Genomic DNA, 57671 nt, shown 5'->3' with positions numbered 1-57671 from the left:
GCCCAGCGCGTCGTCCCGGAAGGCGTGCACCGTGGCCTGTTCCTCGAAAGTCGTCACCGCTACCTCAGCCCCCGGCCGTGTGGATGGTTGGCCGCCAGCATGCCCTACCAACCAGTAACACGCGAGCGGTTGGCCGATTCGGGCAAGCACCTCCCCGCGCTGGAGGCCGTCCGACGACGGGCCTCGGGGCCGAGGTCGGCGTCGGGGCCGGGGTCGGATCGACGCCGGGTCGGTGTCGGGCCGGGGTCGGTTCGGCGCCTGGGCCACGGAGGAGGAAAAGAGAAAGGCAAGGAGCTGAAACGTCTCCTCGCCACTCTCAAGGTATAGCGCACAGGGGGCCTTGCGGCAAGGCCCCCTGCATGCTGCAGAATCTCCAGCCGTAGCCAGTGACCTGCGGAAATCGACGCGTTCGCACGATCGACACGCACGCGGCGGCGCAGGGGCCCACGACCGGCGGCCGACTGGACGCGACTATCGAAACGGGGCGGTTCTCATGTTTGACGTGATCGTTGTGGGCAGCGGTCCGACCGGCTTGATGCTGGCCGGCGAGCTGCGGCTGCACGGCGTCCACGTGCTCGTGCTGGACAAGGAGACGGAGCCGACCCGGCAGTCGCGCGCCCAGGGTCTGCACGTACGCAGCATCGAGGTGATGGCCCAGCGCGGTCTGCTGGAGCAGTTCCTCGGGCTCGGGCAGCAGATCGCGGTCGGCGGCTTCTTCGCCGGGCTCGGCAAGGCGTGGCCCGAGCGGCTGGACACGGCCCACTCGTACGTGCTCGCCATCCCGCAGCAGGTCACCGAGCGCCTGCTGACCGAGCACGCGACCGAGGCCGGCACCGAGATCCGCCGCGGCTGCGAAGTGGTCGGCCTGCGCCAGGACGAGGACGGCGTGACCGTCGGACTCGCCGACGGCGAGGAACTCCGCGCACGGTACGTCGTCGGCTGCGACGGCGGCCGCAGCGCGGTGCGCAAGCTGCTCGGCGTCGCGTTCCCCGGCGAGCCCTCCCGCGTGGAGACGCTGCTGGGCGAGATGGAACTCACCGCCGAGCAGGAGGAGCTGACCGCGGTGATGACCGAGGTCCGCAAGACCCAACTGCGGTTCGGCGCCATGCCCCTGGGGGACGGGGTGTTCCGAGTCGTCGTGCCGGCCGAGGGGGTCGCCGAGGACCGCTCGACCCCGCCGACCCTCGACGAGTTCAAGGGGCAGCTGCGGGCGGTAGCCGGGACGGACTTCGGCGCGCACTCGCCGCGCTGGCTGTCCCGCTTCGGCGACGCGACCCGGCAGGCCGAGCGGTACCGGGTCGGCCGGGTGTTCCTCGCGGGCGACGCGGCACACATCCACCCGCCGACCGGCGGGCAGGGGCTCAACCTCGGTATCCAGGACGCGTTCAACCTCGGCTGGAAACTGGCCGCCGCGGTCGCCGGCTGGGCGCCCGAGGGGCTCCTCGACAGCTACCACGCCGAGCGTCATCCGGTGGCCACGGACGTCCTGGACAACACCCGCGCGCAGATCCAGCTGATGTCGACCGAGCCGGGCGCGCAGGCGGTACGCCGACTGCTCGCGGAACTCGTGGAGTTCGAGGACGTCAACCGGTACCTCATCGAGAAGATCACGGCGATCTCGGTGCGCTACGACTTCGGCGAGGGCGACGACCTGCTGGGCAAGCGGATGCGCGACCTGGAGCTGAAGCAGGGGCGCCTCTACGAGCGGATGCACGAGGGCCGCGGACTGCTCCTCGACCAGACCGGACGGCTCTCGGTCGAGGGGTGGGCGGACCGGGTCGACCACGTCGTCGAGATCAGCGAGGAACTGGCCGCACCCGCCGTCCTGTTGCGGCCGGACGGCCATGTGGCCTGGGTCGGCGAGGACCAGCAGGAGCTGCTCGCACACCTGCCGACGTGGTTCGGCGCGGCCACGCGCTGATCGCGCACGGGCGGTCGGGGTGCTCGACCGGCGGGCGGATGCGCTCGACCGGCGGTGCGACGTGCCCGACCAGCAGGTCGGCGTACTCGACCGGCGGGGGGGGTCGGCCTGCTCGACCGGTGCAGAATGGTGGCATGACCATGGAGATCACCCCCGTACGGGTGTTGCACGTCGGCGACACGCCGGAGTCGGCCGTGCTGCCCGTCGCCGACGGAACGGCGGCGCTCTGGCTGCTGCCCTTGGCGGAGGACCCCGGCGCGCCCGCCCTCCTGGACGCCGAGGAGCACCGCCGGTGGAAGGCCCTGGTACGGGAGGACCACCGGGCACGGTACCTCGCCGCGCACGGGGGGCTTCGGCGTCTCCTCGGGCACTACCTGGGGATACGGGCGGACGAAGTGGTGTTCGTCAGGGAGGACTGCCCGGTCTGCGGAGGACCGCACGGACGGCCGGCGGTACGGGACGCCGGGTTCCACTTCTCCCTCTCCCACAGCGGGGACCTGGCGCTGGTCGGCATCGCCGCCACGCCCGTGGGAGTGGATGTCGAGGCGCACCCGGAGGCCGACGTGTCCGACCTCCTGGCGGACAGTCTGCACCCGCGGGAACGCGAGGAGTTCGCGCGACTGCCCTCGGAGGGCCGGCCGGTCGCGTTCGCGCAGTGCTGGGCGCGCAAGGAGGCGTACCTCAAGGGAACGGGAGAAGGGCTGGCCGGGGGTCTCGACCGTACGTACATGGGCCTGGGCCCCGAACCGGCGACCGTGCCGGGCTGGTCGCTCGCCGACCTGCGGGTCGCGTCGTCGTACGCGGCGGCGGTCGCGGTCGCAGTCGGGGGCGCGGTCGGGGCCGGGTTCGGGGAGCAGTAAGGCGACGGCGTCACGCGCGTCCGTGGATGCGGGGATGCGGGAATGGATGCGCGGACGCACGGATGCCTGGACGGCGCGGCGCGCCGTGACGCCGCGCTTGACCTTGACACGATGACAAGGTCTTGACTGCCGGGCAAGGAGGTGGTCCCGATGACCATGGCAATCCACGACGAGAACACGCTGCGCGCTCTCCGGGGACTGGAGGACGGCAGCTCGTCGGTACGACTGCGGGCGGCGCTGGCGGTCGGTACGACCCCGGATCCGCGGTTCGTCGACACGCTCGTCGAGCGGTGTGCTGTCGAGCCCGAGTTCTACGTACGCGAGATGCTCACGTGGGCGCTGACCCGGCACGCGCCGTCGGACACGCTCCCGGGGCTTGTCGGCGAGGTCCGCTCGGAGCGGGCCCAGGCACGGAGCCAGGCGCTGCACACACTGTCCAAGATCGGCGACCGGCAGGCGTGGCCCGCGATCACGCGGGAGCTGCTGACCGACGCCGACGACGAGGTGGCGCGGAGTGCGTGGCGGGCGGCGGTCGTGCTGGCACCCGAGGCGGAGCGGGCCGAACTGGCGGAGACGCTGGCGACGCAACTCGGGCGTGGCGGACGGGAGACGCAGCTGAGCCTCAGCAGGTCGCTGACCGCCCTCGGTGAGGTGATCCTGCCGTCGCTCCGCGCCGCGGCGACGCAGGGCACTCCCGTGGTGCGTCAGCACGCGATCGCCACGGAACGGCTGCTGCACGACCCGGATGCCGGATTCGAGTTCGCGATCGAGGAGGCGAAGCGTGTCGTGGCCCTCGGAACGCCCAGCCAGGAGGAGCGGTGACGCATGCTGACCGGTGAAGTGGATCGACGGTCCGGGGCCGTGCCGTGCTGATCGGCGAGGTGGCACGACGGTCCGGGGTCAGCGCCCGCATGCTCCGGCACTACGAGTCGCTGGGCCTGGTGCGGCCGACGGGCCGTACCGGGTCCGGCTACCGGGAGTACTCCAGCGAGGACATCCGGCGGATCTTCCACATCGAGAGCCTGAGATCGCTGGGGCTGTCACTGCGTGACGTGGGGAGCGCCCTGGACGATCCCGGCTTCGCGCCGACGGAGCTCGTCGAGGACCTCATCCGCGGGACACGGGAACGCATCGCGGCCGAGACGGCGTTGCTCACCCGACTCCGCCGGATCGGTGCCGCGGAACCCGCGGGCTGGGAGGAGGTCCTCCAGATCGTGGCGCTCCTCCACGCGCTGGGATCGGAGAGCGCGGGCAAGCGGCAGCGCGCGGCGATGTCCTCGGTCGAGGAGGTCCCCGTACCGGTGGAGGCGCTGGTCGAGGCGGTCTTGAGCGAGGCGGACCCGAACGTCGCCGGAGCCCTGCGCTGGGCGTTGGCGCAGTCGGGCGACGGCGGCTCGATCGCCCTCCTGGCGGAGGGCCTGGACTCACCGGCGGCCGCGGTACGGGAACGGGCCGTACAGGCCGTCGCCGAGATCACGAGCGACGAGGCGACGGCGCTCCTGCGCGAGGCGCTCGCGAACGCCGACACGGCCGTCCGCAGGCTCGCGGCGCTCGCGCTGGGGGCGCGCGGAGCGTCGGAGGCGATCCCGACGCTCATCGACCTGGTCGTGGAGGAGACGAACGAGGTCGACGCGGCGGACGCGCTGAGCGCACTGGCGGGTCGCCCCGCGTGGGCGGACCGGATCGCCACCGGCCTCGTCGCCCGCCTGACGCCCGACACGGTCGACGCGTCGGCGCGCCGCCGGCTGACCCAGGCGCTGGCGGACATCCCTGGGAACAAGGCGTCACGTGCCCTGGAGACGCTGTCGCACGACGAGGACCGGGCGGTGGCGCTGACGGCGACGTACATCCTGACGCTGCGGGAGGCGCGCTAGCTGTTCCGTCCCGGGAGGTTGTGGACGGGTGGGCCAGGTCTCGGCTGAGGGATCTTGAAGGGGTGTGACCCCGATACGCCGGAAACCGCCAGAACTTGATCTCGGCCTGGTGAGTGCCTGACGCTGTCGGGGATCTTGGCGATGACGGTCGGCCATGCCCTCGACATCTCAGTCTCCACGATCCCCGACCTCGCACCGGCGATCAGCTCTGCGTCTCCTCGCGGCGTCCAAGAGCGGCCGCATCGGGTACGACGAGCAGCTTGCCGGTGGTACGGCGAGCCTCCAGATCGCTGTGGGCCCGGGCGGCCTCGGACAATGCGTAGCGGCCCGTCACGGTGACCTCAAGCGCCTTGGAGCGCACCCACTCGAACACGTCGGCGGCCCGTCGGAGCAGTTCGGACCGATCGGCGATGAAGTCCCCGAGGCTGGGCCGGATCAAGGTCAGCGAACCGCCGTGGGCGAGCCGAATCGGATCGAACGGCGGCACGGCACCACTTGCCGCGCCGAAGAGCACGAGATGGCCGCGGGTTCGCAGGCTGGCGAGGCTCGCATCGAAGGTGTGCGCGCCGACGCCGTCGAAGACGACCGGCAGTCCCTGACCGCCGTTGAGCCGCCTGACCTCGGCTGCGAGATCGTCGACCGCGGAGGAAAGGATCACCTCGGCGGCCCCGGCACGCTTCGCCAGCTCGGCCTTCGCCGTGGTCGACGTCGTGCCGATCACCCTGCCGCCGAGATGGGTGATGAGCTGGGTCAGAAGCAGCCCCATGCCACCAGCAGCCGCATGCACGAGCACCGTGTCGCCCCCCTGAACCGGGTAGGCGTCCTTGACGAGATAGTGCGCGGTCATGCCTTGGAGGAGCACGGCGGCGGCTGTCTCGAAGCCGATGTCGTCGGGCAGCGGCACCAGCCGGGAGGAGTCCACGACGGCCCGCTCGGCATACGTGCCGGGAATCTCCACCCAACCGACCCGGTCCCCCACTGCGACGTCGGCGACGCCGGGTCCGACTTCGACGACCGTGCCGGCGCCCTCAGCGCCCGGGGTGAAGGGCAGCGGGAGGCTGTACCGACCTTCGCGGTGGTAGACGTCGAGGAAGTTGACCCCGGATGCGGCGACCTCCACGACCGCCTCGCCCGGACCCGGCCGCGGCTGGTCCACCTCGGCCTCCCGCAGCACCTCGGGACCGCCCACTTCGTACACCTGAATCGCTCGCATGGCCCTCCAATAACGGCTCATCCCCCACCAACCCCGTTGACGGCGATTGACGGCTCATCCCCCACCAACCCCGTTGACGGCGATCCGATTCCCGGCAAGCAGACCAGCCCGCCGCCCCCTCCGAGAGCTGAGACGCCTGTTTGGCACCGGAGTCTTCGGGTCGGCATCCCCGGGGCCGGATCCTGGGGGCCCGGAATCGGATGTCGGACGTGTGTGTCAGAGTCTGCGCATGCTCGAGATCGTGGTGAAGACGGAGAACGGGGAGCGGCACGTCCGCGTGTCTGCCGAGGAACTGGCCGGGCTCGTCCGGCGCATCGGCGACGAAGGTGACCTGTTCCTGGTGGTCCAGCGGATTCCGGACCTGCCTGACGTCTTCGCCCAGGTCTGGCACAAGAAGGGCGGCGGCTACACCCTGGAGCACCGGGACGGTGCGGCCACCCGCCACTTCCAGGTGACGACCGACGGACCCGAGGCCGTGATCGCGGCGTTCACCGGCTGGGCGCGCCGGGACGCCGACTGGGACGCGGGTCTCGACTGGACGCTGCTGGACATGGGCCCGGCCCGCGAGGTGCCGCCGCTCGACCTCGACGAGGACGAGCGCGAGTTGTTGGAGAAGCGCGTCCGGGAGGTCCTGACCGGAGGTTACGCCTCCCGCGCCGAACTGACCGAGATCGCGAAGGAGTACCTGGTCACCGAGGGCCGCCGACCCGTCTCACGCGAGCAGGCCGAGGCGCTGGTCGACCGGCTGTGGCTGGAGCGGGTCGAGGAGCAGTCGAGCTGGGAGGGCGAGACGGACCCCGAACGCCTCGCCCGCGCGTTCGAGGCCCTGGGAGAGGCCGGCATCACGGCCCGCGAGAACTTCACGTGCTGCCTCACCTGTGGCGACTCGGAGATCGGCCACGAGGGCGAGCCCGACGCCCGCGGCTTCGTCTACTTCCACACGCAGTGCACGGACTTCGCCGCGGCGGGCCACGGACTGACGCTCCTGTACGGCGGCTTCGACGACGGGCCGGAGGCGACGACCGCCATCGGCCACGAGGTCGTGGCCGCCCTCGAAGCAGCCGGCCTCCCCACCGAGTGGGACCGGACCCCCGACGAAGCCATCACCGTCACCCCCTTGAACTGGCGCCGCCGCCTGGTCGGCTAGGCCCGCGGTCGTTCCCGCCTCGCCAGGTGCTGTCCAGGGCCACCGCGCCCGGAGGCCGCCGAAGGTGTGGCGGTGGGGGCGCCTTCTAGACGTCCTTCACGAAAACGATGCCGTCGATGTCGGGCAGGTGCGCCGGGTCGAGTGGCGCGTAGCCGAACCAGGGGGACACACGCGGCGCGGGCAGGGCGTCGCCGAGGGCGGCGGCCAGACCCCGGGTGTCGACGACCGAGCAGTCCTCCGGGCCCGCGTACAGGAGTCCTTCGACGGTGTCCTGCGGCGGCGTGTCCACTCCCTGGCGCCTGATCGTGCCCACTGCGGTCGCGAAGAAGGCGTACTCCTCCCCCAGTTGGGCGCTCACGATCGCGCCCGCACTCCACCACTCGACCGGCCGGCCTCCCATCCGCATCGAGCTTCTGGGCCGCTGGAGATGGCCGTTGTGGGCGTGAACCAGGACGGGGGCCCGGTCGACGACAGCGCCAGAGGCCCGGACGGCGTCGGCGTCCACGCCCGCGACAGCGAGGAGGTTGTCGGCCATCATCCGGTCCCGCAGGCTCACCAGCCGCGTCATGCGGCTCTCCGAGGTGTCGGCCATCCAGTAGTGGTAGCGGAGCAGTCCGGTCGCGGTGCGCCCGTACAGGCGTGCCCTGTCCCAGTCCTCGCGTGAACTCGTCGCGATCAGGTGCGGCCGCTGGGCGTCGAGCAGCGCCACCAGGTCGTCGGCGAGCACGCGCAGCTCCGTGGCCTCGGCCGACTGACCCACGGACCGTGACGGGTCCGTCATCGCGGCGGTGTCGGTCCACCGGCCGTCGGGGCCGAGCAGGCGGTCGAGCGTGTCCACGGTGCAGACGGCGTGGAGCAGCTTCGTGTCGACCCGGGTGGAGAGATAGCCGTGGAGTGCGGTGAGGGCCTCCCGGGGGCTCTCGGCGCCGGTGATCTCCAGCGGGCCGTCGAAGCCCGCGAAGCGGAGTCGGTCGGCCACCGGGCGGTGCTCGTTGAAGGCGCGCATCCAGCGGACGAGCTCGCGGTTGGCGGCCGACGCGCCCCAGCCGTGGCTGAATCCCTCTTCCATGACCTCGTCGAGCGTCCCGGCGCCCGTGCTGACGTGGTCGTCCACGAGCAGACCCCTCATGCAGTCGCTCTCGATCGCGATCGTCCGGTAGCCCTCCTCCTCGACGAGTTGCCGGAACAGTTCGTTGCGTACGTCGAGCAGCGCGTCCTCGCCGTGCGTGGGCTCTCCCAGGGCGAGCAGTCGCGGCCTGCTCCGGAGCAGGCCCATGACGGCGGCGGACTCGACGGCGCGGGTGACGTCCTTGATGTCGGTAGCCATGGCTTCAACGGTATCGTTGAACACTCGGTTGAGACTTTCGCTCGATATCGGCGGGACCATGGCTCGAAAACCTCAAAGCACCGGACAGCTCCGCCCGGTCGACCTCGCGCGCGAGCACGGTCTGTCCACGCAGGCGATCCGGAACTACGAGGAGGCCGGCGCCCTTCCGGCGGCCACCCGCTCTCCCTCCGGATACCGCAGCTACACGGCTCTGCACGCGGGCGCGCTCCGCGCCTTCCTCGCCCTCATGCCCGGCCACGGCCACCGGACGGCGACGGCGATCATGCGGGCGGTGAACGAGGACGCGGCCGAGGAGGCGTTCCGTCTCATCGACGAGAGCCATGCACTGCTCCTCGACGACCGTCGGACCCTCCGGGCCGTGGAGAACGCCCTCCGCGACCTGGAGCCCGCCACCACCACGACCGGGCCCGGCCGGGTCTCCGAGCCCGCCGACACGTTCATCGGGCCCCTCGCGGAGAAGCTCGGCATCCGGCCCGCCACGCTGCGCGCCTGGGAGCGCGCCGGGCTGGTGCGCCCGCGCCGCGATCCGCTCACCGGGTACCGCGTCTATGACGAGGCCGACGTGCGGGACGTCCGCCTCGTCCACCAACTGCGGCGCGGTGGCTATCTGCTGGAGCAGATCGCGCCGCTGATCACCCAGGTGCGGGCGGCCGGTGGGCTCGAGCCGCTGGAGGCCGCACTCGGTGACTGGCACGACCGGCTCTCCGTGCGCGGCCGGGCGATGCTGGCCGGGGCCGCCACGCTGGAGGCGTACCTGCGCGAACGGGAACGCGAGCGGGAACGCCGGCAGGAACGGGAACGACGGCGGGAGCGGACGCGCGATCGCGACGGAGAGCTCGGCCCCGCCCCCGCGGCCGGGCCGTCGCCGCGCTAGCCGCCCCCCGCCACGTACCGGCGCAGCCGCGCGACCGATACCTCCTCCAGGCTCTCCGCGAAGATCCGCCCCGGTCGCGCCGGCACGGGCAGCATGGACGGGACGACGAGGACGGTGCAGCCCGCCGCGTCGGCCGAGGCCGCGCCGTCCGGCGAGTCCTCGACGGCGACGCACGCCGCGTCCGGTACGCCGAACCGGCGGGCGGCCTCGCGGTACGGGTCGGGGTGAGGCTTCGTCCGTACGGTGTCGTCGGCCGAGAGGGTGAACGCGAAGGGGACGTGCGCGAGCGCGCCCCCGATCACCGAGTCCACCACCGACCGCGGTGAGGCGCTCACCAGGGCGAACGGCACGCCCTCCAGCGCGAGCTCGGTGAGGAGCCGGTCCGCGCCGGGGCGGAGCGGTGCGCCCCGGTCGACCCGTTCCTGGAAGGCGGCGGTGAGTGCTGTCGCCACGCCGTCCGTGTCCGGGTTTCCCGTCACGCGTACGAGGTGGGCGGCGGTGTCCTCGACGGCGCGGCCGACGACCTCGGGGGCGTCCGCGTCGGTCAGCCGGTGGCCGATCCGTGCGGCGGTCTCCACCGTGGCCTCCCACCAGAGGACCTCGGTGTCGACCAGGGTGCCGTCCATGTCGAAGAGGACGGCGGCGAGTTCGGTCACCGCTCCGCCCTCGGTGCGACGAGCGCGGGGTGCGGCGCGAGGCCGAGGGCGACGCGCGCGCCGGGGGTGAGCGCGGTCGCCTCCCGGGAGGAGAGGTCCGCCTTGACGCTCGTACCACCGCGGTCGAGGTGGACACGGGTGACGGAACCGAGGAAGGAGGTGGAGACGACGGTCGCGTCGCCGTCGGCGGCCTCGGTCACGGTGACGTTCTCGGGGCGGACCAGGACGTCGACCTCGCGCAGCTGCGGGGGCTCGCCGTCGACGGGCAGGCGGGCGCCCGCCACCTCGACCTCGCCGGAGTCCGTCAGCACGCCCGGGAGCCGGTTCATGGTGCCGACGAACTCGGCGACGAAGGGGGTGGCCGGGCGGCGGTAGAGCTCGGCCGGGGCGGCGCACTGCTCCAGCTTTCCGGCGTTGAGGACGGCCACGCGGTCCGCCATGGACAGGGCCTCCTCCTGGTCGTGCGTGACGAAGACCGTGGTGATGCCGAGGGAGAGCTGGAGGCGGCGGATCTCCTCCCGCAGGCTGAGCCGGACCTTGGCGTCGAGCGCGGACAGCGGCTCGTCGAGGAGCAGGACGCGGGGCCGCAGGGCGAGTGCCCGGGCGAGTGCCACGCGCTGCTGCTGGCCGCCCGACATCTGATGCGGGTAGCGGTCGCCGTACTGGGGCAGGCCGACGAGGTCGAGGAGTTCGGCGGCCCTGGCGCGCCGTTCAACGGTCCTGACCTTGCGTACGCGCAGGCCGAAGGCGACGTTGTCGGCGGCCGTGAGGTTGGGGAAGAGGCTGTACGACTGGAAGACCATGCCGGCGTCGCGGCGGTTGGCCGGGACCTGGGTGATGTCCGCCCCGTCGACGAGGACTTCGCCCGCGTCGGGGTGCTCGAAGCCTGCGAGGACGCGGAGGGCGGTGGTCTTGCCGCAGCCCGACGGGCCGAGCAGGGCGAGGAGTTCGCCGGGCTCGACGGTCAGGTCGAGGCCGTCGAGAGCGGTGGTGCCTCCGAACGTGCGGCGCAGGCCCCTGAATTCGATGCGCGCCCCGCCGACCGCGACCGGCTCGGTCCGCTCCGCTGTTGCTGTGGACGAGGACATGGGTCAGGACTCCTTGGGCGAAGTGCGGGACGGTGTACGGGAACTGGGGGCGTGGCGAGCGCCGCTCGTGGCGCCGGGTGTGCCGGCCGACGCCGTTCCCGCCCGGGAGAGGGCGAGCAGCAGGGCCCAGGTGATGACGAGGCTGAGCAGGGACACGGCCACCGACATCCGGGCGTGGGCGCCCGAGATGGACACGATCCACACCGCGAAGGGCCGGAAGCCGAGCAGCGAGGCGATGGTGAACTCGCCGAGGACCAGGGCCAGGGTGAGGAACGCGGCACCCGCGAGCGAGGAGCGCAGGTTGGGAACGATGACACGGAGCATCACGTACGGCCGGCTCGCCCCGCAGTTGCGCGCGGCCTCGACGAGCGTGGGCACGTCGACGGCGCGCAGTCCGGCGTCGAGGGACCGGTACACGAACGGCAGGGCCATCACCGTGTACGCGAGGACCAGGACGACCGGGAAGTTCTCGTTCTGCACCGCGAGGAAGGTCTGGTAGAGCGGGGTCCGCGAGAGGTGGTCGGGGCCCCAGCGCAGGACGGTGCTGATGCCGGTGACCAGCGCGATGGGCGGCACCACCAGCGGCAGCATGCACATCACCTCGACGACCGTCCGCAGCCGGGGCGCCCCGAGCCGTACGGCCACCAGGGCGGGCACGGCGAGCAGCAGCGCGAGGACGATCGTCGCGGCCGCCAGGCCGAGGGAGAGCAGCAGGCTCTCGGTGAAGCCGTCGGCGGCGAGCAGCGCGGTGTACGCGTCGAAGGAGATGCCCTGGCCGGGCGCGTGCACGGTGAAGACGAACGAGGCGATCAGCGGGACGAGGAAGTAGGCGCCGCCGAGGCCGAGGACGGCGCCGCGCCACACGCGGGGCCGGGTCCGGGTCCGGGTGGGGGCGGCCGGTGCGGACGTGTCCGCGTCGTCCGTGCCGGGCTCGGGTGCGGTCTCCCGGGCGGTGGGGATCATCGCAGCCATCGGGCGCTCCTGCGCTGGAGGGGGAGGTAGACGGCCATGACGAGTCCGGCGATGAGGATCATGTCGAGGCCGAGGGCGAGGGCGACGTTCTCCTGGCCGACGAGGACGTTCCCGGAGAGGGCGTCCGCGATCTTGAGGGTGACCAGGGGGACGGAGCCGCCGACGAGCGCCGCCGCGGTGGCATGCGCGGCGAAGGCGCTGCCGAAGAGCAGCACGAACCCGCCGAGCAGGGACGGCGCGAGGACGGGGATGCCGACGTGGCGCCAGTACTGCCATGCCCCTGCGCCCGCGTTCTGCGCGGCCTCGCGCCACTGGGGGCGCAGCCCGTCGAGCGCGGGGAGGATCACCAGGACCATCAGCGGGACGAGGAAGTACAGGTAGACCACGGCGAGTCCGGTGAACGAGTACAGGTTCCAGCCGAGGCTGCTCAGGTCGGCGAGCTGGGTGACGACGCCGGAGATGCCCACGGTCGCGATGAACGCGAACGCGAGGGGGACGCCGCCGAAGTTGGCGAGGACTCCGGAGGCGGTCAGTACGGCGTTGCGCAGGCCCTGGGAGCGGGAGGTGACGACGGCCTGCGCGATGAGGACGCCGATGACGGAGGCGATGAGCGCGGTGAGGGCGGAGAGCTGAACGCTGCCGACGAGGGAGCCCAGGTAGGGCCCCTGGAGGGAGCGGCTCAGGTGCTCGCCGGTCAGGGTGACGGCGCCGGTGCCGGGGTCGGTGCGGGTCACGGCGCCGTACAGGAGGGCGCCGAGCGGCAGGCCGAAGCACAGGCCGGTGAAGGCGACGAGAGGGAGGGCTGCGAGCCAGGTGCGCGGGCCGCGCCGCCGGCGGCGGGTGCCGCCGGCGGTTCCCCGGGTGGGGGTGGAGGAGGCGGAGGACATCAGGAGACGGCCTTGTCCCACTTCTCGGCGAGAGTGGCCTTGGCCTTGTCGAGCTCGGCGGAGGCCGGGAAGGCGGGGGTGCCGGTGACGGCGGGCAGCTTGGCGACGAAGGTCTTGTCGACGGTGCCGTCGGCGGTCATCGCCGGGAGCAGCACCGGGCGGGCGTAGCCCTTGAGCCAGAGGTTCTGGCCCTCGGTGCTGTAGAGGAACTCCATCCACAGGCGGGCGGCCGCGGGGTGCGGGGCGTCCTTGTTGATGGCCTGCGAGTAGAACTGGGCGTAGACGCCGTCGGTGGGCACGGCGACCTGCCAGTCGACGCCCTTGTCCTTGAACTGGTCGGCGTAGCCGGCGTTGAGGTAGTCCCAGTCGATGCTGATGGGCGTCTCGCCCTTCTCGACCGTGGCCGGGGTGGACTCGACGGGGATGAAGTTGCCGCTCTTCTTCAGCTTGCCGAAGAAGTCGATGCCGGGCTGGATGTCGGCGAAGGAACCCTTGGCGGCCAGGGCCGCCGCGTAGACGCCGCCGAAGGCGGAGCCGGACTTGGTCGGGTTGCCGTTGAGGGCGACCTTGCCCTTGTACTCGGGCTTGAGGAGGTCGGCGAAGGTCTTGGGACAGTTCGGGATGCGCTTGGCGTCGCAGCCGATGGAGACGTAGCCGCCGTAGTCGTTGTACCAGCGACCGGCCTCGTCCTTCTGGGCGGCGGGGATCTTGTCCCAGGCCTCGACCTTGTACGGGGCGAACAGGCCTTCCTCGGCGCCGCTTCGGGCGAAGGCGATGCCGAGGTCGAGGACGTCGGGGGCGCGCTTCTGGCCCTTGCGGGACTTGACGGCGGCGATCTCGTCGGCGCTCGCGGCGTCCGGGTTCTCGCTCTCGATCTCGATGCCGTACGTGGTCTCGAAGGTCTTGATCAGTTCGCCGTAGTTGGCCCAGTCCGGCGGGAGCGCGATGACGTGGAGGGCGCCTTCCTGCTTGGCCGCCTTGACGAGGGCGTCCATGCCGCCGAAGTCCTTGACCGACGCCGCGGTGGCCGCCTCGGCACCGTCGCCGCCGGCCCCGGCCGCACCCTCGGGTGCGGCGCCGCAGGCGGTGACGGTGGTCAGGACAGCGGCGCCGAGCAGCACGGCGGCACCGCGGAGGGGGGTTCTGCGCACGGGTTCTCCCAGGAGCGAGTGAAGGAACTTGTCTGAACAAGCCGCCCTTAGTTCGCCCTTACATCCTGTCCGCAGGATGAACGGAACATGACCGGCTCGGGGCGCCTCCCGGAAGAGCCGGATGCGATGAACACCAGGTGAACGCAGTGGACTTGGACCGACCTGGGAACTCGCCCGGGGGCGGTCCGGTCGGGTTAGGCTGACCCTCGCACCACACCCGCTGTGACCAACTGCGCACAGCCACACGCAAGAAGGGGGATGCCGTGACGGCGCTCTACGTGGAGATCGCGGAGGGACTCCGCCGCTCGATCCTCAGCGGCGAGTACGCGGTCGGTGCCCGCCTGCCCTCCGAAAGCGACCTCGCCACCCGCTGGGCCGCGTCGCGCGGCACGGTGCGCCAGGCCGTCGCCCTGCTCACCTCCGAAGGACTCATCGGCTCACGCCAGGGGGCCCGCCGCATCGTCCTCCGCAGGGAGCGCCGGCACAGCTTCGCCGAGCTCCACAGCTTCGCCCAGTGGGCGCGGGCCATGGGCTACCGGGCGACCAGCCGCTTCCTGCACCGGGAACGCCGCACGGCCACCCCCGAGGAGGCACGCCGGCTCGTCCTGCCGGAGGGGGCGGGGGTCCTGGACGTCCTGCGGCTGCGACTCCTGGACGGCGAACCCGTCATGGTGGAACGTACGGCGTACGCGGGCTGGGTCGCTCCGACGGTCGAGGCGCTGCCCGTCGACTGCGCCTCGATCATGGACAGCATGGCGGAGGAGGCCGGAATCGTCGCGCACTACGGCGAGCACCTCATCGACGCCGTCCCGGCAGGCAGCGACGACGCCCGGCTGCTCCGGGTCCGCCGGGGAAGCCCGCTCCTGCGCCAGCGGCACCTGACCAGCAACCCGGACGGCCGCCCGATCGAATGGACCGAGGACCGCTACCGCGCGGGCAGCGTGACCTTCAACGTGAGCAACTCGGTGGGGACGGCGCCGCTGGTGAGGGACCCGGGCTCGCTGCTGATGTGACCCGACGCGGGCCTGCGCCCCGGAAACGACGAAGTGGTGGCCGAGATCGCTCTCGACCACCACTTCGTACGACGAATCGTCGTGTCCGAGGGGGGACTTGAACCCCCACGCCCGATAAAGGGCACTAGCACCTCAAGCTAGCGCGTCTGCCATTCCGCCACCCGGACAAGGTGTGCGTCGCGGTGAGTGATGATCACTCGCGGCGACAAGATGAATATATCAGGGCTCTGACCTGCACTTCACCTCCGTTTCCCGTGACCGCCCACGGGGTGCGGACACCCTTCGCCGCCGTACTCGACGGACTGATCCGCAATCACGGTCCCCTGACCACCGGAACCGGCGCGGTGGACACGTACCGCAATGGACGATGTACGGGGCGTGGTCGGCGGTGGTTCAGTGGCGGTCATGCCATTCCAGAACTACGGCGTGCTCGTGGGGACCCTCAACGCGCACCATCGGGACGATCCGGACGACCAGGGGCGCTGGTTCCACGTCAATCTGAAGGTGGACGCGCCCGCCGGGCAGTACCACTGCGCCATCGACGTCGACAGCCACAAGTCCAACGTGGGGGTGCAGTGGAAGACCTTCACCCTCGGGCCCTCCCTCGTCGGGCCGGCCGCCGCCCTCTCCCCCGGCTACCTCGACCTCGCTCCCACCCCCGACTCCGGCGCCATGGACTATCTGCGCCATCCTGAGCTGGTGGACCGCACCGGGGTCCTCTTCGAGCGCCGTCCCCCGTCCTGGCTCCAGGAGCTTCTCGACCTGTTCGGCTCGCGCCCGTGGCAGGCGGGCTCCAACGAGGACGCCGCCGACGCCCTGGAGCCGATGCTCGTGCCGGGGCGGCGCACGCTCGTCTTCGGCGAGCCGTTCGTCGACGACCCCGAGGGAGACCTCGGCATGCACAACATCCACCAGAACCAGGGAGACCCGTTCGGCTCCCAGTGGTGGCCGGAGAACGGCATCTGGCAGGACGGCGCGACGTTCACCCGGCGCCCGGACGGCCGCTACGACGTCTTCCTGAACAAGTTCTCCAGTCAGGCGGCACGGACGGACAGCGCGGGGCACCCGGCCGCATGACCGGGGGAGCCCGGGAGCCGGGGAGCCTCCCCGGTTCCCCCAGTTCCCCCGGCTGCCCCGGCTGCCCTGGGCAGCCCTGGGCAGCCCTCAGCTGCCCGTGAGTTCTCCGCTGAGTCTGCCGTGCAGCGCCGCGCTCGGGTCGTTCAGACCGGTGATCTCCACGGTCTTGCCGCGCTGCGCGTACTTCGCCTCGATCGCGTCGAGGACGGCGACGGACGAGGCGTCCCAGATGTGGGCCGCCGAGAGGTCGATGACGACGCGGTCGGGGTCCGTGGCGTACGCGAACCGGCCCACGAGTTCGTTGGCCGACGCGAAGAACAGCGCGCCCGTCACCCGGTAGACCACGGTCGTGCCGTCGGGATCGGTCACGGCGGTCACCTCGGCGTGATGGGCCACCCGCCTGGCGAAGATCACCATGGCGGTGACCGACCCGGCGACCACTCCGACGGCGAGGTTGTGGGTGGCGACCACGCACACCACGGTGATCACCATGACGGCGATCTCCCCCACGGGCATGCGCCTGAGGGTGGCCGGGGCGATCGAGTGCCAGTCGAAGGTCGCGAAACACACCATCACCATGACGGCCACCAGGGCGGCCATGGGGATGTCGGAGACGACCGGCCCGAAGACGATGCAGAGCACCATCAGGAAGGCGCCCGCGAGGAAGGTGGACAGCCGGGTCCTGGCGCCGGACACCTTCACGTTGATCATCGTCTGGCCGATCATGGCGCAGCCGCCCATGCCGCCGAAGAAACCGGTGACGATGTTGGCGATGCCCTGGCCGATGGACTCGCGGGTCTTGTCGGAGCGGGTGTCGGTGATGTCGTCGACGAGCTTGGCGGTCATCAGGGACTCCATCAGACCGACGAGCGCCATGGCGAAGGCGTACGGCGCGATCGTCATCAGGGTGTCCGCGGTGAACGGCACGTCCGGCAGGCCGGGCGTCGGCAGCGAGGACGGCAGTTCGCCCTTGTCCCCGACGGTGGGCACGGCGATCCCGGCGGCCACGGTCACGGCGGTGAGGGCCACGATGGACACCAGGGGCGCGGGGACGACCGTGGTGACCTTCGGGAGGAACACCATGAGGAGCAGGCCGGCCGCCAGGAGCGGATAGACGGCCCAGGGGACGTTCCGCAGCTCGGACACCTGGGTCATGAAGATCAGGACGGCCAGCGCGTTCACGAACCCGACCATCACCGAGCGCGGGATGAACCGCATCAGCTTGGCCACCCCGAGCGCGCCCATGATCACCTGGATGACGCCGGCCAGGATCACGGCGGCGATCAGGTACCCGAGGCCGTGTTCACGGTTGAGCGGTGCGATGACGAGCGCGACGGCGCCGGTCGCGGCGGAGATCATCGCCCGGCGTCCGCCGACGATCGCGATGGTCACGGCCATGGTGAAGGACGCGAACAGGCCGATCGCGGGGTCGACCCCGGCGATGATCGAGAAGGAGATCGCCTCGGGGATCAGCGCGAGGGCGACGACCAGTCCGGCCAGCACCTCGGTGCGCCAGACCTTGGGATCGGTCAGCCAGTCGGGACGCAGACGCGCGACGGAGACACGGGCGGGCGAAGAGGACAAAGGAGGGGGAACCTGTCACGCGTGGGCACGCCCCGCGGCGGACGTGGCCGGGGCATGTGCGGATCTGCGCCGGGGGCGCCGTCGGCCCCGACATGACGACGGCGGGGCCGCAGCCTGCCGCCCTCGCCATCGGCAACTGTACCGGCGGTGACCGGCACGGCGACGACGGAGCCGTGGACGATCACGGGTGCGGGATGCCGGGGGCGCACGACACCCGCCTGGGACCGTGCGATCCGGCCGGCGGCCGAGGAGCGGGGCGAGGGCGTCCGCGTGTACGCGTCACGGTGGACCGGCCCGGGGCCCGATCCTCCGCCGAGCACCAGGAGCGTGTCGCCGCGGACGTCCACGGCCGGCTGTCCACCTCGCGTGCGCCGTACCGACGCGGCCGGGCCGAGCGCGCCCCGGCCACGGCGCCGGCCCCGGTCCCGGGTGGCTGCCCCGGTCCCGGTCGTCGGGGCCTTACGGCGCCATCTCGTACGTGCCGGACAGCGCCGCGACGCGCTCCCAGACCCGGCCCGAGCGGGCTTCGTCGACGACCGGGCGCCGGACGGCTCCCAGGGCCCACGCCTGCTGCTGCTCGGTGGCCGAGTCCTTGCCGTGCAGCTCGATCGCGTGGGCGGAGAAGTCCCGTACGAGCACGGCGAACAGCTCGTCGAGGACGTCCTCGTCGAGTTCCGTCAGGCGGGCCTGCTCCAGGACCAGCTGGCCGTGGACGACGAGCGCGAAGAGCTGGCCGACGGCAAGGAGGAGGTCGAGGTCGCGGCTCTGCTCCTCGTCGGGCGCGGCGGTGCGGACGAACTCGCAGAGGGCGTCGGCCTGTTCGCGGAGGCGGGCGACGTTCGGCACGCCGGCGTACGTGTCGTAGGCCGGGCGCCAGTCGTGGAAGCGGACGGAGCCGAGGCCGCGGGCCGGTCCCTGCCGGAAGAGGAAGGTGTCGTCGGCCGCGTCGAGCCGGGTCGGTACGGGCTCGTAGTCGGCCGGCGCGAGGAGGTGGTTGCGCATGAACTTGAGGATCAGCGCCAGGTTGACGTGGACCGTGCCCTCCAGCTTCGGCAGGCCGCGGATCTCGACGGCCGCCTGGGCGAAGTAGTTGTCCTTCTCGAAGCCCTTGGCGGCGATGACGTCCCACATCAGGTCGATGACCTTCTCGCCCTCCGTGGTCACCTTCATCTTCGTCATCGGGTTGAAGAGGAGGTAGCGGCGGTCGTCGGGGCCGGCGGAGCGGAAGTAGTCGACGGCGCGGTCGCTGAACAGCTTCATGCCGACGAGCCGGACGTACGCGTCGGCCAGCTCGCGCCGCACGTGCGGGAAGGCGGTGACGGGGCGGCCGTAGAGGATGCGGTTCTGGGCGTGGGTGACGGCCTCGTACATCGCGTGCTCGCAGATGCCGATCGAGGCGGTGCACAGGTTGAACTTGCCGACGTTGACGGTGTTGAGGGCGGCGTCGAAGGCGGCGCGGCCGGTGTGCAGGACGTCCTCGGCGGCGACCGGGTAGTCCTCCAGCCGGAACTCGCTGACGAACTTCGAGGAGTCGACCACGTTCTTGACGAGCTGGTACGCCGGGTGGCGGCTGTCCGCGGCGAAGAAGACGTAGCCGTCGGGGCCCTCGACGTCGGTGCGGCGGCCGAAGACGGAGACGAGCCCGGCGGCGTTCCCGTTGCCGATGTAGTACTTGGAACCGGTGGCACGGAACCCGCCGTCGGCCTCGGGCTCCAGGAGCATGTCGGTGGAGTAGATGTCGGCGCCGTGGGTCTTCTCGGAGAGACCGAACGCGAACACCTCTCCCTGAGCGAGGAGGTCGGCTGCGCGGGTGCGGGCGGCGGCGTTGTCGCTCTGCCAGACCGGGCCGAGGCCGAGGATGGTGACCTGCCAGGCGTACCAGTAGTCGAGGCCGTAGAAGCCGAGGATCTCGTTGAGGGCGGCGATACGGGCGGTGTCCCAGCGCTTGTCCTGCCCGCCCTCGGCGGCGTCGGCGCCGGACGCGCCATCGGTCGCCGCCTCGGCGGACGGCGTCAGGAAGGTCTCGAACAGGCCCTCCTTGGCGGAGAAGGCGAGGAAGTCGCCCAGCCAGGCCCGCGTGCGGTAGTCCTCGATGATCCGGCGCTTGCCGCGCGCCTCGAACCAGTCGACGGTGGCGCGGAGCAGCCGCCGGGTCTCGGGGTCGAAGTGCGCCGGGTCGTAGGTGTGCGGGTTGAACAGCAGCGAGTCGGCCATGGGCTCCGTCTTTCGGTCCGGTGGGGTGCGATGGAGAGCTGTGGAGAGCTGTGGGGTGTTGCGCAGTGCCGTGACGTGCGGTGGCGTGCGGTGGTCGTGGCGGTGCGGAGGCGCGTCTCAGCGCGCGCCGGCGAGCCGGTGGAGGGTGGCGAGGACGTCGTCGAGCCAGGCCAGCGTCATCCGCTCGTACGCGATGCCACCGCGCAGGACGACGTGCTGGAGCTCCCGGCCGGCGTCGAGCGGGGCGGCGGAGGCGGGCGGCGCGTCCTCCCCCGGGAAGTCGCGTTCCTCGCCGGCGAGGTAGTGGGCCAGGCGCTCGGTGTGCGCGCGCCGGTGCCGCTCGACCTCGTGGATCAGCGCGGCCGGGTCGTCGAAGGCCGCGCCCCGGATCTTCACGGCGAGGTCGTGCCGGATGCTCTCGGGCTCGATGGGCTCGTGGATCCAGCTGGACAGCACGGCCTGCCCCAGGTCCGCGACCGTGTACTCCTTCTTGTCCGGACGGCCCTGCTGCGGGACGTCCCGGACGTCGACCCAGCCGTCGCCCTCCATCCGCTTGAGCACGCGGTAGATCTGCTGATGGCTGGCGGTCCAGAAGTAGCCGATGGACCGCTCGAAGCGCCGGGCCAGCTCGTAGCCGGACCCGGGCTTCTCGAGGAGGGACACAAGAATCGCGTGTTCGATCGCCACACCGGAATCCTTCTATGCAACTCGTTGCATAGGCAAGCGTGACCGCCCGGGTGAGACGCGGCTCACCCGGTCGGCTCGGTGCTCGCCGTACGGTCCCGGTGGGCATCGCGTCGCCCGCGCCGTGGCGTGGGGCTCGTCGAGGGCGAGGAGCCGGCGTCCGGCAGCGAGGCCCTACGCGCCCGCCCGGGGCTCACCTCCGGTCGGCGGCCCTGTCGAGTTCCTCGTCGAGGGCCATCGCGGCGGTGATGAGGGCGAGGTGGGTGAACGCCTGCGGGAAGTTGCCGAGTTGTTCGCCGGTGCGCCCGATCTCCTCCGCGAAGAGGCCTACGTGATTGGCGTACGTGAGCATCTTGTCCATCGCGTAGCGGGCCTGGTCGAGGCGGCCGGCCCGGGCCAGGGCCTCCACGTAGAGGAAGCTGCAGAGCGAGAAGGTGCCCTCGGAGCCGCGCAGTCCGTCGGGGGACGCCTCGGGGTTGTAGCGGTAGACGAGGCTGTCGGTGACGAGCTCACGGTCCATGGCGTCGAGCGTGGAGAGCCACGAGGGGGCCTTCGGGGAGATGAAGCCGACCAGCGGCATGAGCAGCAGGGACGCGTCGAGCACCTCGCTGTCGTAGTGCTGGACGAAGGCCTTGCGCTCGGGATTCCAGCCGCGTTCCATGACCTGGACCAGGATCGCGTCGCGCTGCGCGGTCCAGCGCGCGAGGTCGGCGGGGCGGGCGTACTCGTGGGCGAGGCGGATGCCGCGGTCCAGGGCCACCCAGCACATCATCCGGCTGTACGTGAAGTCCTTGCGTCCGCCGCGCGTCTCCCAGATGCCCTCGTCGGGGCGGTCCCAGTTGTCGCAGAGCCAGTCGAGGAGCGCGGAGAATCCCTTCCAGCCTTCGTAGCCGGCGAGTTCGGCCAGGTCCGGCGAGTGGGTCATCGCGTAGGCGAACTCGCCGTAGATGTCGAGCTGGAGCTGGTCGGCGGCTCCGTTCCCGGCCCGTACGGGGAAGGAGTCGCGGTAGCCGGACAGGTGCGGCAACACCTCCTCGGACAGCCGGGGATCGCCGTCGACCCGGTACATGATCTGCATCGGCTCGCCGCCCGGCGGGCGCGCGGCGCGGCCGCGGGCACCCAGCCAGCGGCGGAAGGCGTCGGCCTCCTCGACGTACCCGAGGTCGAGCAGGACCCGCACCGAGAACGACGCGTCGCGGATCCAGGTGTAGCGGTAGTCCCAGTTGCGCTCGCCGCCGATCTGCTCGGGGAGCCCCATGGTGGCGGCGGCGATCGGGGCGCCGGACGGTGCGTAGATGAGCAGCTTGAGCGTGATGGCCGAGCGGTTGACCATGCTCTGCCAGCGACCCCGGTACCGGCACCGGCGCATCCATCCGTGCCAGAAGACACGGGTCTCCTCCAGGGCCGCCTGCACGGAGTCCTCGGTGATCGGCCCGGCGGCGCCGGCTCCCGGGGCGGAGGTCTCCAGGACGATTCCGGCGGTCTGGCCGTGCCGGAGGGTGACGGTGGCGCGCACGTCCTGCCCGTCGGCTGCCAGGGGGATGCTGCTCCGCAGGTGGACGTCGAGGTCGGGGCCGTGGAAGGTGGCGGCGTCGCCGTCGAGCGTGAGGGTGTGGGGTGCGCGCCCGTAGTCGAAGCGCGGCCGGCACGCGACGTCGAAGGTGAGGGTGCCGCGCACGACCCGCAGGGCCCGCACGAGGCGGTGCCGGTCGGTGGGTACGTCATGCCGGTCGTCGACCGGCATGAAGTCGACGACCTCGCCCACCCCCTCCGGGGTGAGGAACCGGGTGATCAGGACCGCCGTGTCGGGCAGGTAGAGCTGGCGGACGGTGACGTCGTCGTGCGCGGGGGCGATGGTGAAGTGGCCGCCGCGCTCCTGGTCGAGCAGTGAGGCAAAGATGCTCGGCGAGTCGAATCGGGGCGCGCAGAACCAGTCGACGGCGCCGTCGGCGGAGACCAGGGCGGCGCTCTGCAGGTCGCCGATCAGCCCGTGGTCGGCGATCGGGGGGTACTCGGGCACGAGCGACCTCGATTTCTCCCGCGGCTCCGGGCCTTCGGTGCCACCTCGGCACCGTTCCTCGGCGTTACCTGGGTGCCACTCCTCGGCGCCACCCGGGCACCGTTCCTCGGCGTTGCTCCTCGGCGCCACCTGGGCACCGCTCCTCGGCGTTGCTCCTCGGTGCCACTCCTCGGTGTCACCCCTCGGGTCCACGCAACCGGCAGCCGGTCGCCTCGGCAACGCGGAGGGACCGACCGGGCGAACCCCGCCTGGTTGCCGGACACCTCTGCGCACACTCCCTTCCCTGCTGTCCGACCGGTCGGTATGTTGCCGCTGATGTTGCTCGCCCTGCCGACCGCGCGTCGCCCGCGGGACGGCCTGCCGTGCCGCTCGCGACTGCCGAGTTCTCCTGGAGGACACCATGCACGAGACCCCGCCGACCGAGGGGCACTGCGACCCCCGCTTCGCCGCCGTACGGGAGGCCTTCGAGGACAACTTCCGCGCGAGGGAGGAGCTCGGCGCCGCCGTGGCGGTCCAGGTCCACGGCGAGACCGTGGTCGATCTGTGGGGCGGCTGGGCGGACGCCGCCCGCACGCGCCGGTGGGAACGCGACACCGTGGTCAACGTCTGGTCGACGACCAAGGGCGTGACCGCGCTCTGCGCCCATCTGCTCGCCGACCGGGGGCTGCTCGACCTGGACGCGCCCGTCGCGACCTACTGGCCGGAGTTCGCCGCCGCCGGGAAGGAGAAGCTTCCCGTGCGCGATCTCCTCTCGCACCGTGCCGGCCTCCCCGGCCTGCGCGAGCCGCTCACGCTCGCCGAGTTCTACGACTGGGAGGTGACGACGGCCCGGCTCGCGGCGACGGAGCCCTGGTGGGAGCCCGGCACCCGGTCCGGCTACCACGCCATGACGTACGGCTTCCTGGTCGGCGAGGTGATCCGGCGCATCACGGGACGGCTGCCCGGAGCCTTCCTCCACGAGGAGATCACCGGGCCCCTCGGCATCGACTTCACGATCGGGCTGCCGGAGAGCGAGGCGGGCCGGGCCGCCGAACTCTTCCGTCCCCGGACCTCGTCCGCGAGCGAACAGGCCGCGGCCTTCGACCGACTGGAGCCCGCGGCGCAGGCCGCCCTGGCCAACCCGCTCGTCGGCGTCACCGAGGCCAACAGCCCCGCGTGGCGCGCCGCCGAACTGCCCGCGGCCAACGGCCACGGGACGGCGCGCGCGGTCGCCCGCCTCTACGGGCTGCTCACCGGGCAGGGCAGGGCCGGCGAGGACCAGGTCCTCTCCGCGGCGGCCGCGGAGAGGGCCCGCGAAGGACAGGGGGCCTGCCGGGACCTGGTCCTGGGCGCGGGATTCGCCCACGACACGGAGTGCGCCCTCGGCTTCTGGCTGAGCGGCGCCAACGCCTCGTACGGCCCGAATCCGCGCGCCTTCGGCCACGACGGCTTCGGTGGTTCCTGCGGATTGGCAGACCCGGAGTCGGGGGTCTCGCTGGGGTACGTGATGAACCGCATGGGCCCGCGCATCGCCGACGATCCCCGGAAGACGGCTCTGGTCGAGGCGGTGTACGCGGCGCTCTGACGCCGGACCACGACGGGAACCGGCCATCCGGCCGGCCCGGACGGAGGGCACGATTCCGGCATTGAGGGGCGCCCGCGCGTGGACCACATACGCAGGGGCGCCTTTCTCGCCGCCGCCGAGGAGCCCGCCCGCGGCCCCACCGGCCGACCGGGAGCCCGGCAGGATCTGTGCGGGTGCTACCGCCCCGGCGCGGGCCCGGCGCTCCGCCCGCCGGGCCACGGCGGGGCGGGCGCGAGCGACACGGGACCGGGACGCGACGGAGGGGCTGAACTGGGACATCGGTACGAGCACTTCCGCTTCCCGCACCGATTCGATCACCCTCGACTCACGCCTACACAGCAGCCCCTGAAAGGACATCAGTAAATTTCTGCAAGCGCCTGCACGCTCCCGCCCGGCCACCCTCGCCGCGACGCCCGTCTCGACCCCGAGAACACCTCCCGGCGCTCCCACCACATGAACGCGCGTAGATAGGCCGAAAGGGGTTCTTGCCGCCGGGCCGCTCGGATTCGAGGATTCCCCTGTCGAGATTGACAGGTTCATGGCGAGCCGGACTCCCTCACCAGGGACCTGCCCGCTCGGCGTCGAAGGGACCGCCCACCCAGCGGTTCCCCCACTCCCCCACCGGAGGATTCAGTGAACCTCAAGCGTCTGTCCCCCCTCGGCGGCGCGGCCAAGGGCGCACGGCTGATCGCCGTGGCCTCCGCCCTGCTCGCCGCCTCAGCGCTTGCCGTCCCCGCCTCGTCCGCCGCCACCGCGGTGGAAGGCCGGGCCACCGCCGCCCAGCTCGCCGTCGCCGACCAGGCCGTACGCGGAGCCGACGTTCCCGGCACCGCGTGGTACACCGACCAGGCCACCGGGAAGATCGTCCTCACCGCCGACTCCACCGTCTCCGCCGCGGAGATCGCCAAGATCAAGAAGGCGGCGGGCGACCGCGCCGCCAGCCTGGAGATCAAGCGGACGACCGGCACGTTCAACAAGCTCATCGCGGGCGGCCAGGCCATCTACGCGGGCGGCGGGCGCTGCTCACTCGGCTTCAACGTCCGCAGCGGCTCCACCTACTACGCCCTGACCGCCGGTCACTGCACCAACATCGGCAGCACCTGGTACACCAACTCGTCCAACACCACGGTGCTCGGCACCCGGGCCGGCACCAGCTTCCCGACCAACGACTACGGCATCATCCGGCACTCCAACGCCTCGGCGGCGGACGGCCGCGTCTACCTCTACAACGGCTCCTACCGCGACATCACCGGCGCGGGCAACCCCTCCGTCGGACAGTCGGTGCAGCGCAGCGGCAGCACCACCGGTCTGCGCGGCGGAACGGTCACCGGTCTCAACGCGACCGTCAACTACGGCGGTGGCGACGTCGTCTACGGTCTGATCCAGACCAACGTCTGCGCCGAGCCCGGCGACAGTGGCGGCGCGCTCTTCTCCGGCACGACGGCGCTCGGCCTCACCTCCGGCGGCAGCGGCAACTGCTCCAGCGGCGGCACGACGTTCTTCCAGCCCGTGACGGAGGCGCTGAGCGCGTACGGCGTGAGCGTCTTCTAGTACCGGACGCGCCCGCGGTTCGTGAACCCAGGAGTCGGCGGCCTCCGGGATGCACGAACCGCAGGTCGTACACACAGGCCGGCGGCCCTCAGGGCCGTCGGCCTCGTCGCATGCGCGACCGAAGGCGTGGCAGCCGGGCGCGGCGCTCTGCGTCCGCCGTCGGCAGGTGGTCGAGTCAGCGATCCAGCTCCTTGTGGGCGGTCTCCGGCAGCCTGAGGTACACCACCGAGGAGACGAGGCACAGGGCGGCCACGTACCAGGGGAAGAGACCGCCGACGTCCCACTCCTTGAAGAGCGTGCCGACATACGGTGCCGTGCCGCCGAAGAGCGCCACCGTCAGCGAGTACGGGAACCCGATCCCGGCCGCCCGCACGCGCGCGGGGAACATCTCCGCGTTCACCGCGGCGGAGATCGAGGTGAAGCCGGTCAGCAGCACCATGCCCGCGCACTGCACCAGGAGGAGGGAGAGGAACGAGCCGTCGAGCGCACGCAGCAACGGCACGGCGAGGACCGCGAAGCCGATGCCGAAGAACAGCAGGGACGGCTTGCGGCCGAAGCGGTCGGAGAGCAGTCCGCCGACCGGCTGCAGCAGCGCGAAGAACGCCAGGGAGAGGGTTCCGGCCAGGAGCGCGTCCGCCTTGTCGATGCCGGTGTTGAGCTCCGCGTACGTCGGCAGGTAGGAGGTCCACGTGTAGTACGCGAGGGTGCCGCCGGCCGTGATGCCGCCGATCAGCAGCGAGGCGCGGGGGTGGTGGCGCAGGGCCTCGAAGAGCCCCGGGCGGGGCGCCTCGCGCTGGGCGACGCTCCTGGTCTCCTCGGCACCCCGGCGGATCCAGAAGCCGGCGAGGCTGAACACCGCACCGAGCAGGAAGGGGATCCGCCAGCCCCAGCCGTTCATCCGGTCCTCACCAAGCTGACCGACCAGCAGGGCCGCGATGCCGGAGGCGGCGAGCTGTCCGGCGGAGGTGGACACGTACTGGAAGGAGGAGAACAGACCGCGCCTGCCGGGACCTGCCGACTCGACGAGGAAGGTGGTCGACGCCGCGAACTCCCCTCCCACCGAAAGTCCTTGAAGAAGCCGGGCGATCACGAGCACGACGGGGGCGAGGACGCCGGCCGCGGCGTACGTCGGGGTCAGACCGACCAGCAGACTGCTGCCGCCCATGAGCAGGATCGTCGCGGTGAGGGCCGTCCGACGTCCGCGCCGGTCGGCGAGCGCGCCCATGAGGAGTCCGCCGACGGGGCGCATGAAGAAGCCGACGGCGAAGACCGCGAAGGCCGACAGGAGAGGGACGAGGGAGTTCCCCGAGCCCTTGGGGAAGACCTGGTTCGCGATGTAGGCGGCCAGGAAGGTGTACGCGTACCAGTCGTACCACTCCACGGCGTTGCCGACGGAGGCCGCGAGGAGCTGACGTAACGGGCGCCGGGAGGAGGGAGGTCGTGACGGAGCCGCGGGATCGGAGGAGGTCGTCGTGGTGGCGTGGGGAGTGGCGGCTCGGGGACTGCCGACGTGGGGACCGGCGGAACGGGGAGGGGTGGAACGGGAGGTGGCGTCGTGGTGCCCTTGAGGCGTGTCGGTCATGATCACGCCCCTGCCCCGGCTCACCCCGCCGTACGCGTCAGTCGACCGGCCAGGTGTGCGCCGGTGCGTTCAGATGCATGTACTCGATGTACTGCTGTGTCATCTTCCGCAGTGCCTGATGCCGGTCCGCGTGGTCGATGTCATGGATGTGATGGAACATCTCGGACTGCCACTGCGCGCCGTTGCGACCGCTGACGCATCGCTGCTCGATCACCCCGAGGAGCGGCTCCCGCCGTGACGCCTCAAGGCCCAGCCGTTCGAGGCCGCGGTCCGCGAGCGGCAGCAGCCGCCGCAGTACCAGCTCGGTCACCGGGACCTCGCCCATCCCGGGCCAGTACACCTGCGCGTCGATGCCGTGCCGGGCGGCGGTGTGCAGGTTGTCCTCCGCGGCCGCGAACGACATCCGTGTCCAGACGGGCCGGTCCTCGTCGACCAGGGCCCGGATCAGCCCGTAGTAGAGCGCGCCGTTCGCCAGTGTGTCGGCGACGGTGGGCCCGGCGGGGAGCACCCTGTTCTCCACGCGGAGGTGCGGGACGCCGTCGACCACGTCGTAGACGGGGCGGTTCCAGCGGTAGACGGTGCCGTTGTGGAGGGTCAGCTCGGACAGTCCCGGGGTGCCGCCCCCTTCGAGCGTCCGCTCCGGGTCCTCCTCGTCACAGAGGGGCAGCAGGGCCGGGAAGTAGCGGGCGTTCTCCTCGAAGAGGTCGAAGACGGAGGTGATCCACCGCTCGCCGAACCACACCCGCGGCCGTACGCCCTGCACCTTGAGCTCGTCGGGCCGGGTGTCGGTGGCCTGCTCGAAGAGGGGGATACGCGTCTCGCGCCACAGCTCCTTGGAGAACAGGAACGGCGAGTTCGCCGCCAGTGCCACCTGCACGCCCGCCACGGCCTGCGCGGCGTTCCAGTGGTCCGCGAACTCGTCGGGCGACACCTGGAGGTGGAACTGGGTGCTGGTGCACGCCGCCTCCGGCGTGATCGTCTCCGCGTGGGTGCGCAGCCGCTCCACACCGTCCACGGAGATCAGCAGGTCCTCGCCCCGGGCGGCGAAGATCTGCTCGTTCAGGAGGTGGTAGCGGGGGTTCTCGGAGAGCGACGTGGGGCCCGCGTCCTCGAGCTCCAGGGTCGGCAGGATGCCGATCATGACCAGGTGCGCGCCGATCCCCGCCGCCTGCTGCTCGGCGTGGTTCAGCGCGTCACGGATCTCCTGCTCCCAGGAGTCGGGACCGCCGCCCGCGCTGAGCCGCCTCGGTTCGAGGTTGATCTCCAGATTGAACCTGCCCAGCTCGGTCGCCCAGGCGGGATCCGCGATCGCCTCCAGGACGTCGGTGCTGCGCATGGCCGGCTCGCCGGCGGCGTCCACGACGTTCAGCTCGATCTCCAGGCCGACCTGCGGCCGCTCGAAGTCGAACCGCGACTCGCGCAGCATCCGCGCGAACACGTCGAGACATGCGTGCATCTTGTTCCGGAATCGGCGGCGGTCTTCACGGGTGAACTCCTGCGCCGGAACGTCACGTCCCATCGGGCCCTCCCGAGTCTCGTCGGCACGGACCTCCACCATCCAGCGTCCCACTCCCGGGGCCGGTCAACCACCGAGGCGGACCGAAGCGCTTCCCACCGGCGCTCCCGATCCGAGGTACCCCGGAAAGGCCTCGGTGCGTGTCGGTGCCGGGGCGTAGGCTTCGTGACGCCGTCGGCGAAGCAGGCCGGCGCGACAGGACGGGGGCGGGGGCATGACGGCTGACGCAGCTGGAGCGACGACCGGGGCGGCCGGGACGACGGCGACGGGCGGGACGCACGGAACCGCCGGGACGGGCAGCACCGCCGGGACGGGCAGCACCGGCGGGACGGGCGGAATCGGTGGGGCGCGCGGGACGGCCGCGACGTGGTCATCGAACCTCGACTCGGTCGTCGTGTACGCGCAGGGGGCGCTCTGCCGCCGTCTGGCCCGGGGGCCCGTGCCCTCGGACGGCCGGGTGCGCGTCACGGGGCTGCCGCGCTCGCTGGACCCCGGCTCGCTGCGGGCCCGGGTCCTGGGCACCTCCGGGCTACGGGTCACCGAGGCCCGGGTGGAGATCGAGGCGGAGCCGCTGGGTACCGCGTCCAACGCACCGGAGGGGTTGCGACGCGAGGTCGAGCGGCTGCGCGACGCGTACGCGGCGGCGAAGGGCCGCCGGGACCGGCAGCAGGGACTGATCGCGGAGGTCGGTGGGCTCCGCCCGGTGCCGCCGGCCCGCAAGCGCGACGACCCGCACCGCCGCACCCCTGTCGACGCGTGGCTGGAGCTCGCCGAGTTCGTCGACGAGCGGCTCACCGGACTGCACTCCCGGCTCGCCGAGCTGGAGGAGGAGCTGCTCCGGGCCGAGCACGAGCTGTCCGTCGCCGCGGACCGGCTCGCGCGTGCTTCCAGCGCGACCCCTTCGACGCACGTGGAGACCACGGTGTCCGCGGTCCTGACCCTCGTGGGGGCGGACGGCGACACCGGGGTCGAGGGCGGTTCGCGGGCCGAGGCGGACGGAGGGACTCGGGCCGAGGCGGGGCGCGAGCTCGAACTGGAGCTGGAGTACGGGGTGCCCGGCGCCGTCTGGGTGCCTGCCTACCGTCTCACCCACCGTCAGGGCGACGGCACCGGCCGCCTGGTGCTGCGCGCCTCGGTCGCCCAGCGCACCGGCGAGGACTGGACCGGCGTACGGATCGCCCTGGCCACCGCCGATCTGCGGCGCCGCACCGACCTGCCGAAGCTCCGCTCGATCCGGATCGGCCGCCGCCAGGCGGCCCCGGCTCCTTCCGGCTGGCGTGAGCCTCCGGCGGGGCTCGCCGACCTGTTCGCCGGATACGCGGCGGCGGGCCCGCGCCCTCTGCCGCCCCGCGCTGCCGGTGCCGCGGCACCAGAAGCGACCGGCGGCACCCTCGGGGGAGGCTTCGTCCCCGGTCCCGTACCGCTGCCCGCGCCGACGGCACCCGGTGGGCCGCCCATTCCGCCGCGCGCGCCCCAGGCCTTCGGCGCACCGCCGTCGATGCCCCCGGCCTACGGCGCACCGCCGCCGGCGCCGGGAGGCGGGTACGGCTCCGCCCCCGAGGCCTTCCGACGTGAGGCCTCCCCCGACTTCGCACGGCGGGCACCGGCCCAGCCCGGCGGCATGCCGCGCGGCGGCGGTCCGTCCTTCGCGGGCGCCCCGGCCCCGATGGCTGCCGCGCCGCCCGGTGCCGCCCCGGCACCGCCGCCCCCTCCCCCGCCGCCCGGGCCGCCGCGGCCGAGCGGCGACGAACTCGACTACGCCGCCCTGGTGCTGTCCGGCCCGGACGAGTCGAGTGCGCGCAGAGGCCGTCTGTTCCCCGCCTCGCCCGTCGACGCGGTGGCGGCCGAGCACCGCCGTCGAGCCGATGCCGTGGCCTCGCTGCCGCTGCCCGGCCATGCCGTTCGACCGCGCGAGTCGGCGGGTTCCTTCGACCATCGCTTCGATGCCGCCGCCCGCGCCGACGTGCCGTCGGACGGCTCCTGGCACACCGTCACCGTCGGGGAGATTCCGGTCGGTCTGCGCACCGAGTACCTCTGTGTGCCGTCCGTGGAGCAGACCGTGTACGCGACGCTGGTCCTCTCCAACGCCACGGACCAGGCGCTGCTCGCTGGCCCGGTGGAGGTCACCGTGGACGACGACTTCCTCCTGACCACCGCGTTGCCCACCCTCGCCCCCGGCGGCGTACGCCGAGTGGGACTCGGGCCGGCCGAGGGCGTCCGGGTCACCCGCCGCACGCACCTGAACGAGTCGACCGCGGGACTGCGCAACAACATCACCGTGCTCGACCACCGCGTCCACATCGAGCTGGCCAACGGGCTCGCGAGGCCCGCCACGATCGAGATCCACGAGCGGGTGCCGGTCACCTCCGACGCCGACGTACGCGTCGAGGAGCGGGCCGGCTGGACGTCGCCGGTGGACGGCGGGACGTCCGAGCAGCATGCCCCGGGCACCCGCGTCCGGCGGGTGGACCTGCCCGCCGGTGGCACCACCGCCGTCGAAGGCGGTTACGAGATTCGCATCCCGGCCGGCAAAGCCCTGGTCGGCGGCAACCGCAGGAGCTGAGACACCCTATGTCCACCGCCTCGAAGACGAGCACAGGCGCCGGCCCGGCCGTGCCGTCGTCCCGCGTGCCCGCGGCCCCCGTCCCCGTCACCGCCGCCCCTGTCACAGCCGTCACCTGCCTGGAGGACCGCGCCCACATCGAGCGCGCCGTCGAGCTGGACCTGGCGGCCGGGATCCAGCGGCTGCGGCTCGGGCCGGTCAGCGCGCTGGCCGTCGACCGTACCCTCCACGCCGAGGTGACCTCCGGTCACCCGGCCACCGTGCTCGACGTACGCGTCGTCCGCGGCTGGGAGCCGCGCGCGCCCCGGCGGCCGGCCGCCGACGACTCCGCGCTGCGCCATCGTGTCCACGCCCTCGACGAGGAGCGGCGGGACCTGGAACAGCGGCGCGACCGGCTCCGGACCCGCCTCGACGTACTCGGCCGCCTCGCCACCGATGTCCTGCGGGACATCGGCGAGGGAGCCGGCTCCGGAGAGTCCGAAGGGCCCCGCTGGATCCGCGAACTGGACAGGGTGGACGCCGAGCGCGAGCGGTACGGCGAGCGACTCCGTACCGCAGAAGCCCGGTTGTCCGCGCTCTCCGCCGAACTCGGCGAGGTCCGGAGGGCCATGGACGCCACCGAGGAGGAACCCGCCGAGCTGGTCGCCCATGTCGAGCTGACCGTGGAGGCCACGACGGCCGGGCCGGTCGGACTGCGCCTGAGCCACCTCGTCCCGTGCGCGCTGTGGCGGCCCGCCTATCGCGCCGTGCTCGACGGCGCCGCCGTGTCCTTCGAGACCGACGCGATGGTCTGGCAGCGCACGGGCGAGGACTGGTCCGGGGTCGAGCTGACGCTGTCGACCGCCAGGTCGGCGCTGGCCACCGAACCGCCGTCGCTGGGCGAGGACCGGCTGGTCCTCAAGGACCGGACGGCGGCGGAGCGGCGCACGGTCGACGTCGAGCTGCGCGAGGAGGACATCAGCGATCTGGGGCCTGTCCCGGTCCTCGGGCTGCCCGGTGTGGACGACGGCGGCGAGACGCGGGTGCTGCACTCCCCCACGCCGGTCTCCGTACCCTCGGACGGCCGGGCGCACCGGGTGCCGCTGTCCGTCTTCGGCGCGGAGGCCGGCAGCGAGTACGGCTGCTCGCCCGAGGTGTCGCCGCTGGTCACGCAGGTGGTGCGGTTCGACAACCTGTCCGGGCACGTGCTGCTCGCCGGACCCGTCGACCTGATCCGCGGCAGTGGCTTCGCCGGCCGGGGCACTCTCGAGTTCACCACCCCCGGCGCCCCGGTCGAACTCGCCTTCGGCAGCCGTGACGACCACCGGGTGGTCCGGGAGACGGAGGAGACACGGGACACCACCGGGCTCACCCAGCGGACGGTGGTCACCCGCACCGTCCGGCTGCACGTGTCCCGGTTCTCGGCCCCCGGAGAGTCGGACGACCGGGTGGTCGTGCTCCGGGAGCGGATCCCGGTCTCGGAGGTGTCGGCGGTGGAGGTACGGCTCCGCAAGGAGGCCTGTTCCCCTGCGCCCGACGCGGTCGACGCCGAGGGCATCGTCCGCTGGGACGTCACCCTGCCGCCCGGCGGCCGGCGCACGGTCACGCTGGTGTACGAGCTGTCGGCGAGTTCCAAGGTCGCCGGGCTCTGACGGAGCCCTGCGGGGCACCGCGGGGGGGCATCCGCCGACCGGGCCCCGCGGCGCCCCGACAGTTCGTTCATCGGATTTCACCTTTCTCGCATGAATTCCGGGTCCGGGAATGCCGTCGGCCACAGAAGCGGCCCGCAGGCGCCTTTTCCGATTCCCCCCGCTTGTTCCGCGGCGGCGCCCTGCGTGTTCTCTCAGCGGTGCGGTCCCCAGTGCGCGACCATACGGACGCCGAGTCGCCGTGCTCGACACCTGAAGAGCAGACGACGTCACGAGCATGCGGCCGGCAGACGGAAACATCGCGACAGGAAGAAGGACGTACGTGTCCGGCAGCGAAAGCGAGAACCCGGCAATCCCCGCCCCGGCCCCGAAGGAGACGCCCCCCAGGACGAACCGGGACTGGTGGCCGAACCAGCTGGACCTCACGGTCCTCCACCAGCACTCGCCCCAGGCCGATCCGATGGACGAGGACTTCGACTACGCGGCGGAGTTCGCGACCCTGGACGTCGACGCGCTGAAGCAGGACGTCTTCGAGGTGATGACGGCCTCGCAGGACTGGTGGCCGGCGGACTACGGCCACTACGGGCCGCTCTTCATCCGGATGAGCTGGCACGCGGCGGGGACGTACCGCATCGAGGACGGCCGGGGCGGTGGCGGCTCCGGAGCGCAGCGTTTCGCGCCGCTCAACAGCTGGCCGGACAACGCGAGCCTCGACAAGGCACGCCGGCTGCTGTGGCCGGTCAAGCAGAAGTACGGCCGGAAGATCTCCTGGGCCGACCTGCTGGTCTTCGCCGGTAACTGTGCCATGGAATCCATGGGATTCAAGACGTTCGGATTCGGATTCGGCCGTGAGGACATCTGGGAGCCCGAGGAGGTCTTCTGGGGACCCGAGGACGCCTGGCTCGGCGATGAGCGCTACCGCGGCGACCGTGAACTCACCGGTCCTTTCGGCGCCGTGCAGATGGGCCTGATCTACGTCAATCCGGAAGGCCCCAACGGAAATCCGGATCCGATCGCCGCGGCCCGGGACATTCGCGAGACGTTCGGTCGCATGGCGATGAACGACGAGGAGACGGCCGCGCTGATCATCGGCGGCCACACCTTCGGCAAGTGTCACGGCGCGGTCGATCCCACGTGCATCGGTCCGGAGCCGGAGGCCGCCCCCATCGAGCAGCAGGCCATCGGCTGGCGCAACACGTGCGGCAGCGGCAAGGGGGCCGACGCGCTCACCAGCGGCCTGGAGGGCGCGTGGACCACCGCGCCGACGACGTGGGACAACGGCTTCCTCGACAACCTCCTCCGGTACGACTGGGAGCTGACGACGAGCCCGGCGGGGGCACAGCAGTGGACCCCCACGGACCCCGCGGCCCAGGGCACGGTGCCCGACGCCCACGATCCGTCGAAGCGGCACGCGCCGATCATGCTGACGACGGACCTCTCCCTGAAGCTCGATCCGGTCTACGGGCCGATCGCGAAGCGGTTCCACGAGAACCCGGACCAGCTCGCCGACGCCTTCGCCCGCGCCTGGTACAAGCTCCTGCACCGCGACATGGGGCCCGTCTCGCGGTACCTCGGGCCGTGGATCCCCGAGCCGCAGCTGTGGCAGGACCCCGTCCCCGCGGTCGAGCACGCGCTGGTCACGGACTCGGACGTCGCCGACCTCAAGCGCCGGATCCTCGACTCGGGTCTCTCCGTGTCCCGGCTGGCCACCACCGCGTGGGCGTCGGCCGCGAGCTTCCGCGGCACGGACAAGCGGGGCGGCGCCAACGGCGCCCGGATCCGGCTCGCACCGCAGAAGGACTGGGAGGCCAACGCCGTTCCCGAGGTGGCCGAGACGGTGACGGCCCTCGACCGGATCGGGCGGGAGTTCAACGACGGCCAGTCCGGCGGAGTGCGGATCTCGCTCGCCGACATGATCGTCCTGGGCGGCTGCGCGGCCGTCGAACGGGCTGCGAAGGGCGCGGGTCACGACATCACGGTCCCGTTCTCGCCGGGGCGCACGGACGCCTCGCAGGAGCAGACCGACGTGGAGTCGTTCGCCGTGCTCGAACCGCGGGCGGACGGGTTCCGCAACTACCTCCAAACGGGCGAGAAGCTGTCGCCGGAGACCCTCCTCCTCGACCGCGCCGCCCTGTTGACCCTGACGGCGCCCGAGATGACGGTCCTCGTCGGTGGCATGCGGGCGCTGAACACCGGATTCCGCGGCTCCCGGCACGGCGTGTTCACCGACCGGCCGGAGTCCCTGACCAACGACTTCTTCGTGAACCTGCTCGACATGGGCACGGAGTGGAAGCCGTCGACGGCCACCGAGAACGTCTACGAGGGGCGCGACCGCGTCACGGGCGAGGTCACGTGGACGGCCACCGCCGCCGACCTCGTCTTCGGCTCGAACTCCCAGCTCCGCGCGCTGTCGGAGGTCTACGGGTCCCGGGACGCGGGCGAGAAGTTCGTCCGTGACTTCGTGGCGGCGTGGAACAAGGTGATGAACCTGGACCGGTTCGACCTCTCCTGACCCGGCACTCCGGTCCGCCCCGGCTCTCGACGACCGGCCGGGGCGGACCGCGGAGGCCCGCCGCTCACTCCTCCAACAGACGGCGGGCCTCCGCGAGGAGGCGCAGGAGTTCGGCCCGCGCGGGGTCCTCGGGGGCGGCGGGCTCGGCCCCGCGAGGTGCGTGGGTGGTGAGGACGTGCAGCGCGACGGCGGCCTGCCGGGCGAAGAGGCTCAGCAGGTCGAGCTCGGACAGGCTGGACCGGGCCTGCGGAGACGGGTCGAGCACCTCCAGTACGCCGAGGACACGGTCCCCGTGCACGAGCGGCGCGGCCATCAGGGCGTTCGGCACGAAGCCGGTGGACCGGGCGACGTCCCGGTCGAAGGACGTGCTGTCGTGCAGGTCGTCGACGACCATCGGCTCGCCCGAGGCGGCGACCCAGCCGGCGATCCCCCGGCCCGCCGGGAAGCGCCGGCCCACCAGGAACTCCTGTCCCTGCCCGGAGACGGCCTCGAAGACGAGCTCGTCCGCTGCCGCCTCCAGAAGCAGGATGGAGCTCGCCTCGGCGCCGAAGATGGCGCGCGCGGTGTCCACGACCGACTGCAGGAGCTCCGCCATGGCCGGATCGGGCCGGGGCGCTGAGGGGACGGCGGGGGCGATCGTCTGAGCCATGGGGGTTCCCTTCCGGCGCCGGTGACTACCGGCTGCCGTGGACACGGACGTTGGCGGCGGACAGGTACAGGGCGTTCTTCAGCTGGAACGGCGTCAGTCGCGGGCGGCTGGACAGGATCCGCGCGCAGAGCCCGGCGACGAACGGGGTGGCGAAGCTGTTGCCGGAGGTACGGATCGACGTACCGCCGAGCCAGGCCACCTGCACCCGTTGGCCGGGGGCGAAGAACTCCACCGGTGGCTCGGGGTTGTAGAGGTGGAGGTCCGGGTCGTCCTCCTGGTGGCTGCCGACCGAGATCACCGAGGAGAAGCGCCAGGGGAAGCTCTCCACGTGGGTGTTGTGCGCGGAGGCGACGATCACGGTCTGCTGGAAGTACGCCTCGTCGGCCAGCCTGCGCAGCTCCTCCACGAAGCGGTCGCGGCTGGTGGAGAGGCTGAGGTTCACGACGTCGAAGCGCTGGCGGACGGCCCACCGGATCCCTTCGAGGAGGATGTCGCCGCTGCCGGAGAACCGCTCGCCGAGCACCCGGACACTGGACAGCTCGCAGTCCGGGGCGGTGCGGCGGATGATCCCGGCACAGGCGGTGCCGTGACCGCAGGCGTCGCCCTCGTCGGTCTCCTCGACGTGGACACCGTCGTCGTCCTTGAAGACGCGCCAGGACTGGGCGACGGGACCGACCATGGGGTGGTCCCGTTCGACCCCGGAGTCGACCACGCAGACGCGTACGCCGCGCCCGGTCCCGCCCAGCAGACCGCCCTCGGGCGGCTCCGGTGGATGGTCGGCCTCCACGGGTACGTCGGCGGGGCCCCGACCGCGGAGGCCCCAGGTGAGCCCGGGGGCGGAGGCGGAACTGAAGGAGGAGGGCGAGAAAGAGGCGGAGGCCGGGGTCGGGGCCTGGGCCTGGGGATCGGCTCCGGCCCGGGGCGGGGCCTGGGCCGGTCGCTGGCCGGTGGTCATCGCTGGACGTCCTTTCCGGTTCCGGCGGCCGCCGGGCCGACGGAACCCGGCCCGTCGTCCCGGCCGCCCTGGCAGCGCAGGGCGACGGCCTCGGCCTCGCGTGCGGCGGGGAGGTGCCCCTTGGCGGCGAAGCTCGACCGGGCACGCACCGCCGCGTCGGCCGCGTCCTTCGTGTGCCCCAACGCGAGCGCGGTACGGGCCGCGTCGAGTGCGGCGAGTCCCTGGACGATGGGCGAGTCGGTGCGGACGGCGGTGGCGAGCGCCCGGTCGGCCAGGCGCGTGGCGGTCACGGCCTCGCCCCGTACCGCGGCGATCCGGGCGCGCAGGCCGTCGAGGTCGGCCGACTCGGCGCGCGGCCGGGGCGCTTCGGACCGCTCTCCCGTCGGCCGGAGTCCGACGAGGGTGGCGTGTGCCGTACGCCAGTCGCCGAGGTCGAGCCGGATGCGGGTGGCGTCGAGGAGGGCGCTGCGCAGGAGCCCGGTGGCACCGAGCGCGCGAGCGGCGGCTGCGGCCCGCTCCAGGCTGAGGAGGGCCTCCTCCCGGCGGCCGGCCAGATCGTCGACGGTGGCGGCGAAGAGCGGCAGGAACGCGTCGGTCTCGGCGTAGCCCAGCCGCTGGGCGAGTCGTTCGGCGTCGGCGAGGCAGGCGAGCGCGCCGTCCCTGTCGTCGTGCAGGGCGAGGACCACGGCCAGCGGGCAGTTGAGCGTCAGCCGCACGGCCCGGCGGCCGGCCCCCTGCTCGGCGAGCAGGGCGCGACAGCGGATCACGGCGTCCGCGACGGGCAGGGGCCCGCGCCAGAGGGACACTCCCATGGCCCCGAGCGCGGCGGCCCGCTCCGGCTCCGCATCGGCCCGTACGGCATGGCCGAGGGCCCGGTCGAGCAGCCGCTCGGCCTCCCGGTGCCGGCCCTGCTCCTGAGCGTGCTGGGCGAGCCGCAGACAGGCCCGTGCCTGGCCGAACTCGTCTCCGGCGGCGGCGAAGACGGGCAGGGTGACGGCAGCGGCCTCGGCCGGGGACTCTCCGGTCGACGTTCCGTCCGCCACGCTCCCCCCGGGCAGGCGGCCCACGGACCCGGCATCCTGCCGGGCGTCCTCAGACCCGGCGTCCCCGGACCCGGCGTCCCCGGCGCGGGCTTCCTCCGCACGGCTCCCTGGCTCGGCCCGGCGGCTGTCCGGCCGGCTGCCTGCCGCCCTGCCGACGGACGCCAGGCTCAGCCGGGCATGCGCGGCCTCCACCTCGTCGGCGCCGCGGCCGTCCGCCGGAATCTCTGCCAGGACCTCTTCGAGCAGCGCCCTGCCCTCCGTGACGCGGCCGAGGTCGAGCAGCGTCTGGCCGAGTCGCCGGCGCGTGGCCGCGCTGCCCGGCTCACCCGCCGCGTACCGGGACGTGGCCCTGTCCAGCAGGTCGGCGGCCCACACGGGGTCGGCGTGGGCCAGCGCGAGGCGACCGCCCTCCGCGAGGGCGTCGGCGGCGCGGCGCCGAAGGCCGTCCGTGTGCGCGTCCTGGGCTCCGAGCTCGACGCGGTAGCGGTACGCCTGCTCCAGGTGGGCCCCGACCGCGGCGCTGCCGCGCCGCTTGACCGTGTCGAGACGTGCCGCGCGCTCGTGCCGGTCGGCGCGGTCCTGCTTGGACTGGCTGGTGTGGACGACCTCCTGGATCAGCCCTCCGGCGAAGCGGAACGCCCCGCCGTCCGACCTGACGAGACGGTGACGGACGAGCCGGTGGAGGGTCGTTCGGAGCTCGGACGCGGTCCACGTCTCGGCGGGATGGCCGGCGAGCGCCATGAGTTCATCGGCCGTGAAGTCGCCGCCGAGGACGGACGCCAGGCCGAGGGCCCGCTGTTCGGGCGGTTCGAGCGCGTCGATCCGGGCTCCGATCAGGGCCTGGAGGGGCAGCGGGACGCTGTCCGCGTCGACGGGGTCCCCCGCGACGAGCAGCTGCTCCAGGTGCAGCGGGTTCCCTCCGACCCGCGCCAGGACGTGGGGGGCGAGCGGCGCGCTGTCCGCAGTGCGCCCCGTCAGCTCGGCCGCGAGGAGCTGCGCCTCGTCGTCGGCGAGACCGCCCAGCAGGACGGCCTCCGGGGCGAGTTCGGGCCGCACGTCGAACAGCTGGGGTCGGGTGAGCAGGACGATCAGGACGGCCGCGTCGGTGAGGGCGCGCTGGAGTCGGTCGAGGGCGTCGAAGAGCGGCTGTGCGGCCCACTGGCAGTCGTCGATCACCAGCACGACGGGCTGCTCCTCGGACAGTTCGGCAAGCACCCTGGCGAGCGCGGCGCAGGTGTCCGCCGGGGACGGATTGGGGGTCCCGTCGAGGAGCAGGCCCTGGTGGAGCAGGTCGAGTTCGGGCGAGGGAACGACCGCGCCGACGCTCTTGAGCAGTCCGGCCACGGCGTCGGCGAGCGCCCCCAGACTGGGCTGCTCGCCCCGAGCCCGACAACGCCCGACGCCGTAGCGGGGGGCCCGGGCGGGAGCGGGGCGTGCCGTCGCGGCGAGGTGCGTGGTCAGGGCGCGGGGTGCCGGGCTCGCGGGTGTGGGTGGGGGTGAAGGTGTGGGTGAAGGTGTGGGTGAAGGTGTGGGTGAAGGTGTAGGTGTGGGTGTAGGTGTGGGTGTAGGTGTCCAGCCTTCTGTCCGGCCCGGGGCTGTCACGCGGTGGAGCCACTCCCGTACCAAGCGGGTCTTTCCCTGGCCCGCCTCTCCGCCCACCACCAGGCGGCCGACGCTTCCCCTTCCCGTCACCCGGGCCAGCGCCTCCTCCATCAGCGCCAGTTCGCGCCCGCGGCCGACGAAGCCGACGTCGAAGCGGCGGAGGGCTTCCGGGTCGTCCTCCTCGTCCAGGGCCATCAGGCGGTGCGCCGACACCCGGTCGGTCTTGCCCTTGAGGAGCAGGGGGCCCGTTTCCGTCGTACGGATGCCCGGCCCGGCGGCCGCCAGGGTGTCGGGACCCAGCAGGATCTCCCCGGCAGCCGCGTTCTGCTCCAGGCGGGCCGCCACGTTCACCACCTCGCCCGAGACCATCGCCTGCCGCTCGCTGGACGAACCCGTCACCGCCTGGCCGGTGTTGATGCCGATCCTCATCTCGAGCCGTACCCCCACGGCCTCCTCCAGGCGCGCGTTGAACCCGGCGAGCGCCTCCCTCATCGCCAGGGCAGCGGAGGCCGCCCTCCGTGCGTCGTCCTCCCGGACCGTCGGCACGCCGAACACCGCCATCACGGCGTCCCCGATGAACTTCTCCACCGTCCCGCCCTGCTCCTCGATCCGCAGCCGCATCAGGTCGAACCAGCGGAGGGTGACCGACCTCAACGTCTCGGCGTCCAGGGCCCCGGAGAGCGCGGTGGAGCCCACCAGGTCGCAGAAGAGGACCGTCACCACCTTGCGGCCCGTCGGCCGCGCCGCGGCCGGCCCGGGAGCGCACGGGCTGCCGCAGGACGGGCAGAACCGGGCTCCGGGCGGCAGTGCACTCCGGCACGAGGCGCAGGACATGGATCCTCCGGTGGACGGGGAGACGAGGGAGACGGGGAGGGAGACGAGGGGGGACGGGGGCACGGGGCGCAGTGGCCTCGGCGGGAGCGCGCGGCTGCTTCGAGAGGGGTGCGCCCTCGCCTCAGAACAGCGCGCCGCCCGCCACGTCCGCGTGCGCCTGGACCTCGGGGGCCGCCGCGTCCAGCCGCCCCCTGATGTCGACCAGCAGAGCCAGCTCCTCCGGCGTCAATGCCCGTACGACGTCCTGCTGCTCATCACTCAGCGCGTCCACGTTGAACCCTGCGGCCGCGAGTGCCTCCAGGGTGGGCTCCGTGCCGTGCGGGGTGGCGTTGCCGGTCATGGGTGTCCTCCGTTGTCCTCGGCGAGGGAAAGGAACAGGCGGGTGAGCAGGTTCGCCGTGTGCAGCGCGCTGACGGAGACGGCAGTCTGCCGGGCCGGGGTCGGCGCGAGGGCGTCCAGCACCCGGTACAGGTCGTTCAGGTGCCCGCCGTCGAGCTCCGCGTGCTCTCTGAGCGTGCGGAACGCGCCGCCCGGCAGCCCGGTGACCTCGGCGAGGCGGTCCGCGAGCCGGGGCCCGGGGGCGTTGCCCTCCAGGACCGCGATGTAGCCGAGCAGGGCCACCGGGTGCTCGTGCTCCATCCGGTAGTACTGCGCCCCGGCCAGTTCCACGACGATCGGGTGCGGTACGGCCGCCGGACCCGCACCGGCGGCGGCCAGGTCGTCGAGCAGCCAGGCGTCGTGGTCCCGCTCCTCCTCCGCGTGGCGGAGGCAGTACGCGGCCAGGCGCCGCGCGGCCGGGTCGCCGGGCTCGTCGGCGCACCGCTCGGCCGCCCGTGCGAGAAGCGGCACCGAGGCCCGTACGAGCGGATGCATCGCGGCCAGATAGCGCACGTAGCGCTCCCGCAGGCCGTCCGGCCGCCAGAGCGCGGCGGTCGCGGCCCTCAGGACGGGGGCGGTGGGCGTGAGTTTGGTGCGGAGCGCGAGGGATGCGGGGACCGTGGTGGTGGCGGCGGCAGCGGTGGCTGAGGCAGCGGCTGTGCTTGGCGCTGGGCTCGTGGCCATGGCTGCGGGGTCCGTGAGCGCTGCGGCAGTGGCTGTGGCTGTGGCGTTCATCGACTGCTCCTCTCCTCTGCGGTGGGCGACGCCTTGGGGGGTCGGGGCTCGTTCGTGGGCACGCGATCCTGTCCGGCCGCCGGTTCGACCAGGTGCGCATAGCGCGCGCAGCCCATGCGCCGCACCAGGGCGGCGGGCCCCGCAGCGCGCTGCTGCGCCGTGGTGAGCCGGTCGAGGAGTTCGCCGACGCGACCGCCGGCGTCCCGGGCCGCGCCCTCCAGGACGCTCGGGCGGTCGGCGAGCGCGTGACAGCTGCGGCAGTAGCCGGCCGGAGCGGGTGCGGTCTCGTAACGGGCGTGCAGCCGCCGCGGACCGACCGCGCGCAGCATCCGCAGCACCGGCGAGCCCAGGGAACGCTCGCGGACGGTCGGCCAGTCGTCCTCCGCGATGTGTCCGAGCCGCAGGTGCGGGGGCACGGGGCGTCGGTCGACCGTCCACTGGTTGCAGCAGGCCGCCACCGTCCCGTCGAAGGCGACCACCGGCCAGGCCGCGAGGGTGCAGGGCGCCGCCAGGCCGTCCTCCGGTCCCGGCGGTGTCGGCCGGACGAGGCCGGCGGCGCGGCCGAGCGGCCGCACCTCGTTGACGAGCAGGGGCATCCGGGTGCCGAAGACACGGCGCACGTCCGCGACGACGTCGACCAGGTACGGGTCTTCGACGTCCGCGCCGGTGCCGATACCGGGCTCTGTGCCGGTGTCGACACCGGGACCGAGTCCCGCACCGACTCCGTTCCCCGGGCCCGGGCCCACACCCGTGAGGTGGATGCTGGCCGGGACTCCGGCGTCGAGTACGGCACGGAGGGCGCGCAGCACGTCCGCGCGCGGCACCTCACGCTCGTGGTGGACGTCCAGGCTCGCCGAGAAGTGGTCCAGATGGGTGATCGTCCGCATGATCCGGTCGGGGACGCGCCCCCCACGGGCGAAGAACATCCCGCTGAGCAGTGCCACCCGGGAGCCCTTGGCCCGGGCGAGACCGGCCACCCTGGCGGCCAGCTCGGGCAGCAGGAGCGGTTCGCCGCCGGTCAGCATGACCACCTCGGGTCGGTCGCCGACCCCGAACGAGCCGACGAAGTCGAGGAGTTGCCGCTGGTCGGGCTCCTCCGACGCCGCCATGGACGAGGCCGTGGAGCAGTGCGCGCAGCTCATGGGGCAGCGGCGGGTGAGCGCCACGAGGAGACCACCGCAGGGCACCGGCCGCAGGCCGACGAGCTCCGCCAGGTCCATGTCCGTCTCCTCCTCCGTGAGTGCGCACCGCGTCGTGCGCCGCGCGCGGAGCGTTCCCGGATCGTGGCCCCGGGCGGCAGACTTCCGGTTCACGAACGCCTGGTGAACGGTTAAGCCGCAGGTCCGGAAGGGGTTCGAAGGCCACGGAAGGGCGCGGAAGGCTCCGCAGCTGCGTGCGGAGGCCCCTCGGACGGCCGGGCGCCGCGGCCCGGCGGGGGCATCGGCGCACGTCGCGGAGGCGTACCGCGCCGGCGTCGTCGACGTATACCGGCGTCGAACCGACGACCAGGCGTTCCCATACCCGGCGTTCGTACGTTTCTTCTCAGCCGGCGCAGCGACGCCGTCAAACGAGGAGGACGAACATGCCCGAGAACACGAACCCGAAGCCGGTCGAGGACGAGGACATCGAGGTCGTGGCGCACGGGGAGGCCGAGGAGGACGAGGCCGGCTGCATCATCAACAACTCCAGCGACATCTCCTGACGCGACGCGTCTCGTCCTGAGTACCTCGCGGGCCACCCGGTTCTCGGCGGATCACGCCAGGAACCGGGGGGCCCGCGGCCACTCACCGGCCGGCCACCCGTCGCCTTTCACGCTTCCCCCTCGCCCATCACCCTTCCCCTTCCCCTTTCGCCCTTCACCACCCGCCACCCGCCCGACGCCGAGGGAGCGCGCACGTCGTGAAGATCCTGCTCTGCCCTCTCAGCGACGGCGGATACCTCTACCCGGCACTCGCGGCCGGCCGCGAGCTGCATCGCCGCGGCCATCACGTCAGCGTCCTCGCCAGGGCCTCCGCCGGGCCCTTCGTGGCCGAGGCCGGGCTGCCGTGCGCGGTGGCCGAGGACTTCGGCGATCGCCGGGCGTTCTCCGCCACGTGGTGGGGGAAGACCGGTGCCGCGCAGTACCGGGCGATCCTGCGCGCGGCCCGGGCGGCGCAGGCCGATCTTCTCGTCACGTCGGTGCTGAGCAACGGCGCCCTGCTCGCCGCCGAGACCCTGGACGTTCCGGTGGTCGTGGTGGGTCTCACGGTTCACCTGTGGGACTACCGGAGCGGCGGCGAAGGGGAGCCGCACCTGGGCAGGACCCGGGAGAGCCGGACCCGCGACAGCCTGGACCTCCATGCCGCCACGCGGGAGGAGGTCGGCCTGACCGGCCGTGCCTCCCGTTGGGCGGGCGATCCGCTCCTCGGTGACGCGCTGCTGCTCCGCGGGGACCCGGCACTCGAGTATCCCGGCGCGGAACTCCCCGAGCGCGTTCGGCACGTGGGTCCCCTGGCATGGGAACCCGCCTCAGAGCCGGGCGAGTTGGCGGCGATCAAGGATCACCTGGGACGGACGGACACCGGAAAGCCCGTCGTCTACGTGCACCTCGGCCGCTTCTTCGGCGGCCGGTCCCTCTGGCCGCGGCTCAATGAGGCGTTCACCGGCGGACCGTTCCGGGCGGTGGTCGAGCAGGGCAGGTCCACCGACCCCGCGCCCGCTCCGGAGGCCGACATCCTGCTCGTACGGAAGCCCTGGATGGGACCGCTCGTCGACGCGGCCGACCTCGTGCTGACCAACGGCACCTCGGCCCCGGTCCTGTCGGCCCTCCTGCGCGGTCGCCCCCTGGCGCTCTCGCCCAACGGGTCCGAACAGCCGCTGCTCACCGGCGCCTGCGAACGGGCCGGCGTGGCCGTGCGCGACCCGAAGACCCCGTCCGTGGACCTGTCGGCGCTGCTGGAGTCGGTGTCGCGCGACGAAGGACTGCGGACCCGGGCCCGCACGCTCGGCGACCGACTGGCCGCGGCGGACGGCGCGGCCCGCGCGGCAGACGTCGTCGAGCGGGTGGCTCAGGCATCCGCAACCCCGAAGGAGAACCATGAGTACGCGATCAGTCGGCCTCGATGAGGCCGTGGCGAGTCTGTCCATGGGTACGCGGCACTGGATCGCGCGGCATGCGGGGTACCTCGACTCCCCCGCCGGACACGCCGAGCTACCGGTGACACCCCGGGTCAAGGCACTCCTGCAGCTCGCGCTGCTCTGCCGCTACTGGGGAGCGTCCACCCCGGCGGAGCCCGCCCTGCGCGAGGCGACCTCGATCGTCGAACGCGCCTGGCAGCGACCGGACTTCCCGCACCTCCTCACCCTCGACGGCCGGTACGCACGGCAGTTCGAGCTGATGTACGCGGCACTGGCACCCGCGGGGTCCGTCACCGACGCCCCCCGTGCCGTCCTGGCCCGGCTGAAGGACGACGGTTACCTCGCGCCGCGGCACAAGGCCCCGTACCTCCACCTGGAGGCGAGGTTCTACGCCGATCTCGCGGGAGCGGAGCACGAGTTCACCTCGTACGACGAGCTGTACGCGGCCAGCCTGCCGGCCCGCGCCGCCACCCTGCCCGTGGCCGACCTGGACGCCTGCGTGGTCACCCACACCGTCTTCTACCTCAGCGACTTCGGCCTCCGCGACACGGGCCTGACCGACGAGGCCCGCGAGCAGGCCCTCCAGGTCGTGGAGCGTCTCACCCACCACTGCCTGGGCCTCGGCGAATGGGACCTCGTCGGCAAGCTCGTGCTCGCGCAGTACTGCCTCGGCGCGGATCCCCTCGGTACGCCCTCCGGGGCCGCCGGCATCCGGATGCTCGCCGAGGTCCAGGCACCGGACGGGGCGATCCCGGGGAAGTCCGTCGTCCGGCGCGCCCCGGCGGACGCGACGCCCGTCCAGTACTTCCGGAAGTCGTACCAGGCGACCCTCGTCACCGCGCTCACGACGCTGATGGTCGGCAACGGCCGCCCGGTCACGAGCGCCGACCCCGCTACGCCCGCCGCGCCCGACTCGCCCGTCTCACCCGTCGGTCGCTCCACCGCAGGAGCCGACGGGGTGCCACGGGCGGCGGGGGTCGCGGGAGCCACCGGGGCGACGGCCGTACGGGAGGCGACACGGTGAGCATCGACCAAGCGACCAGTGCCGACCGGCAGGCCGCGCACGCCGCGCCTCCGGCCGGCACCGACCTCGCCTCCTCCGGAGCGCGCCTGCTCCGCGGCGAGCGCACCTGGTGGTTCCTCGGTCCGGGCGGCGTCGCCCGGCTCGCCGACCGCCATGTCACCCCCGACGGAGGCCTGCGTCCCGACGCCGAGCAACGGCTGCGTCAGAGCGGCATGTTCACCCCCGCCATGGTCCGCGCCTACGCCCTGACCGTCCTCACCAGCACCCATTGCAACCTGGGCTGCGGCTACTGCTTCCAGAACACCGCGCAGGACCTGGCGGGCGGGAGCCGGCCGCCGCGGATCGCCCGGACCCGGCTCACCTCGGAGACGATCACCTCGATCCTCGGGTTCACCGAGCGGCAGATGGCCGCCGTGGGCCTGGAGAAGCTCAGGATCCTCCTCTTCGGCGGCGAGCCCCTCCTCAACCCGCGCGGGTGTCTCGAACTCCTGGAGCGGGCCTCGGACATCGCTCCCACCTCGGCCTGGATGATCTCCAACGCCACCCTGCTCACCCCGTCGCTCGCACGTCGGCTCCACGACCGCGGCCTGAGCTCCGTCCAGGTCACCTTCGACGGCGACCGCGACGACCACGACCGGATCCGGGTCGGCAGGGCGGACGGCAGCGGCACCTTCGACAAGATCGTCCGTAATATCGTCAAGGCCTCCGAGGCCACGCCACTGCGATGGACCCTGCGGGTGAACGTGTCCCAGGAGACCTTCCACGGCGTCGACGCGCTGATCGACCGGCTGGCGGCCGCGCTCGACCCCACGCGGTGCACGCTGTACTTCGCCCGGATCGGCGATGTCGGCGTCGGATACGCCAACAGCCTCCTGCACACCGGTGAGCTCTCCTCCGCCTTCACCCGCTGGCAGCGAAGAGCCCTCGAACTCGGCTTCACCGTGAACCGCCCCGGCGGCCGGAAGACCTGCGTCACCTGCGGCCACACCGACGGCCGGTACGGGGCGGTCGTGAGCGCGGACGGGACCCTGGCCAGTTGCTGGGAGACCGCGGGCAAACCCGACTGGGAGGTCGGCACGGTCGCCGACGGCTACCTGCCCGGTACGGAGACCGGTGACCGGTGGATCGCCTGCCAGGACCTCTACAGCTACGACGAGGACGCCCGTACGCTCGCCAGGTTCCGCGACACCGTCGACACGGCCCTGCTCGACCACCTGCACGAGACGGGGCGCCTGTAGCCATGCCGCCCTCACTCCTGGAGCAGCTCTCCGCCGGCGCGCTGGACTGGCTGGGCGGGAACCTCGACCACTTCGACCCGTTCCGCGCGACCACCCGGTCGACGTCCCGGTCGACACCCCGCGGAAGGGCCAAGGCCGCACTGGAGTTGGGGCTCCTCTGCCACCGTGCGGCGCGACCGGACGGCCCCGCCCCGGACCCCCTGAGCGGGGCGACCGCACTCGTACGGAAGCTCTGGCAGGACCCGGACTTCCCGCGGCTCTTCGACGACACGCCCGCCCACGCCTCCACGTACCGGCTGGCCCACGCGGCGCTCGCCCCCGACGGAATCGACGACACGCAGTGCCGGGAGGCACTCGCCCGGCTGGACCGCGACGCCCTGTCGCCGGGCGGGAAGTCACCGTACCGGCGCATCGAGATCCGCTACTACGCGGACAAGGCGGGTGTCCACCACGGCATCGAGCCGTACGCCGAACTCCTCCCGCGGAGCCCGCTGGTCGCCCTCCGGGCCGCCGACCCCACGGTGGCGAGCCCCACGACCGCGAAGGGCGCGGTGGCACCGCTCACCACCCCGCAGGCGTACGCGCTGACCCACACCGCCTTCTACCTCGGCGACTTCGGCCGCACCGACCCCGGTCTCGCCGGAGCCGACCTGGTCCACGCGCGGGACCTCACCCACACCATGCTGCTCCACTGCGTCGCGCACGATCTCTGGGACCTGGCGGCGGAGCTCGTCCTCACGCAGTTCGTCCTGGGGGAGGATCCGCTCCGTACGTCCTCGGGAGCGGCGGCCGTGGAAAGCCTGGCGCGCGCCCAGCGGCCCGACGGGGCGATCCCCGGGAGGTCGGCGGAGCTCATGGCCGCGCCGCAGGTCACGGCCGGGGAGTTCTTCCGGAAGGCGTACCACACGACCCTGGTGACAGCCCTCATGGCGTCGATCGTCTCGTCGGCGTCAGCCATCCCTTCAGCGTCCGCCGTCCCTTCAGCGTCCGCCGTCCCTTCGGCCTCGGTCGTCTCCTCGGCGTCCGTCGGGCTGTCGGCGAGGGGGGCCTCATGACGCCGCGCCTCACGCTGATCAACCGCGACTACACCCGTCTCTGGTTCGGCCAGGCCGTCTCGTCCGTCGGGGACGCCGTCTTCAGCACGACCTTGGTGCTGTGGGTGGCGACCGTACTGGCGAAGGACGAGTCGTGGGCGCCGATGGCTGTCAGCGGCGTACTGATGGCGTCCAGCGTCGCCGTCCTGGGCATCGGCCCCCTCGCGGGCGTGTTCGTCGACCGCTGGGACAAGCTCGCCACGCTGCTGCGCACCGAGGTGGTGCGCGGTGTGCTCGTGGTGGTCCTGACCGTCGTCTCCTTCCTGCCCACCGACGCGCTCCCGGCAGGCGTCTGGCTCGCGCTCGTCTACGTGACCGTTCTCCTGCTGCACGCGGCCGGCCAGTTCTTCTCGCCGGCGCGCTTCGCGATCCTGGCGGACCTCGTGAAGGGGGACGCCAACCGCGCCCGCGCCGCCGGCATCGGCCAGGCGACCGGCGAGACCGCCTGGATCATCGGCCCTCCGCTGGCGGCGCCGCTGCTGTTCGCCGCAGGCATCCAATGGGCCCTGCTCTTCAACGCGTTGTCCTACGCGGTGTCGTACATCGCGATCCGGTCGATCGAGGTGCCCGCGTCGGCCGCGGCACCCGGCGACAGGAAGCCCGCTCCCGAGTCCACCCCGAACGTCCCGAAGCAGGCGGGACAACAGTCCAGCCTCGGGCGCGAGTTCGCGGACGGCGTGCGCTTCTTCGCCCGCAGCAGGTTCCTGGTCGTACTGCTTCTGCTGGCCGTCATCGGACAGTTCGGGATCGGCGCGCTCAGCACCCTCAACGTCTTCTTCACCACGGACAACCTCGACGCCGACGCCCATCTCTACGGATACATCGGGATGGCGATGGGCGTGGGCGGCATCACGGGCGCGTTGAGCGGGGGCCGGGTCGTGCAGTGGCTCGGGGCACGCCGGAGCACCTGGATCAGCCTGCTGGTGAGCGGTGTCCTGTTGATCGCCTACTCCCGGCAGACCACCTTCCTCGGCGGCATCGCACTGCTCTTCGTCTTCACGGTTCCACTGACCGTCCTCAACACCGCGATGGCACCGCTGCTGCTCGCAGCGGCGCCCCCGGACCTCCGGGGGCGGGTGATGGCCGTGTTCTATCCGGTGACGAAGCTGGCGTCGATGCTCGCCGCGGTCCTGTCAGGCTGGCTCGCCGGGTCGGCGCTGACGGACGTCGCGGGCTCGGTCGGCGGCGTCCGGTTCGGACCCATCGACACCGTCTTCGCGGTGTCCGGGGTGATCGTCGTCCTGTCGGGCGTCTTCGCGTGGCTGGCCCTGCCGGGGACGGAGAGCACGGCGTCGGGCACTGGGGAGAACGCGGGGAAGGACCCGCGGAAGGACGCGGGAGAGGACGCGGAGGAGGACGTCGCAGGGAGCGCCGGGGAGGCCGCCGAGAAGGGCGCCGCGCTCACGGTCGAGGTCACGTCCCCGGCCGGATCACGAGGCCACCGTCCGCCCGACCACGAACGAGGGAGACCGGAGTGACCACCGACGCCCCAGGGACGCGGCGCCCGTACCCGCACGCCGAACGGCAGGACGTCGTCCAGGAACTCCACGGGGTGCGCGTCCCGGACCCGTACCGCTGGCTCGAGGACTCCGGGACCGACGAGACGCGCCGCTGGAGTGCCGAGCAGAAGGCCCTGTACGCGGCGGAGCGGGCGGCCTGGCCCGGGCTGGAGCAATGGGAGGCGGAGGTGTCGGCGCTCGGGGCCGGCACTCGTGTCCGGTCGCCCGAGGTGCGCGGGCACAGGGTGTTCTGGCTGCGTCAGGAGACGGGCCAGGAGCATCCGGTCCTGATGGTGGCGGAGGCGGGGGCGAGCCCGACCTCGGCCTCCCCCGCCGCCTCGACCTCGACCGCCCCCTCGGCCTCGTCCTCCCCCACTGCCTCGTCCTCCCCCTCGACCGCCGCCCCGAGGGCTGTCTCGGAGCGCGTACTGCTGGATCCCAGCGCCCTCGACCCCTCCGGCCGTACCGTCCTCGACGCCTGGGAGCCCTCCGTGGAGGGCGATCTGCTGGCCTATCAGGTGTCCCGGGACGGCACGGAGGACTCCGTGCTCCGGGTGATCGACGTGGCCACCGGCGAGCTCGTGGACGGGCCTTTGGACCGGGTGCGGAAGTCGTCGGTCGGCTGGCTTCCCGGCGGCCGGGCGTTCTACTACGTCCGGCGACTGGACCCCCGTCTGCACCCCGGCGAGGAGCGCTACCACCGCAGGGTCTGTCTGCACCGGATCGGCACGTCACCGGACGCGGACGCCGTGGTCTTCGGCGAGGGCCGGGACAAGACCCGGTTCTACAGCGTCTCCGTGACCGAGGACGGCCGCTGGCTCGGCATCACGGCCACGCTCGGCACCGGCCGTGGCACCGATCTCCACCTGGCCGATCTGTCCGCCGCGCCGCTCGACCGTCCGCTGCTCCGGCCGGTGCAGGAGGGGATGGGTGCCGCCACCCGGCTGCACGCCGTGCCCGGTACGGGCCCGGCGGACCGTGTGTGGCTCCGCACCGACCGCGACGCGGCGCGCGGTCGCGTCGTCGCGTGCCGGCCGGACGAACTCCATCTGGGCCCCGACGCCTGGCACGAGGTCGTCCCCGAGCGGCCGGACGCAGTGCTGACCCACCTGGTCGTGCTCTCCGGCCCCGAACTGAAGAACCCGCTCGGCCTGGCCGCCTGGACCCGCGACACCGTGGCCGAGGTGACGTTGCACGACCTCGTCGAGGGCCGGCAGGTGGCCACGGTGCCGCTCCCCGGCACCGGCGCGGTCGGCGACTTCTCGACCGTGGCGTCGGGCGGTCACGAGGTCTGGTTCGCGTACACGGACTTCGTCACGCCGCTCCGCGTACTCCACTTCGACGCACGTACGCGCCGCCTGACGCGCTGGGAGCGGGACGCCCCGGATGCGGGCGATCCCGACCGTCCGGCGACGGGTGACCCGGACCGTCCGACAACAGGGGAACTGGACGGTCCGGCGACGGCCGGTCCCGGCAGTCCGGCGACGGGCCGTCCCGCCGTCCACCGTCCGGCGACGGGCGGCGCGGTGACCCGCCAGGTCGCGTTCCCGTCGCGGGACGGGACGACGGTACGGATGTTCGTGATCTCCCCCGGCGGGCACCCGGACCGGCCACGCCCGGCGCTGCTCACGGGGTACGGCGGCTTCGGCCGCACGATGTCACCCCGCTACCGTGCACAGGTCCTGGCCTGGGTCAGGGCGGGCGGGGTGTTCGCCTGGGCGGGCCTTCGCGGCGGCGGCGAGGAGGGCGAGGCGTGGCACCGGGCCGGGAGCGGTGCGCACAAGCAGAACACCTTCGACGACTTCGCGGCGGCGGCCGACCGGCTGGTCGAGGCGGGCTGGACCGAGCCCGGTCGGATCGCGATCATGGGCGGCTCCAACGGCGGCCTGCTCGTCGGCGCGGCCCTCACCCAGGAGCCCGAGAAGTACGCCGCCGTGGTCTGCTCGTCCCCGCTCCTGGACATGGTCCGCTACGAGCTGTCGGGCCTCGGCCCCAGCTGGACGCCGGAGTACGGCAGCGCGCAGGACCCGGCGCGGCTGCCCGTGCTGTTCGGCTACTCCCCCTACCACCGGGTCGCGCCCGGGACCGCGTACCCGGCGGTGCTGCTGACCGCCGCGGACGGCGACACGCGCACCGATCCCCTGCACGCCCGCAAGATGTGCGCCGCGCTCCAGCACGCCACGTCGGGCAACGGCCCGATCCTGCTGCGGCTCGAACACGGCGTCGGCCACGGGGACCGGGCCGCGTCCCGCGCGGCGGCGCTCCAGGCGGAGTGTCTGGCCTTCCTGGCATCCCACGTGGGCCTCCCGGCCCCGGGCTCCGCCGCCGCGGAGGCGCCGCCGCGGTGACCTCCGGCGCCGACGCGTCACGGCCTCGACGCGTCGGCGCCCTCGGTACCCACCGCCCCGCCACCCCACCGCCCCGCCACCCCGCCGCGCTACGTCAGCACCGGCGTCCCGTACCCCGCGCCGCGCGCGTACAGCCGTATCAGGTGCGGCATGTCGTACTGCGCCGCGTGGGCGGTGACCTCACCGCCCGGCGACATGACCATTCCGGCGTCGATGAGCGCCTCCACCACCCTCACCGCATGCCGCTCGTCGCAGCCGAGCGCCTCCGCCGCCTCCGTCAGGCCGAACGGGCCGTCCCCCGTGCCCGCGGCCAGCCGGCCCGCGTCCCTGCCCCGCTCCTCCGGGAGCGTCTCCCAGCCGTGGGCCAGCCGCTGCCGTACGGACACGTCCCCCGCGGTCAGTTCGTCCAGGGCTCCGGCGGGGTCCGTCAGGCGGTCGGCGAACTCCCGCAGCGGTAGGTGGCGGAGCACCGCGAGCCGCATCCCGCTCACCCGGACCGCGAGCGGCGACCCGCCGCACGCCCGTACGATCCGCAGCGCGGCCTCCCGGTCGGCCCGCACCCGCCGCGGGCCGACGATCCCGGCGAGGAGCTGCACGGCCTCGGCCGTGTCGAGCGGCGGGACGGAGATCCGGTGCACCGGTGCCAGACCGCCCAGTTGGCCGCGTGCGGTGAGCAGCACCCTGCCCTGCCCGCCGCACGGGAGCAGCGCGCGTACGGCGCGTTCCTCGGGTACGTCGTCCAGGATCACCAGCACCCGGTGCCGCGCCAGCCACTCCCGCCAGGCCTCGGGCGTCGACGGTCCGGTGCGGCCCGTTCGTTCGCCGAGTTCCGCGAGTACGGCGGACACGGGTCGGGGCCGGCCCTCCGCGTCCCGCAGGGAGACACAGAGCCGCCCCTCGGGGAACCTGCCGCCGAGGAGGTGGGCGGCCCGCACCGCCAGCGTGGTCTTCCCTGATCCGGCGGGGCCGGACAGCAGCACGACATGGCCCGGCTCGCCCGCACCGGCCCCACCGGCTGCGTCACCGCCCTCCAACAGGTCCAGGACGTCCTGGAGTTCTTCGCCGTGCCCCGTGAAGTCGACCAGGTCGGGCGGCAGCAGCACGGTCGGCTTCGGCGGGGCGGCGGCGGGTCTCCCCTTCGACGGCCCGGCGGCCGTTCCCGACCCGGCGGCCCGGTTGTCCCCCGCGAGGATCGCCCGGTAGCGGGCGGCCATGGCGCCACTCGGCTCCAACCCCAACTCCCGTGCCAGCAGCTGCCGGTAGTCGTCGTAGACCGCGAGCGCCTCCGGCTGCCGGCCGGAGGCGCTCAGCGCACACATCCAGGCCGAGCGGAGCCGCTCCCGCAGCGGATGCCACTCCACGAGGTCGCGCAGTCCCTCGACCACGGCCGGCGCGCAGCCCAGCGCCAACTCCGCCTCCGCCCAGCTCTCGTACGCCGTCACATGCCGCAGTCGCAGCCGCTCGGCCTCCTCGGCCAGCAGGGGTGACTGCCGGAGGTCGTCGGCCAGCGGCGGCCCCTGCCACAGGTCGAGGGCCTGTCTCAGCAGGCGGGCGGCCGCCTCGGGCGGCCGGCCTTCGGCCGCCCGTACCAGGGCGCGGAACCTCAGGAGGTCGAGCTCCTCCTCCGTCGCGCGCAGGACGTATCCGCCTCCGGTGTGCGTGAGGCGTGGCCGGTCCCGGGGTTCCCGGTCGTCCTGCCCGAACAGCGCACGCAGGGCGCTGACGTACACCTGGATGTTCTTGCGGGCGGTACGAGGGGGCTCCTCCGGCCAGACCGCCTCGGTCAACGCGTCTATGGAGACCGGGGAGTTGACGGACATCAGAAGCGTCGCCAGCACCATGCGCTGCTTCAACGGACCCAAGGGCAGAGACTGTTCGCCCCGGTGGACCGCCAGCGGGCCGAGGACGGAGAACCGGAGTGAGCCGGGTGAGGCGGCGGGCTGCGCGGACGGACTCGGCATCGAGCGAACCTCCGTATGGTGACGGGAGTTGGTCGGTCCGCTCGATGATCCATCGCGCCGGACCTTCACACATCGGTACCGGACCCTCACAGTCGCACCACCGAAGGCGGTGCCCTGGGGGCGCGACCCCCAGGGGGTCGGGAACACCCCCCATCCCGACTTCGCCGGACCCCCACATCGCCGGGCCACCATCCCTGGTTGGCCAGGCCCCCACATCGCCGGGCCCCATCACCGGACCGCTGACCACCGGCCCCCATCGCCGGGCCGCTACGGGACGGATGCGGGCGGTCGCGTGGCCGCCGCCCGCTCCGGGGTCAGGCCGACGGCATCCGGGAGACCATGCCCGCAGGCCCCGCAGTCCCGGCAGGCCCGGTCGGCCCGGCCGATCCCCCGTCCTCGGCCCGCTCGGCGGACAGCGCGCACAGCGCCGAGCGGTCGACGCAGCCGGTCTTGGACATCAGGCTCGCCATGTGCTTCTCCACAGTCCGGGGTGAGATGCACAACCGCCGGGCGATCTGCAGATTGCCCGGACGCTCCATGAGCAGCACGAACACCTCGTACTCGCGCGGTGTGACACCGGCGGTGCGCAGCTCCGCCGGAATCCGTTCCCGGCCGCCCCTGCGCTGCGGCACACTGACGCCCGCCTGCCGCAGGAGTGCCCGGCAGGCACCGGCCACCGGCTGGACGCCCGCCTCGTGGAAGTACTCCTCGGCGGTCCGCAGCCAGGCGACCGGTTCGCCCCAGGAGTCGGCGAGGGCCGCCTCCGCGACCAGCCGCAGGGCGAGATGCCAGCCCTGCGGGAACACCGCGGCCGCTCGGCGGGCCTCCTCCACCGCGCGGCGCGCGCCCTGCGGGTCGCCCTCCCTGCCGCGCAGGACGGCGTCCGCCATCCCGAGGAACATCCGGTTCCAGGCCAGCTGCCCGCCCGGGGAGGCGAGCGCCTCCCGGTACGCCTCGCGACCCCCGCCTCCTCTGCCGTAGCCCCCGCCGTCGGCGCCCGCCGTCCCGTCGCCGCCGGCCCTCTCACCGGCGCAGTCGCCGTCGAGGATCCGGAGCAGCGGGCGGAGCCCGTACCGCCCGCTGAGGTAGAAGAAGCTCGGGTGCTCCCGCTCCCAGGCGAGCGCCGCGTCGAGCTCGGCCGTGGCCCGTTTCCGGTCCTCCGCCATGAGCGCGCCGACGGCCTGACACAGTCCGCGTTGCAGGGGTACGAGCATCGACTCCTCGCCGCCCGCCCGGCGGAACCGGACGAGGGCTCGTTCCTGTTCACGGCCCCGCCCCTGGTGTGCGGCGAGCGTGGCGTCGACGAGGAGCAGATAGCGGTGGGCCGACAGGTTCTGGAGGCGGGCACTCGCCTCGACGGAACGGTCGACGATCTCCCGGGCCCGGTCCCATCGTGCGGCGAGGACGCTCTGCATGGCGAGCAGCCCGTCGACGGTCTGGAGCACGGTCAGCGAGCCGAGTTCGTGCGCCGCCGCCCGGGCGGTCTCCAGCTGCGTCGCCTCTCCGGTCCGCATGAACGCGTTGGTGCCGAGCCGCACCAGCGCTTCGGCCCGCGACACCGCGAGCCGGTGCTTCTCGGCGACCTCCAGCATCCGCACCAGACAGGCGTCGGCCTCGTCGAACCCGCGCTGCCGGGACAGCAGGGCGAGCAGCTGCCAGGCCTGGCAGGCCACGACGGGCCGGCCGCGCTGTTCCGCGGTGAGCGCGGCACTCCTGGCGGAACGTTCCGCCTCCTTCAGCCGCTCGCGACCGCTCCGGCCCGCCGAGCCCCGTCCTTCGCCCTCTCCGTCCCGGCCCGCCGAGCCCCGTCCTTCGCCCTCTCCGTCCCGGCCCGCCGAGCCCCGTCCTTCGCCCTCTCCGTCCCGGCCCGCCGGGTCCCCGGGGTCACCCTCGCCGTCGCGGCCGTCCTGCTCCGGCAGGAGCGCCAGATGCCCCTCGACGACCACGAGCGCCGCCTCCTGCTCCGGGCGGGGCTCGGCACCGAGCAGGGCGCGGGCCGCCCGGATCCGGCGGCGTGCCTCCTGCTGCCGCTCCGCCATCGTCGCGACCCAGGCCACCTGCGTGTGCGCCTGGGCCCGCTCCTCCGCCGCGGGAGAGCCGACGGTCACCGGTGCCAGGTCGTCGAGCAGTGCGGATGCCACGTCGATCCGTCCGGACTCGGCCTGGGCGATGGCCAGTTGCACGGTGACGTCGTCCCGTTCCCCGTCGGCCGCGAGGCCCCGGGCGCGTTCGAGGAGCACGGCGGCCGAGCCCGACGCACCGGCGTCCAGCATCTGCCGACCGACCTGGGCGAACTGCCGTGAGGCCGCCACCCTGTCACCGGCGGCCAGTCGGAGCGTGGCGACCAACTGGCTCTGCTCTCCCGAGAGTTCTCCCGGCCCGTCGCAGGAGAGCGAGGCGCAGGCGTCCTCCTCGATCGCCTGGGCGGCGCGGCGGGCGAGCGCGGCCTGCTCGGCGGGCGGCAACGACGCCCTGAGCGCGTCCGCGGTCAGGACGTGCCGGAAGGTGTAGTGGTCGTGGGCCGCACCGTCCGGGGCGATGATCCCGGCTTCGGAGGCGGACCGGAGGTGGGCGAAGAGGGCCCGGTCGTCGAGTCCGGTCACCACCCTCAGGGCGCCGACCGAGAACCGGCCGCCGAGCGTCGCCGCGATGAGGAGCAGTTCGCGCACCGGCTCGTCGAGCCGGGCGAGACGGCGTGCCCAGCTGCGTACCGCTCCCGTGGGAACCGTCGCCTCGCCGTGATCGGCGAGGAGCCACGCGCCGTCCGCCCTGCTCAGCCGCCCCAAGTCCAGCAGGTCGGCCAGAAGCACCTCCACGAGGTACGGGTTCCCGCCCGCTCGCTGCGAGAGGTGTCGATGCGCGGCCGGGGGCACTTCGCCCGGCGCCGCGTCCAGACACGCGTCGACCATGGTCCGTACGGCGGTCTCGTCCAGCGGCCCCAGCTCCGTCACCGAGGCCGTGTTGCGCAGCTCGGCGGCGAGTGCGAGGTCCAGCGCCGGGCCCGGGTCGGGTCGGAGCGTGCCGACCAGCAGGACCGGGAGGTCCGCCACGTTGTCGGCGACGTACTCGACGACCGCGATCGTCTCGGTGTCGGAGTCGTGCAGGTCCTCCAGGAGGATCACGCAGCCGCGCTCGCGCCCCAGCACGGCGAGCAGTCTGAGGAGCGCCTCGGCCAGCTCGACGAGCGAGATCGCGTAGCCGGGCGCCGTCGCGGCGGCCCGCCACTCCGGCACCAGGCCGGCCAACGCGGGCCGGTAGGGGTCGAGTTCCGGATCGTCCGGCGCGCCGGCCGCCCGGAACCGCGAGGACAGCGCCTCGACCAGGGGCCGGAAGGGGACGACGAGCCCGGTGGACGTGGCACGGCCGCGCAGCACCGGCATGTCCCGGTCGTAGGCGCGGAGAGCGCACTCGCCGGCCAGCCTGGACTTTCCGATCCCTGCCTCGCCGACGAGGAACACGGCCCGTCCGGCGCCCCTTCGGGCGCTCTCCAGGGCCGCGTCCAGTAACCCGATCTCGGCGTCCCGCCCCACGATGACCGACGACGTCGCACGCATGTCCGCAGGCTACTTGATCCTTTTCGTGCACGGCAGTGGGGGGGGGGGGGGGGGGGCCCCACCCCCCCCCCCCTCCAGGAAACACGATGGTGTCCGTTGTGTTGTGGATGGCTCCCGCTGCCCCCCTCTCCTCCTCTGCGG

41 protein-coding genes and 1 tRNA gene (1 of these 42 only partly in view) are annotated in these 57671 nt (G+C 72.9%); 19 read left to right on the top strand and 23 right to left on the bottom strand.

Going from position 1 to position 57671, the window contains the following annotated elements:
- Positions 1–57, bottom strand: the 5' end (the start) of a protein-coding gene (locus ACZ4XX_RS22110) for an amidase (RefSeq protein ID WP_468509566.1). 1362 nt of this gene lie to the left of the window's left edge; only the first 57 of its 1419 coding nucleotides appear in the window; its start codon is at positions 55–57; its stop codon lies off the left edge, out of view.
- A 436-nt stretch (positions 58–493) separates the two neighbouring features.
- On the opposite strand from ACZ4XX_RS22110, the gene rox reads away from it, so the two are divergent.
- The 4 genes from rox (at position 494) to ACZ4XX_RS22090 (ending at position 4655) form a co-directional block, all read left to right on the top strand.
- Positions 494–1921: a rifampin monooxygenase gene (gene rox, locus ACZ4XX_RS22105; RefSeq protein WP_468509565.1), complete on the top strand. Its 1428-nt coding sequence runs from the start codon at positions 494–496 to the stop codon at positions 1919–1921.
- A 134-nt stretch (positions 1922–2055) separates the two neighbouring features.
- Positions 2056–2781: a 4'-phosphopantetheinyl transferase family protein gene (locus ACZ4XX_RS22100; RefSeq protein WP_468509564.1), complete on the top strand. Its 726-nt coding sequence runs from the start codon at positions 2056–2058 to the stop codon at positions 2779–2781.
- A gap of 150 nt (positions 2782–2931) precedes the next feature.
- Positions 2932–3603, top strand: coding sequence for a HEAT repeat domain-containing protein (locus ACZ4XX_RS22095; protein WP_468509563.1), 672 nt, complete (start codon positions 2932–2934; stop codon positions 3601–3603).
- A gap of 44 nt (positions 3604–3647) precedes the next feature.
- Entirely contained in the window at positions 3648–4655 is a 1008-nt protein-coding gene (locus ACZ4XX_RS22090) for a HEAT repeat domain-containing protein (RefSeq protein ID WP_468509562.1), read from the top strand.
- Between the two features lie 202 nt (positions 4656–4857).
- On the opposite strand, the gene ACZ4XX_RS22085 is transcribed toward ACZ4XX_RS22090, so the two are convergent.
- Positions 4858–5829, bottom strand: coding sequence for a quinone oxidoreductase family protein (locus tag ACZ4XX_RS22085; protein WP_468509561.1), 972 nt, complete (start codon positions 5827–5829; stop codon positions 4858–4860).
- 268 nt (positions 5830–6097) lie between these two features.
- On the opposite strand from ACZ4XX_RS22085, the gene ACZ4XX_RS22080 reads away from it, so the two are divergent.
- Complete coding sequence (locus tag ACZ4XX_RS22080; RefSeq protein ID WP_468509560.1) at positions 6098–7015, top strand: DUF6891 domain-containing protein; 918 nt, start codon at positions 6098–6100, stop codon at positions 7013–7015.
- Between the two features lie 85 nt (positions 7016–7100).
- Here ACZ4XX_RS22080 and ACZ4XX_RS22075 read toward each other — a convergent pair whose 3' ends face one another.
- Entirely contained in the window at positions 7101–8342 is a 1242-nt protein-coding gene (locus tag ACZ4XX_RS22075; RefSeq protein ID WP_468509559.1) for an erythromycin esterase family protein, read from the bottom strand.
- A 58-nt stretch (positions 8343–8400) separates the two neighbouring features.
- Here ACZ4XX_RS22075 and ACZ4XX_RS22070 point away from each other — a divergent pair, with 58 nt between their 5' ends.
- Positions 8401–9237: a TioE family transcriptional regulator gene (locus tag ACZ4XX_RS22070; RefSeq protein ID WP_468509558.1), complete on the top strand. Its 837-nt coding sequence runs from the start codon at positions 8401–8403 to the stop codon at positions 9235–9237.
- Here the strand turns inward: ACZ4XX_RS22070 and ACZ4XX_RS22065 are convergent.
- Genes ACZ4XX_RS22065 through ACZ4XX_RS22045 form a run of 5 tightly spaced genes read right to left on the bottom strand, consistent with a single transcriptional unit; the run spans position 9234 to position 13958 of the window.
- Positions 9234–9893: an HAD family hydrolase gene (locus ACZ4XX_RS22065; protein WP_468509557.1), complete on the bottom strand. Its 660-nt coding sequence runs from the start codon at positions 9891–9893 to the stop codon at positions 9234–9236. The two genes, ACZ4XX_RS22070 and ACZ4XX_RS22065, sit on opposite strands and share 4 nt — an antisense overlap.
- Positions 9890–10981: an ABC transporter ATP-binding protein gene (locus tag ACZ4XX_RS22060; RefSeq protein ID WP_468509556.1), complete on the bottom strand. Its 1092-nt coding sequence runs from the start codon at positions 10979–10981 to the stop codon at positions 9890–9892. The genes ACZ4XX_RS22065 and ACZ4XX_RS22060 overlap by 4 nt, the downstream gene beginning before the upstream one ends.
- A 3-nt stretch (positions 10982–10984) precedes the next feature.
- Positions 10985–11944, bottom strand: a complete 960-nt coding sequence (locus ACZ4XX_RS22055) for an ABC transporter permease (RefSeq protein ID WP_468509588.1) — start codon at positions 11942–11944, stop codon at positions 10985–10987.
- Positions 11941–12840: an ABC transporter permease gene (locus tag ACZ4XX_RS22050; protein WP_468509555.1), complete on the bottom strand. Its 900-nt coding sequence runs from the start codon at positions 12838–12840 to the stop codon at positions 11941–11943. The genes ACZ4XX_RS22055 and ACZ4XX_RS22050 overlap by 4 nt, the downstream gene beginning before the upstream one ends.
- Positions 12840–13958, bottom strand: coding sequence for an ABC transporter substrate-binding protein (locus ACZ4XX_RS22045; RefSeq protein ID WP_468509587.1), 1119 nt, complete (start codon positions 13956–13958; stop codon positions 12840–12842). Before ACZ4XX_RS22045 ends, ACZ4XX_RS22050 begins: the two co-directional genes overlap by 1 nt.
- Positions 13959–14254: 296 nt before the next feature.
- Between ACZ4XX_RS22045 and ACZ4XX_RS22040 the strand changes: the two genes are divergently transcribed.
- Positions 14255–15004, top strand: coding sequence for a GntR family transcriptional regulator (locus tag ACZ4XX_RS22040; protein WP_468509554.1), 750 nt, complete (start codon positions 14255–14257; stop codon positions 15002–15004).
- 82 nt (positions 15005–15086) lie between these two features.
- Here ACZ4XX_RS22040 and ACZ4XX_RS22035 read toward each other — a convergent pair.
- A tRNA-Leu gene (locus ACZ4XX_RS22035) sits at positions 15087–15171 on the bottom strand.
- Positions 15172–15409: 238 nt separating this feature from the next.
- Here ACZ4XX_RS22035 and ACZ4XX_RS22030 point away from each other — a divergent pair.
- A complete protein-coding gene (locus ACZ4XX_RS22030) occupies positions 15410–16081 on the top strand; it encodes a DUF2278 family protein (protein ID WP_468509553.1) in 672 nt (223 codons plus the stop codon).
- 87 nt (positions 16082–16168) lie between these two features.
- Here the strand turns inward: ACZ4XX_RS22030 and ACZ4XX_RS22025 are convergent, their stop codons facing one another.
- The 4 genes from ACZ4XX_RS22025 to ACZ4XX_RS22010 all read right to left on the bottom strand — a co-directional run bounded on the left by ACZ4XX_RS22025 (position 16169) and on the right by ACZ4XX_RS22010 (position 22583).
- A complete protein-coding gene (locus tag ACZ4XX_RS22025; protein WP_468509552.1) occupies positions 16169–17665 on the bottom strand; it encodes a SulP family inorganic anion transporter in 1497 nt (498 codons plus the stop codon).
- 459 nt (positions 17666–18124) lie between these two features.
- Complete coding sequence (locus ACZ4XX_RS22020) at positions 18125–19879, bottom strand: acyl-CoA dehydrogenase family protein (protein WP_468509551.1); 1755 nt, start codon at positions 19877–19879, stop codon at positions 18125–18127.
- Between the two features lie 117 nt (positions 19880–19996).
- On the bottom strand, positions 19997–20566 hold the full coding sequence (locus ACZ4XX_RS22015) for a PadR family transcriptional regulator (protein WP_468509550.1): 570 nt from the start codon (positions 20564–20566) through the stop codon (positions 19997–19999).
- 190 nt (positions 20567–20756) lie between these two features.
- Positions 20757–22583 (bottom strand): glycoside hydrolase family 15 protein, encoded by a 1827-nt coding sequence (locus tag ACZ4XX_RS22010; protein ID WP_468509549.1) that lies wholly within the window; start codon positions 22581–22583, stop codon positions 20757–20759.
- A gap of 400 nt (positions 22584–22983) precedes the next feature.
- Between ACZ4XX_RS22010 and ACZ4XX_RS22005 the strand changes: the two genes are divergently transcribed.
- Together ACZ4XX_RS22005 and ACZ4XX_RS22000 are read left to right on the top strand one after the other, a co-directional pair.
- On the top strand, positions 22984–24147 hold the full coding sequence (locus tag ACZ4XX_RS22005) for a serine hydrolase domain-containing protein (RefSeq protein WP_468509548.1): 1164 nt from the start codon (positions 22984–22986) through the stop codon (positions 24145–24147).
- A 633-nt stretch (positions 24148–24780) separates the two neighbouring features.
- Positions 24781–25698 carry a S1 family peptidase gene (locus ACZ4XX_RS22000; protein WP_468509547.1) on the top strand — a complete coding sequence of 306 codons (918 nt, stop codon included), beginning with the start codon at positions 24781–24783 and terminating at the stop codon, positions 25696–25698.
- 175 nt (positions 25699–25873) lie between these two features.
- Here the strand turns inward: ACZ4XX_RS22000 and ACZ4XX_RS21995 are convergent, their stop codons facing one another.
- Positions 25874–27280: an MFS transporter gene (locus tag ACZ4XX_RS21995; protein WP_468509546.1), complete on the bottom strand. Its 1407-nt coding sequence runs from the start codon at positions 27278–27280 to the stop codon at positions 25874–25876.
- 37 nt (positions 27281–27317) lie between these two features.
- Complete coding sequence (locus tag ACZ4XX_RS21990; protein WP_468509545.1) at positions 27318–28799, bottom strand: glutamate-cysteine ligase family protein; 1482 nt, start codon at positions 28797–28799, stop codon at positions 27318–27320.
- A gap of 211 nt (positions 28800–29010) precedes the next feature.
- On the opposite strand from ACZ4XX_RS21990, the gene ACZ4XX_RS21985 reads away from it, so the two are divergent.
- The 3 genes from ACZ4XX_RS21985 (at position 29011) to katG (ending at position 35499) form a co-directional block, all read left to right on the top strand.
- Positions 29011–31359: a DUF4139 domain-containing protein gene (locus tag ACZ4XX_RS21985; RefSeq protein ID WP_468509544.1), complete on the top strand. Its 2349-nt coding sequence runs from the start codon at positions 29011–29013 to the stop codon at positions 31357–31359.
- 8 nt (positions 31360–31367) lie between these two features.
- The gene (locus ACZ4XX_RS21980) at positions 31368–32990 is read left to right on the top strand and encodes a mucoidy inhibitor MuiA family protein (RefSeq protein ID WP_468509543.1); all 1623 of its coding nucleotides are present in this window, start codon (positions 31368–31370) and stop codon (positions 32988–32990) included.
- Positions 32991–33309: 319 nt separating this feature from the next.
- Complete coding sequence (gene katG / locus ACZ4XX_RS21975) at positions 33310–35499, top strand: catalase/peroxidase HPI (protein ID WP_468509542.1); 2190 nt, start codon at positions 33310–33312, stop codon at positions 35497–35499.
- 64 nt (positions 35500–35563) lie between these two features.
- Here the strand turns inward: katG and ACZ4XX_RS21970 are convergent, their stop codons facing one another.
- The 6 genes from ACZ4XX_RS21970 to ACZ4XX_RS21945 all read right to left on the bottom strand — a co-directional run bounded on the left by ACZ4XX_RS21970 (position 35564) and on the right by ACZ4XX_RS21945 (position 42915).
- On the bottom strand, positions 35564–36148 hold the full coding sequence (locus ACZ4XX_RS21970; protein WP_468509541.1) for a GAF domain-containing protein: 585 nt from the start codon (positions 36146–36148) through the stop codon (positions 35564–35566).
- Between the two features lie 25 nt (positions 36149–36173).
- Entirely contained in the window at positions 36174–37103 is a 930-nt protein-coding gene (locus ACZ4XX_RS21965) for a S8 family peptidase (protein WP_468509540.1), read from the bottom strand.
- Positions 37100–40582, bottom strand: a complete 3483-nt coding sequence (locus tag ACZ4XX_RS21960; RefSeq protein WP_468509586.1) for an adenylate/guanylate cyclase domain-containing protein — start codon at positions 40580–40582, stop codon at positions 37100–37102. The genes ACZ4XX_RS21965 and ACZ4XX_RS21960 overlap by 4 nt, the downstream gene beginning before the upstream one ends.
- A 121-nt stretch (positions 40583–40703) precedes the next feature.
- Entirely contained in the window at positions 40704–40922 is a 219-nt protein-coding gene (locus tag ACZ4XX_RS21955; protein WP_468509539.1) for an aroma-sacti cluster domain-containing protein, read from the bottom strand.
- A complete protein-coding gene (locus tag ACZ4XX_RS21950) occupies positions 40919–41695 on the bottom strand; it encodes an iron-containing redox enzyme family protein (protein ID WP_468509538.1) in 777 nt (258 codons plus the stop codon). Before ACZ4XX_RS21950 ends, ACZ4XX_RS21955 begins: the two co-directional genes overlap by 4 nt.
- Positions 41692–42915, bottom strand: coding sequence for a radical SAM protein (locus ACZ4XX_RS21945; RefSeq protein ID WP_468509537.1), 1224 nt, complete (start codon positions 42913–42915; stop codon positions 41692–41694). The genes ACZ4XX_RS21950 and ACZ4XX_RS21945 overlap by 4 nt, the downstream gene beginning before the upstream one ends.
- Before the next feature lie 679 nt (positions 42916–43594).
- Here ACZ4XX_RS21945 and ACZ4XX_RS21940 point away from each other — a divergent pair.
- The 6 genes from ACZ4XX_RS21940 to ACZ4XX_RS21915 all read left to right on the top strand — a co-directional run bounded on the left by ACZ4XX_RS21940 (position 43595) and on the right by ACZ4XX_RS21915 (position 52015).
- Positions 43595–44800, top strand: a complete 1206-nt coding sequence (locus ACZ4XX_RS21940; protein ID WP_468509536.1) for a glycosyltransferase — start codon at positions 43595–43597, stop codon at positions 44798–44800.
- Positions 44772–45836 carry a DUF6895 family protein gene (locus tag ACZ4XX_RS21935; protein ID WP_468509535.1) on the top strand — a complete coding sequence of 355 codons (1065 nt, stop codon included), beginning with the start codon at positions 44772–44774 and terminating at the stop codon, positions 45834–45836. Before ACZ4XX_RS21940 ends, ACZ4XX_RS21935 begins: the two co-directional genes overlap by 29 nt.
- A gap of 86 nt (positions 45837–45922) precedes the next feature.
- Entirely contained in the window at positions 45923–47074 is a 1152-nt protein-coding gene (locus tag ACZ4XX_RS21930) for a radical SAM protein (RefSeq protein WP_468509585.1), read from the top strand.
- A gap of 2 nt (positions 47075–47076) precedes the next feature.
- Entirely contained in the window at positions 47077–48129 is a 1053-nt protein-coding gene (locus tag ACZ4XX_RS21925) for a DUF6895 family protein (RefSeq protein ID WP_468509534.1), read from the top strand.
- Positions 48126–49646, top strand: a complete 1521-nt coding sequence (locus ACZ4XX_RS21920; RefSeq protein WP_468509533.1) for an MFS transporter — start codon at positions 48126–48128, stop codon at positions 49644–49646. Before ACZ4XX_RS21925 ends, ACZ4XX_RS21920 begins: the two co-directional genes overlap by 4 nt.
- On the top strand, positions 49643–52015 hold the full coding sequence (locus tag ACZ4XX_RS21915; protein WP_468509532.1) for a prolyl oligopeptidase family serine peptidase: 2373 nt from the start codon (positions 49643–49645) through the stop codon (positions 52013–52015). The genes ACZ4XX_RS21920 and ACZ4XX_RS21915 overlap by 4 nt, the downstream gene beginning before the upstream one ends.
- Before the next feature lie 89 nt (positions 52016–52104).
- Here ACZ4XX_RS21915 and ACZ4XX_RS21910 read toward each other — a convergent pair whose 3' ends face one another.
- Together ACZ4XX_RS21910 and ACZ4XX_RS21905 are read right to left on the bottom strand one after the other, a co-directional pair.
- On the bottom strand, positions 52105–53976 hold the full coding sequence (locus tag ACZ4XX_RS21910; protein WP_468509531.1) for an AfsR/SARP family transcriptional regulator: 1872 nt from the start codon (positions 53974–53976) through the stop codon (positions 52105–52107).
- Positions 53977–54290: 314 nt separating this feature from the next.
- Positions 54291–57530, bottom strand: a complete 3240-nt coding sequence (locus ACZ4XX_RS21905; protein ID WP_468509530.1) for a helix-turn-helix transcriptional regulator — start codon at positions 57528–57530, stop codon at positions 54291–54293.
- Between the last annotated feature and the right edge of the window lie 141 nt (positions 57531–57671).

The sequence above is a fragment of the Streptomyces sp. NPDC029956 genome, from assembly GCF_055574655.1.
The sequence above is the reverse complement of the archived record's forward strand: the minus strand, read 5'-3'. Positions and strand labels throughout refer to the sequence as shown.

Bases quoted from the DNA above. Each gene is read 5' to 3' on its own strand.
- ACZ4XX_RS22050 (WP_468509555.1), bottom strand. From the start codon at position 12,840: ATGTCCTCCGCCTCCTCCACCCCCACCCGGGGAACCGCCGGCGGCACC.
- ACZ4XX_RS21935 (WP_468509535.1), top strand. From the start codon at position 44,772: ATGAGTACGCGATCAGTCGGCCTCGATGAGGCCGTGGCGAGTCTGTCC.
- ACZ4XX_RS22020 (WP_468509551.1), bottom strand. From the start codon at position 19,879: ATGGCCGACTCGCTGCTGTTCAACCCGCACACCTACGACCCGGCGCAC.
- ACZ4XX_RS21985 (WP_468509544.1), top strand. From the start codon at position 29,011: ATGACGGCTGACGCAGCTGGAGCGACGACCGGGGCGGCCGGGACGACG.
- ACZ4XX_RS22070 (WP_468509558.1), top strand. From the start codon at position 8,401: ATGGCTCGAAAACCTCAAAGCACCGGACAGCTCCGCCCGGTCGACCTC.
- ACZ4XX_RS21970 (WP_468509541.1), bottom strand. From the start codon at position 36,148: ATGGCTCAGACGATCGCCCCCGCCGTCCCCTCAGCGCCCCGGCCCGAT.
- ACZ4XX_RS21980 (WP_468509543.1), top strand. From the start codon at position 31,368: ATGTCCACCGCCTCGAAGACGAGCACAGGCGCCGGCCCGGCCGTGCCG.
- ACZ4XX_RS21965 (WP_468509540.1), bottom strand. From the start codon at position 37,103: ATGACCACCGGCCAGCGACCGGCCCAGGCCCCGCCCCGGGCCGGAGCC.
- ACZ4XX_RS21955 (WP_468509539.1), bottom strand. From the start codon at position 40,922: ATGACCGGCAACGCCACCCCGCACGGCACGGAGCCCACCCTGGAGGCA.
- ACZ4XX_RS21920 (WP_468509533.1), top strand. From the start codon at position 48,126: ATGACGCCGCGCCTCACGCTGATCAACCGCGACTACACCCGTCTCTGG.
- ACZ4XX_RS21945 (WP_468509537.1), bottom strand. From the start codon at position 42,915: ATGGACCTGGCGGAGCTCGTCGGCCTGCGGCCGGTGCCCTGCGGTGGT.
- ACZ4XX_RS22060 (WP_468509556.1), bottom strand. From the start codon at position 10,981: ATGTCCTCGTCCACAGCAACAGCGGAGCGGACCGAGCCGGTCGCGGTC.
- ACZ4XX_RS21925 (WP_468509534.1), top strand. From the start codon at position 47,077: ATGCCGCCCTCACTCCTGGAGCAGCTCTCCGCCGGCGCGCTGGACTGG.
- ACZ4XX_RS22005 (WP_468509548.1), top strand. From the start codon at position 22,984: ATGCACGAGACCCCGCCGACCGAGGGGCACTGCGACCCCCGCTTCGCC.
- ACZ4XX_RS21950 (WP_468509538.1), bottom strand. From the start codon at position 41,695: ATGAACGCCACAGCCACAGCCACTGCCGCAGCGCTCACGGACCCCGCA.
- ACZ4XX_RS21910 (WP_468509531.1), bottom strand. From the start codon at position 53,976: ATGCCGAGTCCGTCCGCGCAGCCCGCCGCCTCACCCGGCTCACTCCGG.
- ACZ4XX_RS21905 (WP_468509530.1), bottom strand. From the start codon at position 57,530: ATGCGTGCGACGTCGTCGGTCATCGTGGGGCGGGACGCCGAGATCGGG.
- ACZ4XX_RS21960 (WP_468509586.1), bottom strand. From the start codon at position 40,582: ATGTCCTGCGCCTCGTGCCGGAGTGCACTGCCGCCCGGAGCCCGGTTC.
- ACZ4XX_RS22100 (WP_468509564.1), top strand. From the start codon at position 2,056: ATGACCATGGAGATCACCCCCGTACGGGTGTTGCACGTCGGCGACACG.
- ACZ4XX_RS22095 (WP_468509563.1), top strand. From the start codon at position 2,932: ATGACCATGGCAATCCACGACGAGAACACGCTGCGCGCTCTCCGGGGA.
- ACZ4XX_RS21995 (WP_468509546.1), bottom strand. From the start codon at position 27,280: ATGACCGACACGCCTCAAGGGCACCACGACGCCACCTCCCGTTCCACC.
- ACZ4XX_RS22075 (WP_468509559.1), bottom strand. From the start codon at position 8,342: ATGGCTACCGACATCAAGGACGTCACCCGCGCCGTCGAGTCCGCCGCC.
- ACZ4XX_RS22055 (WP_468509588.1), bottom strand. From the start codon at position 11,944: ATGATCCCCACCGCCCGGGAGACCGCACCCGAGCCCGGCACGGACGAC.
- ACZ4XX_RS21990 (WP_468509545.1), bottom strand. From the start codon at position 28,799: ATGGGACGTGACGTTCCGGCGCAGGAGTTCACCCGTGAAGACCGCCGC.
- ACZ4XX_RS22080 (WP_468509560.1), top strand. From the start codon at position 6,098: ATGCTCGAGATCGTGGTGAAGACGGAGAACGGGGAGCGGCACGTCCGC.
- rox (WP_468509565.1), top strand. From the start codon at position 494: ATGTTTGACGTGATCGTTGTGGGCAGCGGTCCGACCGGCTTGATGCTG.
- ACZ4XX_RS22030 (WP_468509553.1), top strand. From the start codon at position 15,410: ATGCCATTCCAGAACTACGGCGTGCTCGTGGGGACCCTCAACGCGCAC.